Origin of the sequence: Pseudomonas sp. ICBG1301 (assembly GCF_016918385.1) — a bacterium.
In the GTDB taxonomy this organism is placed as follows: domain Bacteria; phylum Pseudomonadota; class Gammaproteobacteria; order Pseudomonadales; family Pseudomonadaceae; genus Aquipseudomonas; species Aquipseudomonas palleroniana.
Map to the genome: position 1 here is coordinate 56,151 of NZ_JAEKGB010000016.1, position 42,898 is coordinate 99,048.

Genomic DNA, 42,898 nt, shown 5'->3' on the forward strand with positions numbered 1-42,898 from the left:
ATTAAATTGCGTGCAATTGAATTACCGGGATTGATGGCGCGTTATCAGCCTCGACTCAGGCCAAATGTGGGAGCGGGCTTGCTCGCGAAAGCGGTCTATCAGCTGACATATCTACTGACTGACACGCCGTATTCGCGAGCATGCCCGCACACAATTGAAGGTCGTTGCCGGTCTAACGCGGTACCAGGTCCAGGCACACCGAATTGATGCAGTAACGCAGGCCGGTCGGCGGTGGGCCGTCCGGGAACACATGGCCCAGATGGGCATCACACTTGGCACAGGTGACTTCGGTACGGATCATGCCGTGGCTGACATCGCGGATCTCGATCATCGCGCTGTCGGCAATCGGCGCGTAGAAACTCGGCCAGCCGCATCCCGAATCAAATTTCGTGGTGGAGTCGAACAGCGGCTCATTGCAGCAGACGCAGTGGTACACGCCGTCGGTCTTGGTGCCATTGTATTTGCCGCTGAAAGGTCGCTCGGTGCCCTTGAGACGGCACACGTTGTACTGCTCTGGATCGAGCATCGCCTTCCATTCATCAACGGTTTTCTGCAACTTTTCCATCGGTACACCTCGGCAACTGAAAAACCCTGATCTGTGTCTTTTCCATGGATCAGGCGGCACGTATGATTGCGCCTCTTCAAAACGCCAGTCTGGCACCCACGCTACCGGCATTCAAACGTATTTATCGGATTCACAGTACGGTAGTGTCCACACCGTCTGGATCGTTCATTTTCAGGATCACATCGCCATGCAGGTCAGCAAATCGAACAAGCTCGCCAACGTCTGCTACGACATTCGCGGCCCGGTGCTCAAGCACGCCAAGCGCCTGGAAGAGGAAGGCCATCGCATCCTCAAGCTGAACATCGGCAACCCGGCGCCCTTTGGTTTCGAAGCGCCGGACGAAATTCTCCAGGATGTGATCCGCAACCTGCCGACCGCCCAGGGCTACAGTGACTCCAAGGGCCTGTTCAGCGCACGTAAAGCCGTGATGCAGTACTACCAGCAGAAGCAGGTCGAAGGTGTCGGCATCGAAGACATCTACCTGGGCAATGGGGTGTCCGAGCTGATCGTGATGTCCATGCAGGCCCTGCTCAACAATGGCGACGAAGTCCTGGTGCCGGCTCCGGATTATCCGCTGTGGACAGCCGCCGTAACCCTCGCCGGCGGCCACCCGGTGCACTATCTGTGTGACGAAGGCGCCGACTGGTTCCCGGACTTGGCCGACATCAAGGCCAAGATCACCCCGAACACCAAGGCTCTGGTGATCATCAACCCGAACAACCCCACCGGTGCCGTGTACTCCAGGGAAGTGCTGCTGGGCATGCTTGAACTGGCGCGCCAACACAACCTGGTGGTGTTCTCCGACGAGATCTACGACAAGATCCTCTACGACGACGCCGTGCACGTGTGCACCGCCTCCCTGGCACCGGACCTGTTGTGCCTGACCTTCAACGGTTTGTCCAAGTCCTACCGCGTCGCCGGTTTCCGCTCCGGCTGGATCGCCATCTCGGGCCCCAAGCACAACGCCCAGAGCTACATCGAAGGCATCGACATGCTGGCCAACATGCGCCTGTGTGCCAACGTGCCGAGCCAGCACGCGATCCAGACCGCCCTTGGCGGGTATCAGAGCATCAATGACCTCGTGCTGCCCCAGGGCCGCCTGCTGGAGCAACGCAACCGTACCTGGGAGCTGCTCAACGCGATTCCTGGCGTCAGTTGCGTGAAACCCATGGGAGCGTTGTATGCCTTCCCGAGGATCGACCCGAAAGTGTGCCCGATCCTCAACGACGAGAAGTTCGTGCTCGACCTGTTGCTGTCGGAAAAGCTGCTGGTGGTCCAGGGCACCGCGTTCAACTGGCCATGGCCGGATCACTTCCGGGTAGTGACCCTGCCGCGCGTGGATGACCTGGACATGGCCATTGGTCGCATCGGCAACTTCCTCAAGTCCTATCGCCAGTAATGGATCTATCGCTGTACGGCCCTCATTCGGTCGTACAGCGAGCATCTGGCAACACTTCTCTGCCCTGCTTCTCCGTCCTCCCTGTGGTTGCCCCCACTAATCGGCAAGCCCCCTATAATTACGGGACGGCAGGGTAAAAGTGGGGTGATGGAGGCAAGTTTGGTGGGTCAGAAAATCCTTTCAAGGCTCTACGTTCAGGCTGTAGGACACAGTTTGAAATAGTCGCTCGGTTGAATCACCCCATCCCGCACCTTATATACCCCGCAGTACGCGACATATTAAGCCTGAGGAGAACTCTACAACCATGATGCGCATCCTGCTGTTTTTGGCCACTAACCTGGCGGTCGTGCTGATTGCCAGCATCACCCTGAGCCTGTTCGGCTTCAACGGGTTCATGGCGGCCAACGGGGTTGACCTGAACCTCAATCAGCTGCTGGTTTTCTGTGCGGTCTTTGGTTTCGCCGGCTCGCTGTTCTCGCTGTTCATCTCCAAGTGGATGGCGAAGATGAGCACCAGCACCCAGGTCATCACCCAGCCACGCACCCGACATGAGCAATGGTTGTTGCAGACCGTTGAGCAACTGTCCCGTGACGCCGGCATCAAGATGCCCGAGGTAGGCATTTTCCCGGCTTATGAGGCCAACGCATTCGCCACCGGCTGGAACAAGAACGACGCGCTCGTCGCGGTGAGCCAGGGCATGCTGGAACGCTTCTCGTACGACGAAGTGAAAGCGGTGCTGGCCCACGAGATCGGCCATGTGGCCAACGGTGACATGGTCACCCTGGCATTGGTACAAGGGGTGGTGAACACCTTCGTCATGTTCTTTGCGCGAATCATCGGCAACTTTGTCGACAAGGTGATCTTCAAGAACGAAGAAGGCCGCGGTATCGCCTATTACGTGGCGACCATCTTTGCCGAACTGGTACTGGGCTTCCTGGCCAGCGCAATCACCATGTGGTTCTCGCGCAAACGGGAATTCCGTGCAGACGAAGCCGGTGCCCGCCTGGCCGGCACCGGGGCAATGATCGCAGCGCTGCAACACCTGCGCTCCGAACAGGGCCTGCCGGTACACATGCCGGACAGCCTGACGGCATTCGGCATCAACGGCGGCATCAAACAGGGCATGGCTCGCCTGTTCATGAGCCACCCACCGTTGGAAGAGCGGATCGACGCATTGCGCCGTCGCGGCTGATTCCCGGTAACGCAAAAGGGGCGATTATATCGCCCCTTTTTTTTGACCGTGGTTTATACCCTGGTTAACCGATAAGCGCGCTCTTCAAGGCGAGTGACGCCATCCTGCACAAACTTCCAGCTTTCACCCAGGATGTCCTGCTCCTGCAACACCTCCAGCGTCCACCGCTCACCCAATAGCTTGTGCACTTCCTCGTCAGTCACCGCAAACGGCGGTCCGGCTTTTTGTATCTGCTCGTAATCCAGAGTGATCAACAGCCCCTGGCAACCTGGCCGCAGCAGCGTGTTCAGATGCTCGGCGTACTGCACACGCATCAACGGCGGCAACGCGATCAAGGCGGCGCGGTCATAGAGCGCAGTGCAATCAGCCAACGGCTCAGCGCCCAAGGCAAAAAAATCACCACACCAGATTTCGATCAGACCCGCCTGATATACCTTGAACAGGCCCCGCTCGCTGATTCGCGGGGTCAGGTTCTGCTCGCTGAAAAACGCCTCGACCGCCTGCTCCGACAGCTCCACACCCAACACCTGCAACCCTTGGCTGGCCAGCCACATCAAGTCCAGGCTCTTGCCACACAGCGGCACCAGCACCTTGGAGCCTTCAGCGACGGACAATAGCGGCCAGTGTCGTTGCAGATAAGCGTTGACTTGCGGCAGGTGAAAGCCAATCTGATTGCGCGCCCAGCGTTCCCGCCAAAATTTGGGTTCCATGAATCACCCTGAAAATTCGATCAAAAGGGGTTAAAACTTATATTAGATTTAGATCAATGATCTGATTGAAGATGAGCCATGTTAACGCTCAGGACCCGACTTATGCTCCCTAGCCTGTTTATTTCTCATGGATCTCCCATGCTTGCCCTGCAACCCGGCGCCAGCGGCCCGGCACTCCAACGCCTTGCCGCCGAACTGCCACGGCCGAAGGCGATTGTAGTGGTGTCGGCGCATTGGGAAAGTGACCAGTTGCTGGTCAGCGGCAGCGCTGCCCCGCAAACCTGGCATGACTTCGGCGGTTTCCCACGTGAGCTGTTTGCCGTGCAGTATCCTGCGCCCGGCAACCCGCAATTGGCTAGCCGGATTGTCGAACTGCTGCATGCCGATGGTCTGGATGCGCGCATTGATGAACGCCGCCCCTTTGACCATGGGACATGGGTGCCTTTGTCGCTGATGTACCCGGCGGCGGATATCCCGGTGGTCCAGGTGTCCCTGCCCAGCCGCATGGGCCCTGCCCTGCAAACCCGGGTCGGACATGCCCTCGCCGAGCTACGTGAACAGGGCATCTTGCTGATCGGCTCCGGCAGCATCACCCATAACCTGGGTGAACTGGACTGGCATGCGGGGCCGCAGAGCATCGAACCCTGGGCTCGGGACTTCCGTGACTGGGTGGTGGACAAGCTTGCCGCCGACGATGAAGCGGCCCTGCACGATTACCGGCGCCAGGCACCGAATGCGGTACGCAGCCATCCCAGTGATGAACACCTGCTGCCGCTGTACTTTGCGCGCGGCGCCGGAGGGACATTCAGCGTGGCACACCAGGGCTTCACTATGGGAGCACTGGGCATGGACATCTATCGCTTCGGTTAACCGCCGGGCAAAAAAAATCCCCGAACCAGTCGGGGATTTTTTATGTGCGATCAATCAACCCAAGGGCGGATCAATCTTCGCGGTAACGACGCAGTTTGAGCTGCTTGCCGGCAACGCGTGTGTCTTTCAGCTTGGCCAGCAGTTTTTCCAGGCCGTCTTCCGGCAGCTCCACCAGGGAGAAGCTGTCACGCACCTGGATACGACCGATGGCTTCACGTGCCAGGCCACCCTCATTGAGGATAGCGCCCAGCAGGTTCTTGGCAGCGATACCATCACGCGCACCCAGCGCGGTACGGCAACGAGCACGGCCTTCAGCCAATGGCACCGGAGCACGACGCTCACGATCACCACGGTCTGGACGGTCACCGGAACGCTCTGGACGATCACCGCGTGGGGCGCTGTTCGGCACCAGTGGGCGTTCTTTCTCGATGGCCGCCAGGGTCAGGGCCTGACCGTTGGTGGCTTTACGCAGCAGGGCTGCAGCCAGGGCGCGCGGGGTGCAACCGATATCGGCGGTCAGGCGGTCCAGCAGGTCGCCATGGGTCGATTCAGCGTCAGCCACCAGCGGCGACAGGCTGTTGGTCAGCTTCTTGATGCGAGCATCCAGAACTGCCTGGGCATCCGGCAGGCGGACTTCGGCAACTTTCTGACCGGTTACGCGCTCGATGACTTGCAGCATGCGACGCTCACGTGGAGTCACCAGCAGCAGTGCACGGCCTTCGCGACCCGCACGGCCGGTACGGCCGATACGGTGAACGTAGGACTCCGGATCGTACGGCATGTCAACGTTGAACACGTGAGTGATGCGTGGAACGTCGAGACCACGAGCCGCCACGTCGGTTGCGACAACGATGTCCAGGCGACCATCCTTGAGGGAGTCGATGACGCGCTCACGTTGGTTCTGGGCGATGTCACCGTTCAGCGCAGCGGCCTTGTAGCCTTTGGCTTCCAGGGCACTGGCCAGGTCCAGGGTCGCTTGCTTGGTGCGCACGAACATGATCAGGGCATCGAAGTCTTCGACTTCCAGCAGGCTCAATACAGCCGAGGTCTTCTGGTCAGCGTGAACCAACAGGTGAGCCTGTTCGATCGCGGTAACGGTCTGAGTCTTGGTCTGGATCTTGACGTGCTCAGGATCGCGCAGGTGGCGTTCGGCAATGGCACGGATCGACTGTGGCAGGGTGGCCGAGAACAGCACGGTCTGACGAGTCGGTGGCAGAGCCTTGAAGATGACTTCCAGGTCATCCATGAAGCCCAGTTTCAGCATTTCGTCAGCTTCGTCGAGAACCAGGTGGTTCACGGTCGACAGGACTTTTTCGTCACGACGCAGGTGGTCGCACAGACGGCCCGGAGTGGCGACAACGATCTGTGCGCCATTACGGATTGCCTTGAGTTGTGGGCCCATGGGCGCGCCGCCGTAAACGGCCACAACGGTTACGCCCGGCATTTGCTTGGCGTAGGTTTCAAAGGCGGTTGCTACTTGCAGCGCCAACTCACGGGTTGGCGCCAGGATCAGGGCTTGCGGTTCGCGCTTGGCAGGATCGATGCATTGCAGGATAGGCAGGGCGAAGGCAGCGGTTTTACCGGTACCGGTTTGCGCCTGGCCAATCATGTCTTTGCCGGCCATGATGATCGGGATCGATTGCTGCTGAATCGCCGAAGGCTCTTCGTAGCCGGTCGCTGCGACGGCTGCAAGAATATTCGGGTTAAGATTAAAAGCGGCGAAGCCGCCGGTTTCCTGGGTCATGGGTCTGCCTCTAAGTGCATCCGCAAAGACCCATGCTCCAAAGCTGCGCATGCCGTGTTGAGACTCAAGAGTCGCCCTGGCTGCTTTGTCGGCGGGGATTTGCGAAAACGAATGAATGAAAAAGATTCGTCAAGGAAGAGTCCGCTGTGCGGACGTGCAGCCGAAGCTGACTTCGGGGAATTGCGCTACCTAAACGCGGCCCGGTTAAAGGCCGGCGCGCACTATACCGGAAATAGCTGAAAAAGGGAGCTTTTTTTATCGCAAAGCACTGATAAACCGCGCTGTATCACAGCCTTTGCAGAGAAGAGCGGCAAGGTCTATTTTTCAAAGGCCCGGCCCTGTTGGTCAAAACACTTAAACGGTTCACCTGCCGATTGAGACCCTTTGGTCTGAAACCCTTCCCTACGCCCGAGGGCACCCCGATGAATCAAGCCAGCAGCAGCCGCGTCAGCCGTGCACTCCAGGGCCATGTCCTGCTACTGGGCCTGGACCGGGTGGCCAAACGCAATGCCTTTGACCTCGATCTGCTCAATGCGCTGAGCCTGGCGTATGGCGAATTTGATCGAAATGATGACGCACGGGTGGCGGTGGTATTTGCCCATGGCGACCATTTCACCGCCGGGCTGGACCTGGCCAATGTCAGCGCCGTGATGGCCGGCGGTTGGCAGCCGCCGCTCGGGGGGTGCGATCCCTGGGGAGTGTTCGCCGGCCCCCGCGTGAACAAACCGGTGATCGTCGCGGCCCAGGGCTACTGCCTGACCCTCGGGATCGAATTGATGCTCGCGGCGGATATCAATCTGTGCGCGAGCAACACGCGTTTTGCGCAGATGGAGGTCCAACGCGGGATCTTTCCATTTGGCGGCGCGACACTACGCTTTCATCAAGTCGCCGGCTGGGGCAATGCGATGCGCTGGCTGCTCACCGGCGACGAGTTCGACGCCCATGAAGCCCTGCGCCTGGGGCTGGTGCAGGAGGTGATGGCCAGCGAAGACCTGCTACCGCGCGCCATCGAACTCGCCAACCGGATTGCGCGCCAGGCGCCGCTCGGCGTGCAGGCCACGTTGATGTCGGCACGCATGGCGCGCAATGAGGGCGAGACCGTCGCGGCCGCCGCGCTGCCACCCATGGTGGAGAGGTTGCTCAACAGTGAAGATGCCAAGGAAGGAGTCCGGGCGATGATCGAGAAGCGTCCGGGGGTGTTCAAGGGTATTTGAATTGGCTGGGCCCGCCATCGGAACAAGCCCCCCCATTTGCAATGAGTTCCAAGTGTGGGAGGGGGCTTGCCCCCGACGGCGCCGGCACAGCCAACTAAGTCGCCGGCCGAATTACCTTGATCAGCGACTGCAACGAATAACCCAGGCGCGGCGCCAATGCTTCGGCACGGGCCGAGAGTGCATCCAGGTCCAGTTCCTGATCCAGCTCGGAAGGCACCAGCAAAATCACATTGCCCTCCTTTACCGGCAGCTCCCAGTAATGCCGGTGGTACAACCCACGCAGCAACGCCGCGCCCAGTGGCTTGCCATCGTCCGTGGCCCATTGGTTGATCACCAGCCAACCGCCAGGGTTGAGTTTCTTCTGGCAGTCTTCCAGGAACGTCCAGGCCAGGTGCCCGACACCCGGGCCGACATCGGTGTACAGGTCGACGAAAATCAGGTCGGCCGACTCGGCACTGCCAAGCAATTGCAGGGCGTCGCCAACGCGGATGTACAACCGCGGGTCATCGTCCAACCCCAGATATTCAATCGCCAGGCGCGGCACATCCGGGCGCAGCTCAATGGCTTCGACGTCTTCCAGCGGCAGGAACTTGAGGCACGCCTGGGTCAGCGTACCGGCGCCCAGGCCGAGAAACAGCGCACTCTCCGGCTGTTCATGGCACAACGCACCAATGAGCATGGCACGGGTATAGTCGTACTCCAGCCAGCTCGGGTCGGCGGTGAATACGCAGCTTTGCTCGATGGCATCACCAAATTCGAGAAACCGGTAATCGGCCACTTCGAGCACGCGGATCATGCCGAAATCATCATGGACTTCGGCCAACAGGTGCTCGACACGCTCCTCGCTCATCACGACTCCTAATGGGTTTGCCGCTCGGCAAAGGCGCGATTGTCGGCCAAGCGGCAGCAGCAGGTCACGCACTAATTGCTGATAACATCCGCTCTACCGACAACCCAACCAACGAGTTCATGATGAGCCAACCCTGGAGTCCCGACAGCTGGCGCACAATGCCGATCCAGCAACAACCCCAGTACCCGGATGCAGCCCACTTGCTGCAAGTGGAACAAAACCTGGCGAGCTACCCGCCGCTGGTATTTGCCGGGGAAGCCCGTGAACTGCGCCGTCAGTTCGCCGAAGTGACCCAGGGCCGCGCCTTCCTGTTGCAAGGCGGCGACTGCGCCGAGAGCTTTGCCGAGTTTTCCGCCGCCAAAATCCGCGACACCTTCAAGGTGCTGCTGCAGATGGCAATCGTGATGACCTTTGCCGCCGGCTGCCCGGTGGTGAAGGTCGGGCGCATGGCCGGCCAGTTCGCCAAGCCGCGTTCGGCCAACGATGAAACCATCGACGGCATCACCCTGCCCGCGTACCGCGGCGATATCGTCAACGGGATCGGCTTCGACGAAAAAAGCCGCATGCCGGACCCCGACCGTCTGTTGCAGTCCTATCACCAGTCCACGGCCACCTTGAACCTGCTGCGCGCCTTCGCCCAGGGCGGGTTCGCGGACCTGCACCAGGTACACAAGTGGAACCTGGACTTCATCGCCAACTCCGCCCTGGCCGAGAAATACAGCCAGTTGGCCGACCGCATCGATGAAACCCTGGCCTTCATGCGCGCCTGCGGCATGGACAGCTCGCCGCAATTGCGCGAAACCAGCTTCTTCACCGCCCACGAAGCCCTGCTGCTCAACTACGAACAAGCCTTCGTACGCCGCGACAGCCTGACCAACGACTATTACGATTGTTCGGCCCACATGCTGTGGATCGGCGACCGCACCCGTCAGTTGGACGGCGCCCATGTCGAATTCCTGCGCGGGGTGAACAACCCGATCGGGGTCAAGGTCGGCCCGAGCATGAACCCGGACGACCTGATTCGCTTGATCGATATCCTCAACCCGGACAACGACCCCGGCCGCCTCAACCTGATTGCCCGCATGGGCGCCAACAAGGTCGGTGATCATCTGCCCGACCTGATTCGCGCCGTGCAGCGCGAAGGCAAGCAGGTGCTGTGGAGCTCCGACCCGATGCACGGCAACACCATCAAGGCCAGCAGCGGCTACAAGACCCGCGACTTTGCGCAGATCCTCAGTGAAGTGAAGGAGTTTTTCCAGGTTCACCAGGCCGAAGGCAGTTATGCCGGAGGGATTCATATCGAAATGACCGGGCAGAACGTCACCGAATGCATCGGCGGCGCACGACCGATCACCGAAGATGGTTTGTCGGATCGTTATCACACCCACTGCGACCCGCGGATGAACGCCGATCAGTCGCTGGAGCTGGCGTTTTTGATTGCTGAAACATTGAAGCAGGTCAAGCGCTGAGGTTTGAGCCGCCTGCACTGACGCCATCGCGAGCAAGCCCGCTCCCACATTTGCCCACGTACATCCTTTGGAACGCGGTCGAATGTGGGAGCGGGCTTGCTCGCGAAGAGGCCCTAAAGACCACCCTCCCCATAAAGCATCGCTCGCCGCAACCGGTCGGCACTCGGTCTCTGGCAATTGAGCTGCACCTGCTCCAGCCCGAGCCAGTCGGCCATCTGGCGCAAATTAAGCGCCAGCGCCAACATTCCCTGCTCATCCAAGCCCGGCTCTTCCTCGTGCACCGCATGCACAGCCAACTGACCGTTAGCGCGCTCGGCGCGCAGATCCACGCGCGCCGCTATCCGCTCGTGATGCAGAAACGGCAGCACGTAGTAGCCATATACGCGCTTGTCTTGCGGGGTGTAGATCTCCAGTCGATAACGGAAATCAAACAATCGCTCGGTACGGCTGCGCTCCCAGATCAGCGAATCGAAGGGCGACAGCAATGCACTGGCCGCCACCTTGCGCGGCACTTTCGGCTCGGGCAGGCAATACGCCGCAGCCTTCCAGCCTTGTATGCGGCAGTTCAGCAACTGCCCTTCTTCAACCAACTCCGCTAGGCGCTTGCGACTGTCGGCAGGGTCCAGGCGAAAGTAGTCGCGCAAGTCCTTTTCAGTGGCCACCCCCAACGCCGTCGCGCTGTGCAACAACAAGCTGCGCTGGGCTTGCGCCTCGTCCACCGAGGCGCGGAGCATTTCGCTGGGGATCACCCGCTCCGGCAAATCGTAGAGCCGCTCAAAACCACGCCGCCCCGCAACCGTGACCAGGCCTGCGGCGAACAGCCATTCCAGCGCGTGTTTTTCCTCACTCCAGTCCCACCAGGGCCCAGCGCGCTCCTCGCGGGTCGACAAACTGCCCGCCCCCAACGCGCCTCGTTGCTCGACGGTGCGCAGGACGCGCTGGATAGTGGCCTGCTGCTCGCGCCCGAAACGCGCCATCTGCGCATAGATACCCTGCCCCTGCCTGGCCCGCTCCATGCGCCAGCGCAGCAGCGGGTACAGCGCCATAGGCAGCAACGATGCTTCATGCCCCCAGTATTCGAATAGCGAACGATGGCGCCCCTGGCTCCAGGCGGCCTGCTCGAGGATCGATGGCGAGTAATTGCCCAGACGGGAAAACAGCGGCAGGTAATGGGAGCGCACCAGCGCGTTGACCGAATCGATCTGCAACACACCCAGACGTTCGATCAAGCGGTTGAGGTGTGTTGCCTTGATCAGGGCAGGCGCCTGGCGCCCGGAAAAACCCTGGGCGGCCAGCGCCATGCGTCGAGCTTGCTTGATTGAGAAAGACAGGTCGACGGGCATGGGAATCTCCAGGGGAACTCGCCCACCACCCTACTGCATCCTGGCTCACTTTCGCAGGGGGTCCTGCCAAAAGTGCAAGTGCCGCTCCTGCTCCACATCGGCACGATTGAGCCCGATGTCCTTGAGCGCGTCGTCACTCAGGCTCGCCAGCATCTGACGCTCTTGATACAGCGTCTGCCAGCGCGCCAGGGCATGCAACAGCCCGGAAAACGGACGCTTCGCCATCAACACAAAACCGGTTTGACCTTTCATCTTTTCGCCCTCCTGTGGGGATGACGAAAGTGTGTGCCAGGCACTATGATCAATCCAACGAATGTTTCTTATGCAATACATCTCGGAGATTGATCAATTGTCCAGTTTCCCAAGTATCGACACCGAGGTGCTGCGCACCTTCGTCGCCATCGCCGACCAAGGCGGTTTCACGCGGGCTGGAGAGCTGGTCAACCGAACGCAGTCGGCGGTGAGCATGCAGATGAAGCGCCTGGAGGACGACGTCCTACAGCGCAAGCTGTTCGAACGCGACGGTCGCCAGGTGCGGCTGACTCCCGAAGGCCAGGTGCTGCTGGGCTATGCCCGGCGCATCCTGAAATTGCACAGCGAAGTGTTCAACACCCTGCGTGAACCGCATATGGTGGGGCTGGTGCGCATCGGCACACCGGACGATTACGTGATGCGCTTCCTGCCGGGCATTCTCAAGCAGTTTTCCAAGGCGTATCCACTGATTCAAATCGAGATGCACTGCGAATCGTCAACGGTGCTGATGCAGCGACGTGACCTCGCGTTGACTGTGGTCAGCCGCGAACCTGGCAACGAAATCGGCGAGTTGTTGCGTACGGAGCGCATGGTATGGGCGGCATCACCCTGCTTCTGCGTAGACGAGCACGAAGCCCTGCCGCTGGCGATGTCTGGCGCGGATTGCCTCTACACGCAATGGGCGCGCTCCGCGCTGGATGCGGCCGGACGGGATTATCGCCTGGCCTACCACAGCTCCAACGTGGCGGCGATCCAGGCGGTGGTCAACGCTGGCCTCGCGGTCATGGTCAGCATGGAAAGCCTGGTGACCGACGACCTGCGCATACTGGGCAAGGACGAGGGTCTCCCGCCATTGCCCTCGATGAATCTGCACCTGCTGCGCAACCCGCAGATGACCTCGCCCATCACCGAATGCCTGGCAGCGTACATCCTCGAAGGCTTCAAACCTTAAAGGTCAGCATCACCGCGCACACCACGAGGAACGCGCAGAACAGGCCACGCAGCACACGTTCCGGCAGTGCATGGGCGACCTTCACGCCCCAACTGATACTGAGCAGGCCGCCGATTGCCAAGGGGATGCCGATCATCCAATCCACTTGGTGGTGCCAGGCATAGGTCACCAGGGTCACGCCGGTGCTGGGCAGCGCCAAGGCCAGCGACAAACCTTGTGCGACCACTTGAGTGGTACCGAACAGGCTGGTCAGCACCGGCGTGGCAACCACCGCGCCACCGACCCCAAACAACCCGCCCATGGAGCCTGAGACTGCACCGAGCACCCCCAGCCATGGCCAGGAATAACGCATCTGTGCAGTCGGCGGCGCATTGCGGGTGAACATGCGCACCAGGTTGTACGCCGAGAGCGTCAGCAAGAACGCGATAAACCCCACGCGCATGGCGCCGGCATCCAGGCCCACCGCCCAGATCGAACCGAGCCAGGCGAAGCTGAAGCCCATGACGCCCAAGGGCAATGCATGGCGTAATTCGATGCGATTGCGCTGGTGGTAGCGCCACAGAGCCAGCATCACATTGGGCACTACCATCACCAACGCCGTACCTTGGGCGATCTGCTGATCCAGGCCGAACAACACGCCCAGCACCGGAATCGCAATCAGCCCGCCACCAATGCCGAACAGGCCGCCCAACGTGCCGAGGGCCGCACCCAGTAGCCCATACATCACAAAATCCAACACCGCCATCACTCCACACTTCCGGTCTGTGCATGCTACGCAGTCGGCCCTGGCGCGGAAACGCACAGCAACGCACAATGGCTTTGCCAATTTCGCATAAGCGCTCAGTGATGAATCCCAATACCCTCACCGACCAACTGAGCCTGTTTCTGGATGTATTGGAGACGGGCAGTTTTTCCGCCGCAGCACGCCGCCATCCCCTGACGCCCTCGGCGGTCGCCCGACGTATCGACAGCCTGGAAAGCTCTGTGGGCAGCCGCCTGTTCCTGCGCAGCACCCACGCGGTGGTGCCCACGCCGGCAGGCTTGGCCTTTGCCGAACGGGCGCGCCGGATCGTCGGTGAGTTGCAATTGGCCCGGGCTGAAGCGGTGTCCTTGAGCCATGCGCCGGAAGGCCTGATTCGTGTGGATGCGCCGGCGGCCTTCGGGCGGCGGCACCTGGCCCCGGTGATTGCGGATTTTTTGAATGTATATCCCGGGCTGGATGTGCACCTGCACCTGATCGACAGTTTTGTCGATATGCAGGGTGCACACTTGGGCAAGGTCGATCTGGTGCTGCGCGCCGGGCATATCGTCGACACCCGCCTGATCGCCACCCCTCTGGCCAGCATCGTACGTATCGCCTGTGCCAGTCCGGCCTATCTGAAAGCGCGGGGTACGCCCACCCACCCCCGAGAGCTGAGCGAGCACGACGGCCTCGACTGGGACGGCCTGGCGCCGATGTTCGCCTGGCGCTTCGAGCTGGACGGGCGCCGCGCCACCTATCGCCCGCAGCGCATCCGCATGAGTGCCAATAATGCCGAAGCCCTGCTGTCCGGCGCGTTGGCCGGGCTGGGGATTGCCCACCTGCCCACCTGGCTGGCCAGTGAATACCTGGTCCGTGGCGAGCTGCTGCCCCTGTTCTGCGAAAATGGCCTGCCCAGCCCGGAAACCGCCGGGATCTATGCACTGCGCCTGGAGCAACAGGCCAATGCGCGCAGCCGGTTGTTGCTCGAGTACCTCAAATCCCGCTTCAGCCCGGTGCCGCCTTGGGATCTGGCACTGCAAAGCGGTCTGGTTTGACCGCCGGGATAGAATTACCTGGCGCATTAAACATTTGCCCGCTAGATTCCAGGCAATACCCGCTTTCGAGACACCGCCATGAGCAAAAACCCTGACCCTTGCCAATCCCTGATGCTGGACAACCAGCTGTGCTTCGCCCTGCACTCCACCTCGTTGCTGATGACCAAGGTCTATAAGCCACTGCTGCAAGCCCTCGGCCTGACCTATCCGCAATACCTGGCCATGATGGTGCTGTGGGAAGAGGATGGTTTGACCGTCGGCGAAATCAGCAACCGCCTGCTGACCGATCCGGGCTCGCTCACCCCGCTGCTCAAGCGCCTGGAGGCCGAAGGCTTGCTCAGTCGCACCCGCAACCGCGAGGATGAGCGGGTGGTGGTCGTGGAATTGACGGACAGCGGCCGCGCCCTGCAGGATAAAGCCATGGGGATTCCCCAGTGCATCCTCGGCGCCAGTGGTTTGGAGCTGGAGCAGTTGCGCAAGCTGCAGGCTGACCTGGTTGCCTTGCGCAGCAACCTGCAAAGCTCAATCTAATCGCGGTGAAGCTCTAAAATGTGGGAGGGGGTTTGCTCCCGATTGCGGCGTGTCAGCTATTGATAAGCTGGCTGATCCACCGCAATCGGGAGCAAGCCCCCTCCCACACTGGTTGGTGGTAGGGCATAAAAATTTATAAATTTATCTTGCGCACTAAACATTAGCGCTATACATTCATCTCACCAACTATTTAGCGCGCAAACAGTTAGCGCTAACAACAAAGAGGAAACGCCATGCAAACGCTCTATACCGCAGTAGCCACCGCCACCGGCGGCCGTGATGGTCGTGCCGTCTCCAGCGACAACATCCTCGACGTCAAACTCTCCACTCCCAAGGAATTGGGCGGTGCTGGCGGCCAAGCCACCAACCCTGAGCAATTGTTCGCCGCCGGTTATTCGGCCTGCTTTATCGGCGCGCTGAAATTCGTCGCCAGCCAGACCAAGCGCAAGGTTCCGGATAACGCGTCGATCACCGCCCACGTCGGCATCGGTCAAATCCCCGGTGGTTTCGGCTTGGACATCGACCTGCACATCAGCCTGCCGGGCCTGGCCCAGGACGATGCGCAAAGCCTGGTCGACGCCGCGCACCAAGTGTGCCCGTACTCCAACGCCACTCGCGGCAACGTCGACGTACGCCTGCACGTAACCGTCTGATTTATAGACGCCCACAAAAAACCCGACTCAAAGTCGGGTTTTTTTCGTATCGAGGTAGCCAGAATTACTTCTTGGCGCGACCTTTGTACGAACCACCTTCACGGGTGTCGATTTCGATCATGTCGTCGATTTCGATGAAATCAGCTACTTGCAGTTCGGTGCCGTTAGCCAGCTTGGCAGGCTTCATTACCTTGCCCGAAGTGTCGCCGCGAGCGGAACCTTCGGTGTAGGCAACCTTACGCACGATAGTGGTCGGCAGCTCTACGGAAACCAGGCGCTCTTCGAAGAAGATCGCTTCGCAAACGTCGGTCATGCCTTCTTCGATGAACGGCAGAACGGCTTCGATATCTTCAGCGTTCAGCTCGTACATGGTGTAGTCGGTGGTGTCCATGAACGTGTAGGTGTCGCCGCTGATGAAGGACAGGGTCGCTTCTTTGCGGTCGAGGATCACGTCGTCCAGCTTGTCGTCGGCACTGTAGACAGTTTCAGTCTTGTAACCGGTCAGCAGGTTCTTCAGCTTGGTCTTCATGATCGCGCTGTTACGACCCGACTTGGTGAACTCAGCTTTCTGAACCAACCAAGGGTCGTTGTCGATACGGATCACGGTACCGGGTTTCAGTTCTTTACCAGTTTTCATTGCAGATATCCGAAATTTGGATGGGATTTACAAAATTCAAGGTGGCGTATCATATCCAACTTTCATAAAACTGTACCAGCGCCGTCGCAAGATCGGCCTGCAAGCCCTGTTCCAGACACCATGTTTGCGCGTGCTGGTTCACCTCCGGCCAGTGGTCCAGCAACATTTTCCACGACTGTGCCATATCGCCATCAGCGTTCCAGGCTTGCCAAAGTGTGACTACGGCAGCCCTGGCTGCTGGTGACAAGGCGGCGGTGTACAACTGCAGGAAGGCGTCGAGTTTATCCAGGTGGATGTCTTCATCCTGGCGATAGATGTGCCAAAGCATTGGCCGCCCCGCCCACTGCGCCCGCACGAACGAGTCTTCGCCGCGCACCGCGTTGAAGTCGCAGCACCACAGCAAGCGGTCATATTGTTCCTGGCGCACGAACGGCAACACCTGCACGGTCAGGGCCGCGCGCTGATGAATATCCCCTGCTGCCAGGCCCTCCCCCCCCAGCCAACGTTGCACATCGCCGAGAATGCGGCCCTCCGGCACCAATAGATGAGTGGCACGCCCGTCCGTCGCCAACACGTCCAGCCAACTGGCCAACCCAGCATTCTCATAGGCAAACAGCGAGATCAATCGCGCATCAGTTGCCGGAAACACTCCCAGGGTCTGCAGGAATTGTCGTTGCGCCGGCACATCTTGTTGAAAAGCCTGGCGCTGCTCCAGCAACCCTGCCTCGCGCAAAAGACCGCCTGTGCCCGGGCGAAAACCGGGGAAGAAGAAATACTTCTGCACGCCCTTGAACTTCACCGACGGCAGGCGATGGCAACCCACCACCCACTCTTCGGCACTGAGGTAATCCAGGTTCATCCACAGCGGAACGCGTTCGCGCTCGGCCATGGCTTCCATGTAGGCCGGCGGCAATTGGCAGGCAAAAGCGGCGATCACGACATCGGCAGATGGGGCGCCGGGCCAGTCGGCCGGCCAGTGGCGCACCTCGACGCCGTCCTGCCATTGCTGCGGCAACCGCACATCAATCTCAGGGCACATGCGCTCGAAGGCCCGTAGGTCATCAACCCACAAACACACTTCGCACCCATGCTCCACCACCAGTTGCCGGGCCAGGCGCCAGGTCACGCCGATGTCGCCGTAGTTGTCGACGACACTGCAAAAAATATCCCAGCGGGCTTTCATTCCGGGCTCCAACGATCAAAGGCTCGATTGTCCGCATAAATGCACCAATGCAGAAGACTTGATCACGATTATTCTGCACAGCGGCTGTGCGACAATCGTCGCCACGCCATCAATGCCCGCCAGGAGGCCATCATGTCTGATCGTTCGCTGCCACTGTTCAAGCTCAGTGTCGCCATCGCGTTTGGTGTATGGCTGGGGTTTGTCGCCATCGTGCTGACGAGCTGGCTGACATCGCGCTATCTGTTCCCGCAGAGCCTGGCGCCGGTCGCCCAGGCCGTTCAACAATTAGGCAAACCTGCCGTCGTCACACCCGAGCCGCCGAACCGTATGTTCGAGCAATACACCGACAACCTGCGCAAACAGGAACAGCAGCAATCCCTGGACCAGGCCCGCAACAATGTGCGCAACCTGAACAACCCCAAATGCCAGTTCTGGTTGCAGCAAGATCAGAACGCTCCCAATGAAAAGAGCCGGGCCAATGTCCTGCAATTTTGCGAATGACCCCACTGCCCATGAATAAACACGCCGTCCACTCGTTGATCCTGGAAAAACTCAGCGTCGACCTCGACATTGCCCAGCGCGCCGCGCAGACCGCCTACGAAACTGCGACCCACGAAGAAAACATCGCAGAAAACAAATACGACACCCTCGGGCTGGAGGCCTCCTACCTGGCAACCGGCCAGGCCAGGCGCGTCGAGGAAATCAAGCAAGCGCTGTCGCTGTGCCAGAACCTGCCACTGCGGGCCTATGACGATCAGCGTGGCATTGAAATCGGCGCCTTATTAGGCCTGGAAGACGAGAATGGCCGCCAGCAATGGCTGTTCCTGGCACCGGATGGGGCAGGCTTGAAAGTGGATGTGGTGGGACAGCCGGTGACCGTCATCACCCCGCGATCGCCCTTGGGCAAAAGCCTGCTGGGCAAGTTCGAAGGGGATGAGGTGGAGATTCTGGTGGCGGGCGCTCGGCAACATTTTACGGTTACCGAGGCCAAATGACGGTATCAGTGAACCGGTAATTCCACGCCCTCGAACAGCTCTTCCAGTTCCTGCTTGTTGTGGCACTGGATCGCCTTGGCCATGACCTCGCGAGTCAGGTGCGGCGCGAACTTCTCGATGAAATCGCACATGAAGCCACGCAGGAACGTGCCACGACGGAAGCCGATCTTGGTCACACTGGACTCGAACAACTCGCTGGCGTCGAGAACCACCAGGTCCTTGTCGAGGCTGGTATCGACCGCCATCTTGGCGACGATACCCACGCCCAGGCCCAGGCGTACATAGGTCTTGATCACGTCGGCGTCGGCCGCGGTGAACACCACTTTGGGCGTAAGGCCACGGTGGCTGAAGGCTTCGTCGAGCTTGGAGCGGCCGGTAAAACCAAACACGTAGGTGACGATCGGGTATTCGGCCAGGGCTTCCAGGGTCAGCTTCGGCAGCTTGGCCAGCGGGTGGCCCTGGGGCACGACCACGCAGCGGTTCCAGCGATAGCAAGGCATCATCACCAGGTCACCGAACAGCTCCAGGGCTTCGGTGGCGATAGCGAAATCAACGGTGCCATCAGCCGCCATTTCGGCGATCTGCATCGGCGACCCCTGATGCATGTGCAGGGCGACATCGGGGTATTGCTTGATGAAATCGCGGATCACCGGCGGCAGTGCGTACCGCGCCTGGGTGTGGGTAGTGGCGATCGACAGGGTGCCTTTCTTCTCGTTGGAGAATTCCTGGGCGATCTGCTTGATGCTTTCGACCTTGCGCAGGATCTCGCCGGCGGTGGTGATGATGCGTTCACCAGCCGGAGTCACGCGGGTCAGATGTTTGCCGCTGCGCGCGAACACTTCGACGCCCAGCTCGTCTTCGAGCAGGCGGATCTGCTTGCTGATACCGGGTTGCGAGGTGTAGAGGCTTTGAGCAGTAGCGGAAACGTTGAGGTCGTGGTGCGCCACTTCCCAGATGTAGCGCAGTTGTTGAAGCTTCATATGTATCCCTCAAAGCAGATAGACGCCACGGGTATCAGCGACGGTATATAACTATATTAAAGGACGGATCGATAAATCTAGAACTTTTTATCATTCTTTACCGATCAAATATCATCGTTGCGGCGACGCTGCAACGATGGCACCAGGTAAACCGGCACTGTCGACAACTGCAGCACCCTTGCGGCGGTTCGCCCAAGGGGTGTGGCCGCTGCGGTTGCATCGCTGTGACTCCCTACGATCAACAGATCAACGGAAAGTTTACGCAACTGGTCGAGAATCACTTCGCAAGGATCCCCCTGAATCACTCGAACCGATTGAATCAATTTCAGGTCTTGCTCCCCTTCCCCCAACTCCTCACGAAAACTGTCCAGCACCCGTTGCTCGATCGTCGCCATGACCGTGTTCACTCCCTGACGCTGCCACTCATTCAACGCCCGCTCATCAAGGTAGCTCTGCAACACCGATTCGGCGAACAGCCCCATGGGTTCGACCACGTGAACCACATGCAGATCGGCATTGAACGTTCGGGCCAGTGCCAGCGCATGTTGCATCACATAAGGCGCATAGAGACCGAGGTCCGTGGCGTACAGCATCGAACGAATCATAGAACCTCCTGGGCAGCCAGGATGGCGGAGATTGAATGAGCTTAGCAGCGCCCGGGGCAGTTCGGCTCAGCTCTCGGTCTGGATTTTCAACTCATTGCTGATGCCATGGGGCACGTGCCCGGTGGCGACGACCTCCCTGGCCCTTTCGCAGTGACCGGCCTGGTCATCGAAAAACACATCGGCGGCGAAAGCCTCCAGAAATGCGGACTTATCCAGGCCGCCAAGGAACAATGACTCGTCGAGGCGGATATCCCACTCGCGCAACGTGCGGATCACCCGCTCATGGGAAGGCGCCGAGCGCGCCGTGACCAGCGCGGTGCGGATCGGGCACGCCTCGTCGACAAACTCGCGCTGCAACAAGTTGAGAGCCGCCAGGAAACCTTTGAACGGACCTCCGTGCAAAGGCTGGCGCGCCGACTCCCGCTCGTTGGCCTGAAACGCTGCCAAGCCGCCAGCCTGGTACACACGCTCGGACTCGTCGGAGAACAGCACGGCATCACCGTCGAATGCGATGCGCAATTCCTCGCTCGACGCTCGACGCGCGCCGCCCGAAAGAATGGTCGCCGCCGCAAACCCAGCGTCGAGGGCACTGCGCACATCGTCGGCATGGGTGGAAAGAAACAGATGGCAACCAAAGGCAGCCAAGTAGGGATATGGACTACGTCCACCTACGAAAGCGGCGCGGGAAATATCCAAGCCGTAATGCTGGATAGAGTTGAATACGCGCAGGCCGGTGTCAGCACTGTTGCGAGACACCAACACCACCTCGACCCGCGCACGGCCCAGGCTGGCGTTGAGGCTCAGCAGCTTTTTGACCAGCGGGAAGGCATCGCCGGGCTCAAGGGTTTCTTCCTCGTGCTCGATTTGATACTTGCGGTAAGCCTCCACGCCTTCGGCGAGGTAGACCTTGTGGCTGTCACTCAGGTCGAACAGCGCCCGTGAAGAAATCGCCAGCACCAGTTTGTCGCCCAAACCTTTTGCCATGGTGTTTCCCCCCGAATCAGCGATTGTGCCGATCTATAAAACTCAAGGCTTGATACAACGCCTGGATTCGTGGCAACTCGCAACCCGCGGCCTTTGCCGCCGCCAGCGGCCGGGCATAGATCGCCGCCAGTTCCAGCGGGCGCTTGTGCACATGGTCGTGGTACATGCTGGGCAGATAGTCATCCATGGTTTCGGTCATCGCAAACATCTGGTCGGCGTAACTCGCCGCAATGTCATGCCCGCAAGCACGGGCACCCTGCACCACTTCGGCCATCAACGCCTGGATCAATTCGCGGCTGGATTGATCCGCCATCAACGCCGTGGTGCCGGTGCCCAACAACACGGAAAGGCCGTTATAGGGAACGTTCCATACCAGCTTATGCCAACGCGCCTGGTGCACGTCGGCCATGGCCTGGGACTCGATGCCGGCCTGATGAAACAGCGCGGCGCCCTCTTCGACGATGGCCTTCCGGCCGGCTTCATCGTCGGCGGCACCGCCACTGTGATAACCCAGGTTGACCCGGCCCAATGCCTGATGCTCGACGACACCAGGGCCGGAGCGATGTACGCCGATGTAGCACAGGCCGCCAAGCAGGTGCAGCGACGGCGGCAGGTGCTCGCGTAAGCTGTCTTCGACATCCAGACCATTTTGCAGCAGCACAATCCTGGCATCCGGCGCCGCAACCTGGGCGAGCGTGGGGGCCAAGTCCACATTGCCGGTGGACTTGGTCCCCACCAGCAACCAATCGCACGCAGGCATATCGGCAGCGCGGGCGTAGGCCTGGACCGCAGACAGATGCAATTTGCCATGCACCTTGCTGTTGAGGTGCAAGCCATGCTCGCTGACGGCCGCGTATTCGCTGCGCAACAAGAAGTGCACATCGAAGCCGGCGCGGGCCAGCATCAGGCCGTAGTAGCCACCGATGGCGCCGGTACCAATGATGCCAATGCGTGGGGAAGGCTGTGCAACTGCGGTCATGGCAAATCCTCTGGAGTACGGGTAAGGGCTTGTTTTACTGCATCGCAAACGGCATCACGCGTAAGACGCGTCTGTATCTGCCCCAGGAACTGACCCTCGCACACCACGAATAACGCGGGCAAATGAAAGATCTGGTAGCGCTCGACGGCGCCGCCGTTGTGCCCGGCATCCACCCAGCACACGCGCTCCACCGGCAGGTGCCATCCGGGCAACTGCTGACGTGCGAAGCGGCAGCTGGAACAACCGACGCTGGTGAACACCACCAATGAAATACCTGGCAACCCCAGCAATTGCTGGTCAATATCCAGGTCGGTCAATTCCAGTTCCTTCACTATACTGCTGCCACTGCCGTCAACGGGACGGCGCTCGGAGTCCGTGTACATGGGTCGTTTTTTACCTCACCCTGATGATGTCGCTGTCGAGTTGATCCAACGTCCCTCTCCCACCATGCCCCGCCAACGCCTGCACACTATCGGCCTGGGCGGTGTCGCGTGCAATTATCCGCGTGCCTGGCGCCAGGGCACGGCGGTGGATCTGTGGATCCCGTCGCTGGGCGCGAGTGCCCGCTATCCGGGCTACGTGGCGTGGTGCCGCAAAGTCGAAAAGGGTTACCGTATCGGTATCTCGTTTACTGATGAGCACGCCTTGTTCGGTGCGCGGATGGGCGAACAAGTGTGCCAGATCGAGCGCTACTGCCGCTTGCACGAAGACGCCGAGCCGACACCTGCGCAGCACGAAGCCATGGCCCACGAGTGGGTTGCGCGCCATGCCGTCGAATTCTCCCATGAGGCTTTTGTGCAGCCTGTGCTGGATTAAAGCGGAGTTTGCCCATTGTCGCGGGCCGGTGATACGCGCTAAGGTTCCTTCCCCCTGCATTCAAATCATGCTGTGCTCCGCCGCACGGGGATGGCTGGCGGCCGGCACCGTGACCCTGACGAGTAACACGATGGCTGATTTACCGATCAACGACCTTAACGTCGAATCCAACGAGACCCTGATCACGCCCGATCAGCTCAAACGCGAAATCCCCCTGAGCGACGCTGCCTTGCAGACCGTCACCAAGGGCCGCGAAGTCATCCGTGACATTCTCGACGGTACCGACCACCGCCTGTTCGTGGTGATCGGCCCTTGCTCGATCCACGACCTCAAGGCTGCCCATGAGTACGCCGAGCGCCTCAAGGTGCTGGCGGCCGAAGTGTCCGATACCCTGTATCTGGTGATGCGGGTCTATTTCGAGAAGCCGCGCACTACAGTCGGCTGGAAAGGCTTGATCAACGATCCTTACCTGGATGACTCGTTCAAGATCCAGGACGGCTTGCACATCGGTCGCCAGTTGCTGCTGGACCTGGCTGAGATGGGCCTGCCCACCGCCACCGAAGCCCTCGACCCGATCTCGCCGCAATACCTGCAGGACCTGATCAGTTGGTCGGCCATCGGCGCACGTACCACCGAGTCCCAGACCCACCGCGAAATGGCGTCCGGCCTGTCCTCGGCCGTGGGCTTCAAGAACGGCACCGATGGCGGCTTGACGGTCGCGATCAACGCGCTGCAGTCGGTCTCCAGCCCCCACCGTTTCCTGGGCATCAACCAGGAAGGCGGCGTGTCCATCGTGACCACCAAGGGCAACGCCTACGGTCACGTGGTATTGCGCGGCGGCAACGGCAAGCCCAACTATGATTCGGTCAGCGTCGCGCTGTGCGAACAGGCGCTGAACAAGGCCAAGATCAAGCCGAACATCATGGTCGACTGCAGCCACGCCAACTCCAACAAGGACCCGGCGCTGCAACCGCTGGTGATGGAAAACGTCGCCAACCAGATCCTTGAAGGCAATCAGTCGATCATCGGCCTGATGGTCGAAAGTCACCTGAACTGGGGTTGCCAGGCGATTCCAAAAGACCTCGCCGACCTGCAGTACGGCGTGTCGATCACCGATGCCTGCATCGACTGGTCCGCTACCGAGACCACCTTGCGCAGCATGCACGCCAAGCTCAAGGACGTATTGCCCAAACGCAAACGCACCTGACACTGCATGACGCACACAAAAACGCCGGGCTGAGCCCGGCGTTTTTCATGGTGCGGTTTTAGGGTTCACAGCTTCGCGGCATGGCGCTGGTGGCGCTCCATGTAGCGCTCTACGTAAGAGCACGAAGGGATCACCGTGTAGCCGGCCTCTTCGGCGAACTTCAGCGCCTCTTCGGTCAACGCGGCAGCGATGCCACGGCCGCGCAATGCGTTGGGCACGAAGGTACGATAGATATCCAGGGTCTGCTTTCCGAGGTCCATGTAGGTCAGATAGGCACGATGACCGTCCACATTGGTCTCGAACTGATGACCAGCCTGGTCATGGTGGATGGACAACGCCTCGCTCATCACTACTCCTCGCGGGTCTGCAATTGCGACCCCTACCTTACCGATGTTTTTCCGGCGAAGGAACATCTACGCCACCCCGTGCCGGTTTCGACAACGAGAAACCCATAGCGCTCACAACCAGCACGTAGGGAGATAGTAGGCACCATTGCGGCAATTGCTCAAGCGCACACGTCATCCCTTGCTGCTGGTGGATATAGAAAGGGCCTCGATCAACCAATGATCGAAAGCCTGAACATTGCCGGCAGTTGAAGCTTGAGACGAACAGGCGCTCTTAAAGTCACCTCTACATGCGCAAAAGATGTGAGGCGGGTTAAAGGCAACCTGTACAAAAGTGTCACCCTGTATATATATATTCACACCTGTTCACTTGGCTTAACACATGCGGGCTGTAGCTTTCAGCCTGGATCCAATCTCCATCGCGATGGAGAGAATTGGATAGTTTTTATGCAGATGTCAAAAAGATTAGCCAAAATAGATGCAGCTCAAGATTTTTTTTTGCTTCTTGCGCTACGTCAGTTTACTTACTACAAGTAATGGGTAGTATGTACGCCGGCTATCAGCTCACTCTGAGAAAGTAGCCATTTAATAGAAAGTCCTTGAAGGGGAACACGATGAACAACGTTCTGAAATTCTCTGCTCTGGCTCTGGCCGCAGTTCTGGCTACCGGTTGCAGCAGCGTCTCCAAAGAAACCGAAGCTCGTCTGACTGCTACTGAAGACGCAGCAGCTCGCTCCCAGGCTCGTGCAGACGAAGCCTACCGTAAAGCTGATGAAGCTCTGGCTGCTGCTCAAAAAGCACAACAGACTGCTGACGAAGCTAACGAGCGCGCTCTGCGCATGCTTGAAAAAGCAAGCCGCAAGTAATAATCCTTCGGGGTTGTTATCAAGCCGATCCATTCTTGGGTCGGCTTTTTTATTGCCTGGGATTCAGCCCAAAACCTGCGGCAATAAAAAACCCGCCACGACCCAAGGCCATGGCGGGCTTGTCCAGAGGCTTACTGCTGCAAATCAACCGGCGCGCTGGAAGCGACCGGGGCGGCACCCGGTACGCCGATTTCAGTCGGCAGGCCATCTTCGGCGGCGACCACATCGCGCACCTGATCCCAGTTGACCCGCAGGTTGTTGGCCAAGTCTTCGCGCTTGAGCAAGGCATTGATGACCGCAGTATGCTTGTCGACCACTGATGGCGTGCCATCGTCGTTCAGCGGCGTGTGCGCTTCAAGGTAGACCTTGCCGCCGCTGCTGCCGAACTTGTAGGCATCGTTGATGATACGTACCGAGGTGCCCACCGGCACCATGCTGGCCATTTCCAACACGTTGTTGTTGAACATGCGGAAGCAACCGTGGCTTGTACGCGTGCCGATACCAAATTTCATGTTGGAGCCGTGGATCAGATAACCCGGCGTGCCCAGGGTGAACTTGAACGGCCCCAGCGGGTTGTCCGGACCGGCGGGCACCACATTGGGCAGCGGGTCACCATTGGCGGCGTGTTCGGCCTTGATCGAGGCAGGCGGTGTCCACGTCGGGTTCGGCGTCTTGGCGATGATGCTGGTATGGGCAATCGGCGAGCCCCAGCCTTCACGGCCAATCCCCAAGGGGAAGGTGTAGACCACGTTCTGCCCTTTGGGGAAGTAGTAGAGCCGGTATTCCGCCAGGTTGATCACGATGCCTTCGCGAGGGCCAGGCGGCAGGATGAACCGCGTCGGCAGCACAATCTCGGTGCCCGCGCCAGGCAACCAGGCATCCACGCCCGGGTTGGCCGCGACCATTTCCGAATAGCCCAGGTCGTAGGTAGTGCCAAGGTCAGCAAAGGTATCTTCGTATTTGGCCTTGATCACCTGGACCTGACCAACAATGTCCTCACCTGGTGGTGGCAAGGGCAACTGCAAGGCTGCCGACGGGCCGGCCGCACAGAGAGCAGCGAGAGACAGGCAGCAGGTGACGACGGAAAGGCGCGACAACATCCGGGAAATCCTTCGCAGAACGACGGGTAGGAAAAAACTGATTGTATACGTGAAGCGAGCGTCAAGCATCCATCGCCCCGCTACAGCTCGAAGCGCAGCTCCGGCCAGATCGGCGGCGTGCCGCGCTTTTGCGATTCGAGAATGGCGCGACACAAGGGGCAAAGCCGCTGATCCTGAAAAAGCGAGCGGTCCACCGATGACCAACGGGGTTGCGCGGGCAACAAAGTGCCGCACAGCGTACGGTCGATCGAGCCGCCCAACTCCAGCTGGCGCGCCACCAAATGCACCCTGACTTCCTGGCAGGCGAACAGATCCAGCTGCTCGTCCGGCTCGATCAGTTGGTAGTTAAACAGGGACCAGGCAGGACGCGACATCAAGGGCTCCAAATCAGGGGGGCGCCACATTAGCCGAAAGCCTGCCGCTAGAAAAGCGTCATAACAGCGGTTTTAGCGTCGGCCAGACATTTTCCAGCAATTTGCCCTGGGCACCGACTGCCGGGTGCAGTTGATCCGCCTGCATCAACTCCGGATGCCCGCCCACGCCGTCAAGAAAAAACGGCACCAACGGCACGTTTTTCTCTTTGGCCAATACGCCGTACACCTCAGCGAATGCAGTGGTGTAACGCGGGCCGTAATTGGGCGGTAGTTGCATCCCCAACAGCAGCACCTTGGCACCACCGGCTTTGGATTGGTCGATCATCGATGCAAGATTTTGTTTCAATTGCGCTGGAGGCTGGCCACGCAAGCCGTCATTGCCGCCCAGCTCGATAACCACGACATCCGGCTTATGCTCTGCAAGCGCCGCCGGCAGCCGCGCCAGGCCTCCGGCGCTGGTGTCGCCGCTGATGGATGCATTGACTACTTTATCGTCGAAACCTTCCTGCTTGAGCCGTTGCTCCAGCAGCGCGACCCACCCTTTGCGGGTATCCAGGCCGAAACCGGCACTGATACTATCGCCAACGATCAGGACTGTACCCGCCGCTGCGTTCTGGGCCATGCACATCAAGGCCAGGCCAGCACTCAAAAACCACATTCGCATCGGATTCTCCATGGGCGCAAGCATTCTCACCGCGCGAAACCTTAGCAAAGTGGTTCCCAGCGCGGAAGGTGAACTGACTATCCTGCACCAACTGAGCCTGGAACTGAACAAAGGCGATAGCCTGGCTATCGTCGGCAGTTCCGGCTCCGGCAAATCCACTCTCCTGGGGCTGCTGGCCGGCCTCGACCTGCCCAGCAGCGGCGAAGTCACGCTTGCCGGTCAAGCCCTGAGCACCCTGGATGAAGACCAGCGCGCACGCATCCGTGCCGAGCATGTGGGTTTTGTATTCCAGTCTTTCCAACTGCTCGACAGCCTCAATGCATTGGAAAACGTCATGCTGCCGCTGGAGCTGGACGGCCGCCAGGACGCCCGCGAGCGCGCCCGGCACCTGCTGGAGCGCGTTGGCCTGGGCCAGCGGCTGACCCACTCGCCGCGCCAGCTTTCCGGCGGCGAACAGCAACGGGTTGCGATCGCTCGCGCCTTTGCGGCAGAACCCGACGTGCTGTTTGCCGACGAGCCCACCGGCAACCTCGACAGTCACACCGGCGAGCGCATCAGTGATTTGCTGTTCGAACTCAACAAGGAGAGCGGCACGACCCTGGTGCTGGTCACCCACGATGAGCGCCTGGCTCATCGTTGCCGGCGTTTGATCCGCCTTGAAGCCGGCCTGATGGTCGCGCCCCTGGAGCCTTGATGGCACGTTTGCCGCTATTGCGTCTGTTCAGCCTTGCCATGCGTCAATTGCTGCGCGATGCCCGCGCCGGCGAATTGCGTGTGCTGTTCTTCGCCCTGCTGGTGGCTGTTGCTGCCAGCACTGCCATCGGCTACTTCGGCGCACGCCTCAACGGCGCCATGCTGTTGCGCGCCACTGAATTTCTCGGTGCCGACCTGGTGCTCGAAGGCAGTTCGCCGGCTCGCCCCGAGCAGATCCAAACCGGGACCGAACTGGGCCTGGATCACGCACGCATCGTAGAGTTCTCCAGTGTTATCGCCACGGATAACGGTATCCAACTCTCCAGCATCAAGGCGGTCAACGAGCAATACCCGCTGCGCGGCGAGCTTAAAAGTGCCGCGCAGCCGTTCGGGGTCGAAACAGCGGGAGGCGGCCCCAAGCCCGGAGAGGCCTGGGTAGAGGCACGGCTGCTGACAGCGCTGGACCTGAAGGTTGGCGACAGCATCGATGTCGGCATGAAGACCCTGCACCTGACACGCATACTGACCTATGAGCCCGACCGGGCCGGCAATTTCTACAGCCTCACGCCCCGGGTGATGATCAACCTGGCCGACCTGGAGGCGACCGGCGTGGTCCAGCCCGGCAGCCGCGTCAGCTACCGCGAACTGTGGCGGGCGCCCCAAGGCAGTACGGCGCTGCAAACCTATCGTGACCTGGTCAAACCCGGCCTCGCCGCCAACCAGCGTCTGCAGGACTCACGCGACGGCAATCAGCAAATCGGCGGTGCGCTGGGCAAGGCCGAGCGCTACCTGAACATGGCCAGCCTGGTGGCAGTGCTGCTGGCCGGGGTAGCAGTGGCGTTATCGGCCAATCGTTTTGCCAGCCGACGTTTCGATGCCAGCGCGCTGCTGCGTTGCCTGGGGTTGTCACGGCGCGAAGCGATGTTGCTGTTCAGCCTGCAACTGAGCGTATTGGGACTGCTGGCAAGCCTGACCGGCGCCCTGCTCGGCTGGCTGGCGCAGTTCGGGCTGTTCTATTTCCTGCACGACCTGCTGCCGGCGGACGTGCCACCCGGCGGGTTGTTACCTGCGGTCGCGGGGATTGGCACCGGGCTGGTTGCCCTTGCCGGCTTCGCCCTGCCGCCGCTGGCTGCCCTGGGCCGTGTTCCACCGCTGCGAGTATTGCGGCGTGACCTGTTGCCTATCCCCTCCAGCACCTGGATGGTCTACGGCGCCGCCTTGTTCGCCCTCGGGTTGATCATGTGGCGCCTGAGCCTCGACCTGGTACTGACTTTCGCGCTGCTGGGCGGTGGCGTGGTGGCGGCGCTGATCCTCGGCGGCCTGCTTCTATTGCTGCTGCAAAGCCTGCGGCGATTGTTGGCCCGTGCATCCCTGCCCTGGCGCCTGGGCCTGGGACAATTGCTGCGTCATCCGCTGGCGGCGGCAGGCCAGTCCCTGGCCTTTGGCTTGATCCTGTTATCCATGGGGTTGATCGCCCTGTTGCGCGGCGAATTGCTCGATACCTGGCAGAACCAGTTGCCCAAGGATGCCCCCAACTATTTCGCACTGAACATCCTGCCGGCCGACAAAGACGCTTTTGGCGCGCGCCTGCTGCAGGTGCAAGCCCAATCCGCACCGCTGTATCCGGTCGTGCCGGGCCGGTTGATCAGCATCAATGGCGTTGCGGTGCAGGAAGTGGTCAGCAAGGACTCCAGCGGCGACCGTGCCGTGCAGCGCGACCTGAGCCTGACCTGGGCCGCCGATTTGCCACCGGGCAATGTCCTGAGCGCCGGCTCCTGGTGGTCGCCGCAACCGAGCGATAGCATTCCCGGGGTGTCGGTAGAAGCCAAGGTTGCCGAAAGCCTGAAGCTCAAGCTCGACGATCACCTGGTGTTCACAGTCGGTGGCGAGAATCGCGAAGCCCGCGTGACCAGCCTGCGTACGATCAATTGGGATAATTTCCAACCCAACTTCTTCATGATCTTCCAGCCGGGCACATTGAAGGATCTGCCCGCCACCTACCTGACCAGCTTCTATCTCGCGCCGGGCCACGACCAACAGATCGTCGATCTGTCCAGGGCCTTCCCGGCCGTTACCATCCTGCAGGTCGAGGCACTCCTGGAACAGTTGCGCAGCATCCTCGCCCAAGTCACCCTGGCGGTGGAGTATGTGCTGCTGTTTGTGTTGGCGGCAGGAATGGCCGTGCTGTTCTCCGGTTTGCAGGCCACCCTGGATGAGCGAATTCGCCAAGGCGCGCTGTTGCGTGCCTTGGGCGCCGAACGCAAGTTGCTGGTCAAAGCGCGACGCATTGAGTTCGGCTTGCTGGGTGCAGTCAGCGGTCTGCTGGCCGCACTCGGCACAGAGCTGGTGACCTGGGTGCTGTATCGCTACGCGTTTGACCTGGCCTGGCACCCTCACCCGTGGCTGCTGCTGTTGCCGGTGATAGGTGCCCTACTCATTGGTGGCGCCGGGGTCTTCGGCACGCGCCGTGCGTTGAATGCCAGCCCGCTAACAGTACTGCGCGAAGGCTGAAACGCCGACGGCCTGCACCCTGCCCCGGGCGCAGGCCGTCATTGCCTACTTCTCATATTCGATGTGCGTGATCCACCAGCACACTTCCCCGTTTGGGGTCTGCACAATCGCTTCATCGTCCACTTCCTTGCGCAGCAGCGCACGCGCCATGGGCGAGTCAATCGAGATGTAATCCATGCGGTCGTAGATCTCGTCATAACCCACGATGCGAAAGCGCTTGGTGTCACCCTGTTCGTTTTCGATCTCCACCCAGGCACCGAAAAATACTTTCCCCTCTTGCTCGGGCCGGTACTCCACCACGCGCATGTCTTCCAGGCGTTTGCGCAGGTAACGCACCCGCCGGTCGATTTCACGCAGCAGCTTCTTGTTGTACTGGTAGTCCGCGTTTTCGCTGCGGTCTCCCAGGGAAGCGGCCCATGTCACTTTGCGCGTGGTATCCGGGCGCTTCTCACGCCACAGGTAATCCAGCTCTTTTTTCAGCGCATCATGACCTTCTTTGGTAATCAGCTTGGTACTCAAACCCTTGCATCCCCAGGTAATGTCCAATGGTGCCGATAGGCCACGGCCTCATGCCCTGGCGCCGGCGGGCTGGAGCTGATGATAAATGAACCCTGCAAAGTAGCCAGACCGGCAGGCAGATCAATTCATCTCAGGCGCCTCCAGGACCCGGTCCAGCTCAAGCAGCGTGCTGTGCAGGTGCTGCCGCATGGCTGACAGCTGCGACATCACCAGCGTCAATTTTTCGGTTTTTTGGCCGGCCCCGAGCAGCTCGTCCTGCAGTTGCCTGTGACGCTGCTCGACCTCGCGGCTTTTCTCATCCAGCTGGCTTTGCTGCTGGTGCAGGCGAACTTGCCACTGTTCAAGCATCTCTTCTCGCTCGATGGCCGCATGCTTTTTTTGCGCCAGCTCCTGGGCGACCCGGGCAAGATTAGCCAGTGTGCTGTCCACCTCAAGCAAGGTGGCGTGCTCCTGGTGAGCCGGCAGTTTCGCGGACGCAACTTCGCTCGATTCAAGCTCAACCGGCAGTGTACTCAGCCCCGCGGGTACGGATGCGTCGGGTAACGCGCTCACCGAATGTGAAGGTTCCTCGACAGTGTATTGATCCGCCGACTGAGTAGCGGCCTTCGGATGGCTCACGTCCTTCGGCGGTGCCACCATTTGGGACGAAAAGCGAATGCTCGGCACGATGACCGTCGTGCTTTCGATCGCGGGCAATGTGGGCGCTGACATGCCCAAGGTGATCACCTTCATCACCAGCGCCTTCTTGATAATCACCGAGTGATGATCTTCGGGCCTGGCAGGCGGCAACCTGCAACCTTTCAAATCCACAAAATGAAAAGGCGTCTGGGGCTCGCCAGGGCCACTTGTCTTTGCGCCAGAGGCGCTCATGAGGATCTGCTTGAAGACCTGCATCGCCACTTGCAGGTCTTCCTTGGAGTCCACGCCCCCGAGGAAATAGCGCTCGAGTTTTTTACGCAATGCCGCGATATAAACCCGCGAGTGACCGGGTTCAGCCTCTTCATCCAGGCTATATACAAGAAAGTTCGAGTCGATCTGCGCGACAGCAAACCCACAGAGCAGTGCACCGTTGACGGGCGCCTCTTCACCACTGCGTTCAAGAACAAGGGTACGTAGAAGCATCATGACAGTCAGACCTCATCACAAAAAAGAAAACTTTATATAAACATCAGATAAACATCCGACCATTAACAAGCCCTCAAAACAAAACAATTGTTTCAGTGAGTTATCAAACCGAGCGTAGGACTTGTCTTATTAATCAGATCACGCGTTCCCAAGCGCAACTATTGAACGTACCCTTTTTAATGACCTCAACGGCCATCCACCCCTGCCAAACTTATTCGGTAAACCCATGATCGAGATAAGCAACCTGACGAAACAACTTGGCAGAAAAAACATCATTACCGACTTTTCATTCTGCACCCAGCGGCGAGAATGCATAGGTCTGTTTGGCGAGCGGGGTTCCGGCAAGACAACGTTATTGAACTTGATCTCGGGTGCGATCAAGCCAACTTCCGGAAAAATCAATATTCAGGGTGTGAGTACCCAGCCCGATCCCATTCAAACAAGGAACGCAGTGGGCTATCAACTTCATGACGGCCTCAGTCACGATGTGATGTCCGTCAAAAGCCTGCTGAACTTTGTTGCCGCCGTCAGGGGATTGCGTGGTGCCGAAAAACGCAAAAGAGTTGATCAAGTCGTTATGCGCCTGGAACTGTCATCCGTATTCAACTGCCCGATGGATACGCTCTCCCTTGGCATACAGCGCAAAGTTGCAATTGCCCAAGCCATCGTGCATTCACCCGAGTTGCTTTTACTGGACGAGCCCTTGGAAGGACTTGACCCTGATCAGTGGCTCAAGCTCAGGACACTTATCCAATCCCTGAGCGAAGAAATGACCCTCATCATCGCCTCCCGTCATTGCGACGCGCTGTCTGATCTTTGCACCCGGGCGCTGGTTATCGCGGGGGGGCGCCTGAAGGCCGATACCTCTCTGGTGGACCTGCAACGCAGCTCCAGACATTACCAAGCTGTAACCCTGGCCGCCAATACACCACTGGATTTACTGGCGCTCGCCGTCTTACCCGGCGTCGCAGGCATTGAAGAAGACCGGCATACACCGGGCACGGTGACGGTTCTGGCCATGCCTGGCCACGCCATTTTCCCTTCCATCAACGCGCTCATCACCCACCGCGGCTGGAACATCACGTCCATGCACCTGGAGCCAGGACGCTTGAACGACGTTGTTCACCATCTCAGCCAAGAGGTATCCCCTTGAAACTGCTAACCGTCATTTTCAAACGCCAGCTCGCCAGTTATGCCTCTTCACCCAGTACTTATCTGAGCGTAGCGGTGTTCCTGGCGCTCTGTGCCACGCTGGGGTTGCACACCCAGCAGTGGCTGGAGCGAAACAGCGGCGACTTGCAAGCCTTCTTCGAGTTTCACCCCTGGCTCTATCTTCTGCTGATTCCCACTTTATCGACGCAGTTATGGTCAGATGAACATAACGCGAGCTTTTCGAACATGATGAAAACCTTGCCTGTCACCTCGACGGAACGCGTTATCGGAAAGTTCATGGCGGCTTGGGTCGTGTGCAGCATTGCCCTGCTTTTAAACTTTCCAATAGTGATCGCCACTCACTATCTTGGCACCGCCGACAACGGCGTTATCGCCTCACAATTCATCGCCAGCTGGTTACTGGCGGGCAGTTACCTGGCGGTCGGTTGCTTTGTCTGTGTACTGACTCACCAACGCATTGTGATTTTCCTGTTGACGCTGGGTCTGCTACTAACCATCAGCGGCCTGTCTTCCATACTCGATGCGCTGGAACATCAGGCCCCGATATGGGTGGTCGATAGCTTGATATCGCTCAATCCTATTTTACGTTTCAACACGATGGACAGCGGAAAACTGACCCTTCACGACGTGTTTTACTTCATCAGTATCATCCTTGTTTTTCTTTCAGCGACGACTGTCACACTCAACTATAAAAACCGCTGAGAAGGAAAGCCCCTGATGCGATCCGCTTTTCGTACAGGCATGACGCTCATCGTCATGTCGCTACTTTTTCTCGCATTCAATCTGGTCTGGATAAAAAAACTACCTGACATTCGCTGGGATTTTTCACAAGAGAAAAACCATACTTTATCGCCGGCCGCGAGAAACTTTCTTACAACTCTCGAAGGCCCGCTGGATTTGTATTACTTCAACTCAGTCAATGATCCCAAGAAACCCCACGCATTAAAACGCTACGGTCAACGAGTGGAAGATTTACTCAGGGAGTTTGAAAAAGCAGCCAGGGGCCTGATCAACCTGCATGTTATCGACCCGGCCCCATTTTCCGAGGAAGCCTACAAGGCCAGTTTATTCGGACTGGATAATACGCAAGGTTTCATGGGCCTCATCGGCACACGCACCGGCCAAAGTGCACAGCGCATCGAAGCTTTCAGCCCAGACCAGGCGCCCTTGCTTGAGTATGAAATCAGCCAACTGATCCATGCCTTGATGCAGCCTGAACGTCCGACTGTCGGCGTGCTGTCGGGGCTCGCGTCCAATGCTGCTGCGGGAGAACTGTTGGCGCAGATGCGCGGGCATTTCAACCTGGTGGAACTGAGCGCCAACATCGCCCAGGTACCGGCATCGATCGGAACGTTGATGGTCATCCACCCGCGCACCCTGCCCGAGCAAGCCTTGTATGCGATTGAACAGCACGTATTAAAGGGCGCCAGGCTTATGATCTTCATCGACCCGGTGAGCGAGATGGCCACGGGCTCCGTCTCGACAGACTCCAAGCTGGAGGAACTGCTTGCGGCCTGGAGTGTGCAGATGCCGACGGACAAGCTGTTGGTCGATAGCCTCTACGCCTCATCGGCCACCCAGGGCCCAGGAAAGCCGATGGTATTGCACCCGGCCAGGCTGAACCTGCCACGACAGGCCATGACCGCCAACGATATAAGCAGTTGGAAACTGAGCTCAATGATCGTGTCGAGCAGCGGCGCACTTTCCCGCACGCGGAAAAGCCGTATGACCTTCACGCCCCTGCTGCAAAGCTCCCGGCAATCGGTACTGCTCGACGCAAGGCAATTTGCTTTCGCGACGACGTTCGATTCACTTGCCGATAACGCCGCTGCGCCCAGGCAGGCCCACGTTATTGCGGCTCGCCTTGAGGGCCCCGCCTACTCGGTGTTTCCCGAGGGACTGAATGGAAAGCCACCCGGAGTGCAGAAAGCCTCACAGATCCAGGTCGTGGTGGTCGCCGACACGGATATGCTCGCAGACGCGGTCATCCGCTCGGCCCCCAACAGCAACGTGCAATTTGTCTTGAACACCTTGGATAACCTGGCGGCATCACCGGCGCTTGCGGCCATTCGACCACGCGCCACGCACAGCCGGCCCCTGCATACGCTCGAACACATGCGTGAGACCGCGGCGCAGGCTTATCGGGAAAGCGCGGGAGAGCTGGAACGACGACTTGAGCACACGGAACAAGAGTGGCAACGCTTGAACCCACAGGCTGCGAGTGTGGGTACCCAGGCAGTGGCAGCCAATACCCAGTTGCAAGCGCTCAACAAGGAGCGCCTGCGACTGCCCATGGAACTCAACGCGCTGAGGGTCAAGGCTTACGCGCCCGTGCATCGCTTCGAAGACAGCCTGAAGCTGCTGCTGATCGCGACGGTGCCGCTGCTGTTATGCCTGATCGCCTGGATGCTGGCTTTTTGGTTGCGTCGGCGTCGGGCGCGCTCTTCAGCGGCCGGTCACTGAGCTCTCAGCGGCGGGTGATCAGGCCCTGTCGGGCAATACGCGTGAGGTGGCGGATCACGTCATCGGCATTGCCGGCACTGGGCGCCTGTATCACCGCGAGGTCGAAACTGTTGCTGGCAAAACGCGCCAGGGAATCACCGTCTTCAACGAACTGGATCAGAAACGCCGAAGGCCGCCCAGTACGACGAGGCCAGCCATCCAGATAACGCAGCAGCGTCGGCTGGTGCTTGCCGCCAAGCAGGATCTTTGGATTGCGTTGAGTCAGGCCCGCAGTGATCGGGGCGAGTCGAATAAGGGGGCGTAGTGCATTCATCGTGTCGTGTCTCTGCCTCAAAAGTCTGCGGGCAGGTGAGAGGCAACACCGAACCAGCGCTTTAGCGGTATTTCGAAGTGTGCTCTGCAGGGCAGAACCGTCTCCTGTCGGGCTGCATCGAGTCCCGGTGGCGCCCCGCAATTAGCTGTTTAAATCGGCGCATGAGCAGCATCCTAGAGAAGCCGATAGGCCAGTGTCAAGAATCCCGGACAACGAAAAAGCCCGCACGTGGCGGGCTTTTGGGGGACGTTAACCGAGGGTCAGCGGCTGATGGCGCCATCGGCCGACAGTTTGCCGGCGCCTTCCAGCAGCACGGCCAGCGTACCGCCCAGCAAGGCCAATGCGAACTCATAACCGTTGTTGGCCATGAACAGACCGTTGTGGATATGCACCGAGAAAATCGCCACCAGTGTAAGAATGGTCAAACCCAATGCCGCAGGGCGTGCCAACAAGCCGATGATCAGCGCCAGGCCGGCAAAGAACTCGGTACCGCCCGACAACACGGCCATCAGGGTGCCGGGTGCCAGGCCGATGCTTTCCATCCACTGTGCAGTGCCGGCCAGGCCATAACCGCCAAACCAGCCGAAGAGTTTCTGTGAGCCGTGGGCGGCGAAGATAATGCCGACAAAGATACGCAGGATGGTCAGGCCATAACCGGCGCGGGTGGACAGAATGCTTTTGATCAGTGGGCTCATCGGGGTAATCCTTTTCTAAGTAGGGGGTGGTTGGCCGCTATATTAATCAAATTAAGCAATGTTAAAAGCCGAAAAAATGCCTAATAGACATCGAATAAATCGATTATTTACGTGAGGCGATCTTTGGCCCTGCCGGCTCCAGGGACTCCCGCTCCCGATTGAACGCCAGGTAATACTTGTTCACGCTATTAACATAGCTGACGCCACCCATCCCCACCTGCTCCATGGCAATGCGTTCAACCTGGAAGAACCACTGGTTCGGATTCAGCCCACGCCGTCGCGCCTCCGCCCGCATGCCCTGTACGCGCTCCGGGCCCATGTTGTAAGCCGCCAATACAAAGGCCATGCGCTCTCTTTCGTTGAGCTTGGGGCTGGCGAAGAACTTCCGACGGATCATCGACAAGTAGCGCGCGCCCGCCTGCACATTGCTATCAAGGCTCTCGATACTATTCACCCCGACCCGCTGGGCCGCTGAAGGGGTGATCTGCATCAAGCCCGTAGGCCCACCGCTGTTGCGCGCACCAGGGTCCAGTGCGGACTCCTTGAACGCCAGCGCGGCCAGGTTCAACCAGTCAATGCCCTGCTCCCGGGCATGTTTTTGCAGGACCGGGCGCAGCTTCTCCAGGCGCTGGCGGTCGGCGCGAGCCAGTGGGTTGCGCACCTGATAGAGGCGTCGGTAGATCCGTTGAAAGGCCACATCCTGATCGGACGGGGTGCGATAAACCTTGAGGAACCGATCGATGCTGGCCCGCAGCATCGAAGCATCCTGGCGCACGAACCAATATTCGTCACCCGGCTCGCTGATCACGACCTGCTTGTCAAAACGAAGCTTGGGCAGGATTTTCGACCAGCGTTCGGCGATGGGTTTCTCAACGATGGTCAAGTGGAAGATCCCGGCCTGGACCATCTCCAGCACATCTTCCACCGCCAATGTCGGATCGACCCACTCCACCTTTATCGGTGGTTGCTTGTGCAGCGCAAGCTTCTGATTGACCTGGCTGATGGCATCCGCCGCGGCACTGCCGGTGGTCAGCGACAATGTTCGCCCCGATAATTGCTCAAGCCTGGTAAACCGGCGCTCACCTTTCACTCTCACCAGCCATAACGGCACATTGCTGACGATCGGATCGCTGGTGCTGAGCTTGTGCGCAGCCTTTACATCCAACAGCTCGCCGGGGGCGACCAGGTCACCTTCGCCACGGGCCAACGCGCCGAGCAACTGGTCCTTGGCCTTGGGAATGATCTTGAGGCTGATTTCTTCACCGTCACGGGCATGGCCGTTCAAGTACTGCTCAAAGGCGCGCAGGCGGTGGTACTCGACACCGATCGCCTGGCCCTGAATTTCGCCCGAGCTGTTGCGGCTCTGATTGACCAGCACGCGCAGGGTGCGGCTGGAACGAATCTGCGCCAGGTCTCGCACCTTGCCGGGCTTGGTCACTTCCACCGGGCCGTCCAGACGCGCTGCCGCCGTCATCGGCAGCAGCAACGTCAAGCACAACATGAGCAACGCCGAGGGTCGGATCATCCGCTCTCCGGAAAGAATACTGGCCAGCGCCCTCGTGAAAGACGAGGCACTGGAGGTCAGAAACAGAGCGCTTAAAGCGCTGGCAAGGCGCGCAACGGTGGCAGGGAGGCAGGCATTCGGCCCACCACAATGTCACTTGCGACGTTCAAAGACAGCTTTAACTCGTTGTAGTTCTTCGTTTTCTTATAAATCTACAGCTCTGATATGCTTTCCGGCCGCAGGCGGAGATAGCACCATGCAACTCATTGATATCGGCGTCAACCTGACCAACCCCAGTTTCGACGAGAGGCATCAAGCCGTTCTCGATCGCGCCTATGCCGCCGGCGTACAACAATTGGTGCTGACCGGTACTAGTGTCGACGGCAGCGAACAAGCCTTGGAACTGTGCGTAAAACTCGACGACAGCGGCCAGCATCTGTTCAGCACGGCGGGCATCCATCCGCACTCCGCCAGCGACTGGAACGGCGACAGCGCCCAGCGTTTACGCGGCTTGCTCAGCGAAGGCCGGGTACGTGCCGTGGGCGAATGCGGGCTGGATTTCAACCGGGACTTTTCCCCGCGCCCTCAGCAGGAAAAAGTCCTCGAAGAGCACCTGGCCCTGGCGGTCGAGTTGAAACTGCCGGTGTTTCTCCACGAACGCGATGCCAACCAGCGCCTGCTGGAGATCCTCAAGGATTACCGCGACCACCTGACCGCCGCCGTGGTGCATTGCTTCACCGGCGAGCAGCAGGCGCTCTTCAGCTACCTCGACCTTGACCTGCATATCGGCATCACCGGCTGGATCTGCGACGAACGCCGTGGGACACATCTGCATCCACTGGTCAGGGAAATCCCGCGCGGGCGCCTGATGCTGGAAAGTGACGCGCCCTACCTGCTGCCGCGCACCCTGCGACCAAAGCCGAAAAATGGTCGCAATGAACCGGCCTATTTGCCGCAGGTGCTGCATGAGGTTGCCCTGCACCGCAGCGAAACCCCGGAAGATCTGGCCGAACACAGCACAGCCTGTGCCCGTGCGTTTTTTGGGCTGCCCTGCCTGGGTTGAGACAACCGGGTCGATGCGGTGCATTGACCCATGTCAAAACCGGATTTCTGAATAGCGGCACAATAATGGCACCTTGCCAATGCTGTTTCCGCTATCAGAGAAAACCTTCCATGGGTGCCTGGCTTAGCAATATCTCGCTGAAATACAAATTCTGGGCCGTCAACGCGGTGGCCTTCATCACCACCCTGTTGCTGGTGTTGTACGCCGTGCAGCTCGAACAACAGGCACGCAACGATGCGGCCCGAACCTCGGCGCAAGCGCAAGCACGATTGCTCGCGGCCTGGCCTGCCGACAAGGCGCTGCCCACGGACGAGCATTGGTTGACGTTTGCCCGGGGCCAAGTCCCACAATTGGCAGACCAGGATCTGTCAGCCCTCAGCAGCGCCAGCGGCTGGGTCGAGCTGAATCACAGGGCCTTGTTCGGTGAAAACCCGCTGATCGGTGCTGAAGTCATTACACGTGCCGGCGGGCCACAGATCGCCGTGTTGGCCTATGGACGCAGCCTGAGCCAGGTCTTCGCCGAACGCTTCGCCAACTACGCGGTGGCGGTGCTGATCCTGATGCTGGCGATGCTCGGTGCCTCGCAACTGCTGATCCGTTTCCTGCTCAGTCAACTCAATACCCTCAAGGACGTGATGCTGCACGTTGAGAAAACCGGCGATCTGTCGGCCCGCGTGCCCCTGGCCTGCAAAGACGAAGTCGGCCAGATGGCCAGCGCGTTCAACGCCATGCAGGCCGGCTACCAGCGCGTGGTCAACACGGTGGCAAGCACCGCTCGGCAACTGGACGAGGGCGCCGCACGCCTGGCCAGCAGCATGAACGAAGTGCAACACGGCATGCTCGGCCAGCAGAGCGAAACCGACCAGGCCGCCACGGCGATTAATGAGATGACCGCCACCGTCCACCACATCGCCCAACACGCCAGCGCCACCCGCGATCTATCCCAGACCGCCGACACCCTTGCCGGCAGCGGCCAGGAGGTGGTCATCCGCGTGCAACACTCCATTGCCGGGCTGTCCACCGGCGTGCAACAAACGGCGGAAATGATCCAGAAACTGGCCGAGGACAGCCAGAAAATCAACGGCGTGGTCAGCGTGATCCACAGCATCGCCGAACAGACCAACCTGCTCGCCCTTAACGCCGCCATCGAAGCCGCTCGCGCCGGAGAAATGGGCCGGGGCTTCGCCGTCGTCGCCGACGAAGTGCGCAACCTCGCCAAACGCGTGCAAAGCTCCACCGATGAAATCACCCGCATGGTCTCGGCGCTGCAAGCCGGTACTCGCGATGCGGTGGATTTCATGCAAGAAAGCTCATTCAAGGCCGACGACTGCGTGCAGCAGGCCCAGGAAGCCGGCGCCGCACTGGCCGAAATCACGGGGGCCGTGGCACAGATGCGCGAGAGCAACACTCAGATCGCCGTGGCCGCCGAGCAGCAAAGCCATGTCGCCGAAGAAATGAACCGGGCGGTGGTGAGTATTCGCGATGTGACGGAAAACACCGTGCAACAGACCGTGGGCTCGGCCAGCACCAGCAATGAACTGGCGACGCTGGCTGGAGCGCTAAGCAAAGCGATCGGGCAGCTGAAGCTGTAGGGCTGTTCAACCTCTAATCCTGTGCCTACAACAGAAGCTCGATTTACTCGAACTTTTGGCGAAACGCCCTACTTCTGTTGACGAATAGGTCCGGCTTCTTTTCCTTACAAACCTCTCCAAAGTCCTTCGCCTGATCATTCAGTGCGAGGGACCGCCGATGTACTTCTCCGTAACTACCTTGCCCGATAGGGCTGCCTTTTGATCCCGGTGATTGCCAGGTTTGTCCTGGCCCCCATGGACGCCAAAACGCCGGACGTTGAACATGTCTTGCGTGATTTCAGAACCTGCCTGAATACCTTCGACGACTGGGCTGAAAGTTTTTGGAGCGGTTCGGCACTGGATCTTGAGCAGGTGTTCAAGGTCGGCGACAACGTCGCACTGACCGCGCCGAGTTCGTCTACAGCGCCCAGCGCCACCGTTGCCCTGTGCAAAGCCCAGGGTTCACTGACCCTGGTGCATATGTTCGAAAGCACGCAGTTCGTGCCCATCGGCAATACACCCGTGGCGCTGCAAGCCATTGCAGCAGATGGCAGCCCGGTGGGGCCACCCATCCAGGACACCATCGGCCCCAGCGGCATCCTTGAAGTCCAGGGCTGCACGCGTGATCAGCGTTATCAAGTCACCTTCTATCCCAACGTGTCCAAGGACCACGTCAAGGCGCTGTATGCGTCTTATCAATCGGTGATCGCGGGGCTGGAAGCCCGACTGCGCATTGAATGGACGCAGACCTTCAGCGCCCAGTGGAGCGACTTTTCAAAGGCCACGTCTTTGGAACGCAGTGTGATGCAAAGTGTGGCGCTCTCAAGCGGAATCGCCCAAGCCCTCTACAACCTTTGGGACAACATCACACAACTCTGTGACCTGCTGGCGGACATCAAGCCCAACAGCCAGAAGCTGCTGCAATACCTCTCCCAAACTGAACTTGATCAACTGCTGAAACTGAGCAGCGAGGCCGTTGCACAGGGCTTGCTCGTGCTCAGCGACGAGCCACTGCTGTTCATTTACCTATCAGCCATGGTCGCCTGGATACGCATGCTGCCGCCGCCAGACATGTATGAGCTGCTGGGTGAAATCACTGGCGAAGTACTGATCAACCTGTTTCTGATCTGGGCCACCCGGGGCATGGGCGTGCAACTTCGGCTGGGAGCCCAGGTATTGGGGCCTATCAAATCCGGGCGGGTGCGCGGCTGGCTGGAAACGCTGGCGAATCAGCTGGTGGGGCCACCTCTGGAGCCCCATGCAGAAGCGCTGAAACCGCTGTTGCTGAACAGTGCGCCGATACCGATCAAGACGGTGCCGGTTGGGCCGTTGAAAGCTGGCGATCAGTTGGTTTCCAACCCCGTACCGGCGGTTCGGGACAAGGCGACACAACGTACCGTGCTGGTCAGGCAGGAGCCTGTCAACGATGTGCCGGCCTCGGGGAAAAACCTCAACGGGGAGGCTTCGGCATCGGCGGACAAGACCGCCTCCCATGGCTGCCCGGTGTCGATGGTCACTGGCGAGGAGTTGCTGACCCTCACCGATGGAACGCTGGATGGCGTGTTGCCGTTTGAGTGGACGCGGCTGTATCGCACCAGTGCCGTGGAGGTGGATTGTGGGTTGGGGTTTGGCTGGAGCCATGCGCTGGCGCACAGGCTTGTCGTTGATGGCGACTCGGTGGTGTGGACGGATCATGAGAATCGCTGCACTGAGTTTCCTTTGCCCACCGCGTCGCGGCCCGCGATCACCAATAGCCTGGCTGAAGCGGCGATCTATCTGGGCGCTCTGCCCGATGAATTAGTGCTGGCCCAGGCGTCGCGCTTCTACCACTTTTGCGACGGTGTGCTGACCGCCATCAGCGATGCGTACGACAACCGGCTGCGTATTCTGCGGGATCGCTCGGGGCGTATTGAACGGCTGGATAACGGCGTCGGCCGCTCGCTGTTCTTGCGCTATGAGCTTGGGCGCATTGTGGCGGTGGACTATCAGGTTC

Annotated in this window: 45 protein-coding genes; 22 read left to right on the forward strand and 23 right to left on the reverse strand. The window is 59.7% G+C overall.

Annotated features, from left to right (window positions below; genetic code table 11):
- Nucleotides 1–172 precede the first annotated feature (172 nt).
- Nucleotides 173–565 carry a peptide-methionine (R)-S-oxide reductase MsrB gene (gene msrB, locus JBE38_RS26475; RefSeq protein WP_060753272.1) on the reverse strand — a complete coding sequence of 131 codons (393 nt, stop codon included), beginning with the start codon at nt 563–565 and terminating at the stop codon, nt 173–175.
- Between the two features lie 187 nt (nt 566–752).
- Here msrB and JBE38_RS26480 point away from each other — a divergent pair, with 187 nt between their 5' ends.
- Entirely contained in the window at nt 753–1,964 is a 1,212-nt protein-coding gene (locus tag JBE38_RS26480) for a pyridoxal phosphate-dependent aminotransferase (protein ID WP_025857865.1), read from the forward strand.
- Nucleotides 1,965–2,268: 304 nt separating this feature from the next.
- Nucleotides 2,269–3,156, forward strand: coding sequence for a protease HtpX (gene htpX, locus JBE38_RS26485; protein ID WP_060753271.1), 888 nt, complete (start codon nt 2,269–2,271; stop codon nt 3,154–3,156).
- A 53-nt stretch (nt 3,157–3,209) separates the two neighbouring features.
- On the opposite strand, the gene JBE38_RS26490 is transcribed toward htpX, so the two are convergent.
- Nucleotides 3,210–3,866, reverse strand: coding sequence for a thiopurine S-methyltransferase (locus JBE38_RS26490; protein ID WP_205345489.1), 657 nt, complete (start codon nt 3,864–3,866; stop codon nt 3,210–3,212).
- Between the two features lie 102 nt (nt 3,867–3,968).
- Between JBE38_RS26490 and JBE38_RS26495 the strand changes: the two genes are divergently transcribed.
- Nucleotides 3,969–4,736, forward strand: coding sequence for a DODA-type extradiol aromatic ring-opening family dioxygenase (locus tag JBE38_RS26495; protein WP_205345490.1), 768 nt, complete (start codon nt 3,969–3,971; stop codon nt 4,734–4,736).
- A gap of 70 nt (nt 4,737–4,806) precedes the next feature.
- Here the strand turns inward: JBE38_RS26495 and JBE38_RS26500 are convergent, their stop codons facing one another.
- Entirely contained in the window at nt 4,807–6,480 is a 1,674-nt protein-coding gene (locus tag JBE38_RS26500) for a DEAD/DEAH box helicase (RefSeq protein ID WP_016972326.1), read from the reverse strand.
- Nucleotides 6,481–6,902: 422 nt separating this feature from the next.
- On the opposite strand from JBE38_RS26500, the gene JBE38_RS26505 reads away from it, so the two are divergent.
- Nucleotides 6,903–7,694 carry a crotonase/enoyl-CoA hydratase family protein gene (locus JBE38_RS26505; RefSeq protein WP_205345491.1) on the forward strand — a complete coding sequence of 264 codons (792 nt, stop codon included), beginning with the start codon at nt 6,903–6,905 and terminating at the stop codon, nt 7,692–7,694.
- A gap of 94 nt (nt 7,695–7,788) precedes the next feature.
- On the opposite strand, the gene JBE38_RS26510 is transcribed toward JBE38_RS26505, so the two are convergent.
- Nucleotides 7,789–8,544 carry a spermidine synthase gene (locus JBE38_RS26510; protein WP_205345492.1) on the reverse strand — a complete coding sequence of 252 codons (756 nt, stop codon included), beginning with the start codon at nt 8,542–8,544 and terminating at the stop codon, nt 7,789–7,791.
- Nucleotides 8,545–8,666: 122 nt separating this feature from the next.
- Between JBE38_RS26510 and JBE38_RS26515 the strand changes: the two genes are divergently transcribed.
- Complete coding sequence (locus JBE38_RS26515; RefSeq protein ID WP_090372218.1) at nt 8,667–10,013, forward strand: class II 3-deoxy-7-phosphoheptulonate synthase; 1,347 nt, start codon at nt 8,667–8,669, stop codon at nt 10,011–10,013.
- Nucleotides 10,014–10,126: 113 nt separating this feature from the next.
- On the opposite strand, the gene JBE38_RS26520 is transcribed toward JBE38_RS26515, so the two are convergent.
- Complete coding sequence (locus tag JBE38_RS26520) at nt 10,127–11,356, reverse strand: winged helix-turn-helix domain-containing protein (RefSeq protein ID WP_205345493.1); 1,230 nt, start codon at nt 11,354–11,356, stop codon at nt 10,127–10,129.
- A gap of 45 nt (nt 11,357–11,401) precedes the next feature.
- Nucleotides 11,402–11,608 carry a DUF1127 domain-containing protein gene (locus JBE38_RS26525; protein ID WP_240202612.1) on the reverse strand — a complete coding sequence of 69 codons (207 nt, stop codon included), beginning with the start codon at nt 11,606–11,608 and terminating at the stop codon, nt 11,402–11,404.
- Nucleotides 11,609–11,678: 70 nt separating this feature from the next.
- Here JBE38_RS26525 and JBE38_RS26530 point away from each other — a divergent pair, with 70 nt between their 5' ends.
- Nucleotides 11,679–12,560 carry a LysR family transcriptional regulator gene (locus JBE38_RS26530; protein ID WP_104995897.1) on the forward strand — a complete coding sequence of 294 codons (882 nt, stop codon included), beginning with the start codon at nt 11,679–11,681 and terminating at the stop codon, nt 12,558–12,560.
- Here JBE38_RS26530 and JBE38_RS26535 read toward each other — a convergent pair.
- On the reverse strand, nt 12,550–13,299 hold the full coding sequence (locus JBE38_RS26535; RefSeq protein ID WP_090372221.1) for a sulfite exporter TauE/SafE family protein: 750 nt from the start codon (nt 13,297–13,299) through the stop codon (nt 12,550–12,552). The genes JBE38_RS26530 and JBE38_RS26535 overlap by 11 nt on opposite strands.
- 107 nt (nt 13,300–13,406) lie before the next feature.
- Between JBE38_RS26535 and JBE38_RS26540 the strand changes: the two genes are divergently transcribed.
- The 3 genes from JBE38_RS26540 (at nt 13,407) to JBE38_RS26550 (ending at nt 15,541) form a co-directional block, all read left to right on the forward strand.
- Nucleotides 13,407–14,357 (forward strand): LysR family transcriptional regulator, encoded by a 951-nt coding sequence (locus tag JBE38_RS26540; RefSeq protein WP_060753263.1) that lies wholly within the window; start codon nt 13,407–13,409, stop codon nt 14,355–14,357.
- A 78-nt stretch (nt 14,358–14,435) separates the two neighbouring features.
- Complete coding sequence (locus JBE38_RS26545; protein ID WP_060753262.1) at nt 14,436–14,888, forward strand: MarR family winged helix-turn-helix transcriptional regulator; 453 nt, start codon at nt 14,436–14,438, stop codon at nt 14,886–14,888.
- Between the two features lie 233 nt (nt 14,889–15,121).
- Nucleotides 15,122–15,541 (forward strand): organic hydroperoxide resistance protein, encoded by a 420-nt coding sequence (locus JBE38_RS26550; RefSeq protein ID WP_060753261.1) that lies wholly within the window; start codon nt 15,122–15,124, stop codon nt 15,539–15,541.
- 64 nt (nt 15,542–15,605) lie between these two features.
- On the opposite strand, the gene JBE38_RS26555 is transcribed toward JBE38_RS26550, so the two are convergent.
- Together JBE38_RS26555 and earP are read right to left on the reverse strand one after the other, a co-directional pair.
- Complete coding sequence (locus JBE38_RS26555) at nt 15,606–16,178, reverse strand: elongation factor P (protein WP_016975379.1); 573 nt, start codon at nt 16,176–16,178, stop codon at nt 15,606–15,608.
- Between the two features lie 49 nt (nt 16,179–16,227).
- Complete coding sequence (earP, locus tag JBE38_RS26560; RefSeq protein ID WP_205345495.1) at nt 16,228–17,361, reverse strand: elongation factor P maturation arginine rhamnosyltransferase EarP; 1,134 nt, start codon at nt 17,359–17,361, stop codon at nt 16,228–16,230.
- 132 nt (nt 17,362–17,493) lie between these two features.
- Here earP and JBE38_RS26565 point away from each other — a divergent pair, with 132 nt between their 5' ends.
- Both JBE38_RS26565 and JBE38_RS26570 read left to right on the forward strand, forming a co-directional pair.
- Nucleotides 17,494–17,862, forward strand: a complete 369-nt coding sequence (locus tag JBE38_RS26565; protein ID WP_090366026.1) for a hypothetical protein — start codon at nt 17,494–17,496, stop codon at nt 17,860–17,862.
- An 11-nt stretch (nt 17,863–17,873) separates the two neighbouring features.
- Entirely contained in the window at nt 17,874–18,356 is a 483-nt protein-coding gene (locus tag JBE38_RS26570) for a GreA/GreB family elongation factor (RefSeq protein WP_090372223.1), read from the forward strand.
- 5 nt (nt 18,357–18,361) lie between these two features.
- On the opposite strand, the gene cysB is transcribed toward JBE38_RS26570, so the two are convergent.
- From cysB to JBE38_RS26595, 5 genes are all read right to left on the reverse strand, one after another.
- Complete coding sequence (cysB, locus tag JBE38_RS26575) at nt 18,362–19,336, reverse strand: HTH-type transcriptional regulator CysB (RefSeq protein ID WP_060753258.1); 975 nt, start codon at nt 19,334–19,336, stop codon at nt 18,362–18,364.
- Between the two features lie 104 nt (nt 19,337–19,440).
- Nucleotides 19,441–19,941, reverse strand: coding sequence for a universal stress protein (locus tag JBE38_RS26580; RefSeq protein WP_205345496.1), 501 nt, complete (start codon nt 19,939–19,941; stop codon nt 19,441–19,443).
- Nucleotides 19,942–20,007: 66 nt separating this feature from the next.
- Nucleotides 20,008–20,925: a 5'-nucleotidase gene (locus tag JBE38_RS26585; RefSeq protein ID WP_060753256.1), complete on the reverse strand. Its 918-nt coding sequence runs from the start codon at nt 20,923–20,925 to the stop codon at nt 20,008–20,010.
- A gap of 16 nt (nt 20,926–20,941) precedes the next feature.
- A complete protein-coding gene (locus JBE38_RS26590; RefSeq protein ID WP_205345497.1) occupies nt 20,942–21,904 on the reverse strand; it encodes a putative 2-dehydropantoate 2-reductase in 963 nt (320 codons plus the stop codon).
- Nucleotides 21,901–22,287: a hypothetical protein gene (locus JBE38_RS26595; protein WP_060753254.1), complete on the reverse strand. Its 387-nt coding sequence runs from the start codon at nt 22,285–22,287 to the stop codon at nt 21,901–21,903. Before JBE38_RS26595 ends, JBE38_RS26590 begins: the two co-directional genes overlap by 4 nt.
- On the opposite strand from JBE38_RS26595, the gene JBE38_RS26600 reads away from it, so the two are divergent.
- Both JBE38_RS26600 and JBE38_RS26605 read left to right on the forward strand, forming a co-directional pair.
- Nucleotides 22,286–22,720 (forward strand): PilZ domain-containing protein, encoded by a 435-nt coding sequence (locus JBE38_RS26600; RefSeq protein ID WP_060753253.1) that lies wholly within the window; start codon nt 22,286–22,288, stop codon nt 22,718–22,720. The two genes, JBE38_RS26595 and JBE38_RS26600, sit on opposite strands and share 2 nt — an antisense overlap.
- Nucleotides 22,721–22,850: 130 nt before the next feature.
- Nucleotides 22,851–23,927 (forward strand): 3-deoxy-7-phosphoheptulonate synthase, encoded by a 1,077-nt coding sequence (locus JBE38_RS26605; protein WP_060753323.1) that lies wholly within the window; start codon nt 22,851–22,853, stop codon nt 23,925–23,927.
- Between the two features lie 65 nt (nt 23,928–23,992).
- Here JBE38_RS26605 and JBE38_RS26610 read toward each other — a convergent pair whose 3' ends face one another.
- Nucleotides 23,993–24,274 (reverse strand): GNAT family N-acetyltransferase, encoded by a 282-nt coding sequence (locus tag JBE38_RS26610; protein ID WP_003189869.1) that lies wholly within the window; start codon nt 24,272–24,274, stop codon nt 23,993–23,995.
- Between the two features lie 611 nt (nt 24,275–24,885).
- Between JBE38_RS26610 and oprI the strand changes: the two genes are divergently transcribed.
- Complete coding sequence (gene oprI, locus JBE38_RS26615; RefSeq protein WP_003172710.1) at nt 24,886–25,137, forward strand: outer membrane lipoprotei OprI; 252 nt, start codon at nt 24,886–24,888, stop codon at nt 25,135–25,137.
- Between the two features lie 131 nt (nt 25,138–25,268).
- Here the strand turns inward: oprI and JBE38_RS26620 are convergent, their stop codons facing one another.
- The 3 genes from JBE38_RS26620 to JBE38_RS26630 all read right to left on the reverse strand — a co-directional run bounded on the left by JBE38_RS26620 (nt 25,269) and on the right by JBE38_RS26630 (nt 27,275).
- Nucleotides 25,269–26,237: a L,D-transpeptidase family protein gene (locus JBE38_RS26620; RefSeq protein WP_060753252.1), complete on the reverse strand. Its 969-nt coding sequence runs from the start codon at nt 26,235–26,237 to the stop codon at nt 25,269–25,271.
- Between the two features lie 80 nt (nt 26,238–26,317).
- The gene (locus JBE38_RS26625; RefSeq protein ID WP_060753251.1) at nt 26,318–26,611 is read right to left on the reverse strand and encodes a hypothetical protein; all 294 of its coding nucleotides are present in this window, start codon (nt 26,609–26,611) and stop codon (nt 26,318–26,320) included.
- 58 nt (nt 26,612–26,669) lie between these two features.
- The gene (locus tag JBE38_RS26630; RefSeq protein WP_012722978.1) at nt 26,670–27,275 is read right to left on the reverse strand and encodes an arylesterase; all 606 of its coding nucleotides are present in this window, start codon (nt 27,273–27,275) and stop codon (nt 26,670–26,672) included.
- A gap of 10 nt (nt 27,276–27,285) precedes the next feature.
- On the opposite strand from JBE38_RS26630, the gene JBE38_RS26635 reads away from it, so the two are divergent.
- Together JBE38_RS26635 and JBE38_RS26640 are read left to right on the forward strand one after the other, a co-directional pair.
- Entirely contained in the window at nt 27,286–27,969 is a 684-nt protein-coding gene (locus JBE38_RS26635; protein ID WP_060753249.1) for an ABC transporter ATP-binding protein, read from the forward strand.
- Nucleotides 27,969–30,479 (forward strand): ABC transporter permease, encoded by a 2,511-nt coding sequence (locus tag JBE38_RS26640; RefSeq protein WP_205345498.1) that lies wholly within the window; start codon nt 27,969–27,971, stop codon nt 30,477–30,479. The genes JBE38_RS26635 and JBE38_RS26640 overlap by 1 nt, the downstream gene beginning before the upstream one ends.
- 45 nt (nt 30,480–30,524) lie before the next feature.
- Here JBE38_RS26640 and greB read toward each other — a convergent pair whose 3' ends face one another.
- Nucleotides 30,525–30,998: a transcription elongation factor GreB gene (gene greB, locus JBE38_RS26645; protein WP_060753247.1), complete on the reverse strand. Its 474-nt coding sequence runs from the start codon at nt 30,996–30,998 to the stop codon at nt 30,525–30,527.
- A 120-nt stretch (nt 30,999–31,118) separates the two neighbouring features.
- Nucleotides 31,119–32,123 carry a hypothetical protein gene (locus tag JBE38_RS26650; protein ID WP_205345499.1) on the reverse strand — a complete coding sequence of 335 codons (1,005 nt, stop codon included), beginning with the start codon at nt 32,121–32,123 and terminating at the stop codon, nt 31,119–31,121.
- Between the two features lie 226 nt (nt 32,124–32,349).
- On the opposite strand from JBE38_RS26650, the gene JBE38_RS26655 reads away from it, so the two are divergent.
- Genes JBE38_RS26655 through JBE38_RS26665 form a run of 3 tightly spaced genes read left to right on the forward strand, consistent with a single transcriptional unit; the run spans nt 32,350 to nt 35,759 of the window.
- Nucleotides 32,350–33,276, forward strand: a complete 927-nt coding sequence (locus JBE38_RS26655; protein WP_205345500.1) for an ATP-binding cassette domain-containing protein — start codon at nt 32,350–32,352, stop codon at nt 33,274–33,276.
- A complete protein-coding gene (locus JBE38_RS26660) occupies nt 33,273–33,998 on the forward strand; it encodes an ABC transporter permease (protein WP_205345501.1) in 726 nt (241 codons plus the stop codon). The genes JBE38_RS26655 and JBE38_RS26660 overlap by 4 nt, the downstream gene beginning before the upstream one ends.
- Nucleotides 33,999–34,013: 15 nt before the next feature.
- A complete protein-coding gene (locus JBE38_RS26665) occupies nt 34,014–35,759 on the forward strand; it encodes a GldG family protein (protein ID WP_205345502.1) in 1,746 nt (581 codons plus the stop codon).
- Between the two features lie 4 nt (nt 35,760–35,763).
- Here JBE38_RS26665 and JBE38_RS26670 read toward each other — a convergent pair whose 3' ends face one another.
- From JBE38_RS26670 to JBE38_RS26680, 3 genes are all read right to left on the reverse strand, one after another.
- Entirely contained in the window at nt 35,764–36,072 is a 309-nt protein-coding gene (locus JBE38_RS26670; protein WP_060753242.1) for a hypothetical protein, read from the reverse strand.
- Nucleotides 36,073–36,332: 260 nt separating this feature from the next.
- On the reverse strand, nt 36,333–36,767 hold the full coding sequence (locus JBE38_RS26675; RefSeq protein ID WP_060753241.1) for a DoxX family protein: 435 nt from the start codon (nt 36,765–36,767) through the stop codon (nt 36,333–36,335).
- A 103-nt stretch (nt 36,768–36,870) separates the two neighbouring features.
- Nucleotides 36,871–38,292 carry a transglycosylase SLT domain-containing protein gene (locus JBE38_RS26680; RefSeq protein WP_205345503.1) on the reverse strand — a complete coding sequence of 474 codons (1,422 nt, stop codon included), beginning with the start codon at nt 38,290–38,292 and terminating at the stop codon, nt 36,871–36,873.
- A gap of 235 nt (nt 38,293–38,527) precedes the next feature.
- Here JBE38_RS26680 and JBE38_RS26685 point away from each other — a divergent pair, with 235 nt between their 5' ends.
- From JBE38_RS26685 to JBE38_RS26695, 3 genes are all read left to right on the forward strand, one after another.
- Nucleotides 38,528–39,334, forward strand: a complete 807-nt coding sequence (locus JBE38_RS26685; protein ID WP_060753239.1) for a TatD family hydrolase — start codon at nt 38,528–38,530, stop codon at nt 39,332–39,334.
- Nucleotides 39,335–39,444: 110 nt separating this feature from the next.
- A complete protein-coding gene (locus JBE38_RS26690; RefSeq protein WP_205345504.1) occupies nt 39,445–40,926 on the forward strand; it encodes a methyl-accepting chemotaxis protein in 1,482 nt (493 codons plus the stop codon).
- A 198-nt stretch (nt 40,927–41,124) separates the two neighbouring features.
- Nucleotides 41,125–42,898: DUF6531 domain-containing protein (locus JBE38_RS26695; RefSeq protein WP_240202613.1), on the forward strand; the 1,774-nt coding region annotated here is incomplete at its 3' end.

Coding starts and splice junctions, on each gene's coding strand:
- msrB (WP_060753272.1), bottom strand. CDS start 565: ATGGAAAAGTTGCAGAAAACCGTTGATGAATGGAAGGCGATGCTCGAT.
- JBE38_RS26480 (WP_025857865.1), top strand. CDS start 753: ATGCAGGTCAGCAAATCGAACAAGCTCGCCAACGTCTGCTACGACATT.
- htpX (WP_060753271.1), top strand. CDS start 2,269: ATGATGCGCATCCTGCTGTTTTTGGCCACTAACCTGGCGGTCGTGCTG.
- JBE38_RS26490 (WP_205345489.1), bottom strand. CDS start 3,866: ATGGAACCCAAATTTTGGCGGGAACGCTGGGCGCGCAATCAGATTGGC.
- JBE38_RS26495 (WP_205345490.1), top strand. CDS start 3,969: ATGCTCCCTAGCCTGTTTATTTCTCATGGATCTCCCATGCTTGCCCTG.
- JBE38_RS26500 (WP_016972326.1), bottom strand. CDS start 6,480: ATGACCCAGGAAACCGGCGGCTTCGCCGCTTTTAATCTTAACCCGAAT.
- JBE38_RS26505 (WP_205345491.1), top strand. CDS start 6,903: ATGAATCAAGCCAGCAGCAGCCGCGTCAGCCGTGCACTCCAGGGCCAT.
- JBE38_RS26510 (WP_205345492.1), bottom strand. CDS start 8,544: ATGAGCGAGGAGCGTGTCGAGCACCTGTTGGCCGAAGTCCATGATGAT.
- JBE38_RS26515 (WP_090372218.1), top strand. CDS start 8,667: ATGAGCCAACCCTGGAGTCCCGACAGCTGGCGCACAATGCCGATCCAG.
- JBE38_RS26520 (WP_205345493.1), bottom strand. CDS start 11,356: ATGCCCGTCGACCTGTCTTTCTCAATCAAGCAAGCTCGACGCATGGCG.
- JBE38_RS26525 (WP_240202612.1), bottom strand. CDS start 11,608: ATGAAAGGTCAAACCGGTTTTGTGTTGATGGCGAAGCGTCCGTTTTCC.
- JBE38_RS26530 (WP_104995897.1), top strand. CDS start 11,679: ATGCAATACATCTCGGAGATTGATCAATTGTCCAGTTTCCCAAGTATC.
- JBE38_RS26540 (WP_060753263.1), top strand. CDS start 13,407: ATGAATCCCAATACCCTCACCGACCAACTGAGCCTGTTTCTGGATGTA.
- JBE38_RS26545 (WP_060753262.1), top strand. CDS start 14,436: ATGAGCAAAAACCCTGACCCTTGCCAATCCCTGATGCTGGACAACCAG.
- JBE38_RS26550 (WP_060753261.1), top strand. CDS start 15,122: ATGCAAACGCTCTATACCGCAGTAGCCACCGCCACCGGCGGCCGTGAT.
- JBE38_RS26555 (WP_016975379.1), bottom strand. CDS start 16,178: ATGAAAACTGGTAAAGAACTGAAACCCGGTACCGTGATCCGTATCGAC.
- earP (WP_205345495.1), bottom strand. CDS start 17,361: ATGAAAGCCCGCTGGGATATTTTTTGCAGTGTCGTCGACAACTACGGC.
- JBE38_RS26565 (WP_090366026.1), top strand. CDS start 17,494: ATGTCTGATCGTTCGCTGCCACTGTTCAAGCTCAGTGTCGCCATCGCG.
- JBE38_RS26570 (WP_090372223.1), top strand. CDS start 17,874: ATGAATAAACACGCCGTCCACTCGTTGATCCTGGAAAAACTCAGCGTC.
- cysB (WP_060753258.1), bottom strand. CDS start 19,336: ATGAAGCTTCAACAACTGCGCTACATCTGGGAAGTGGCGCACCACGAC.
- JBE38_RS26580 (WP_205345496.1), bottom strand. CDS start 19,941: ATGATTCGTTCGATGCTGTACGCCACGGACCTCGGTCTCTATGCGCCT.
- JBE38_RS26585 (WP_060753256.1), bottom strand. CDS start 20,925: ATGGCAAAAGGTTTGGGCGACAAACTGGTGCTGGCGATTTCTTCACGG.
- JBE38_RS26590 (WP_205345497.1), bottom strand. CDS start 21,904: ATGACCGCAGTTGCACAGCCTTCCCCACGCATTGGCATCATTGGTACC.
- JBE38_RS26600 (WP_060753253.1), top strand. CDS start 22,286: ATGGGTCGTTTTTTACCTCACCCTGATGATGTCGCTGTCGAGTTGATC.
- JBE38_RS26595 (WP_060753254.1), bottom strand. CDS start 22,287: ATGTACACGGACTCCGAGCGCCGTCCCGTTGACGGCAGTGGCAGCAGT.
- JBE38_RS26605 (WP_060753323.1), top strand. CDS start 22,851: ATGGCTGATTTACCGATCAACGACCTTAACGTCGAATCCAACGAGACC.
- JBE38_RS26610 (WP_003189869.1), bottom strand. CDS start 24,274: ATGAGCGAGGCGTTGTCCATCCACCATGACCAGGCTGGTCATCAGTTC.
- oprI (WP_003172710.1), top strand. CDS start 24,886: ATGAACAACGTTCTGAAATTCTCTGCTCTGGCTCTGGCCGCAGTTCTG.
- JBE38_RS26620 (WP_060753252.1), bottom strand. CDS start 26,237: ATGTTGTCGCGCCTTTCCGTCGTCACCTGCTGCCTGTCTCTCGCTGCT.
- JBE38_RS26625 (WP_060753251.1), bottom strand. CDS start 26,611: ATGTCGCGTCCTGCCTGGTCCCTGTTTAACTACCAACTGATCGAGCCG.
- JBE38_RS26630 (WP_012722978.1), bottom strand. CDS start 27,275: ATGCGAATGTGGTTTTTGAGTGCTGGCCTGGCCTTGATGTGCATGGCC.
- JBE38_RS26635 (WP_060753249.1), top strand. CDS start 27,286: ATGGGCGCAAGCATTCTCACCGCGCGAAACCTTAGCAAAGTGGTTCCC.
- JBE38_RS26640 (WP_205345498.1), top strand. CDS start 27,969: ATGGCACGTTTGCCGCTATTGCGTCTGTTCAGCCTTGCCATGCGTCAA.
- JBE38_RS26650 (WP_205345499.1), bottom strand. CDS start 32,123: ATGATGCTTCTACGTACCCTTGTTCTTGAACGCAGTGGTGAAGAGGCG.
- JBE38_RS26655 (WP_205345500.1), top strand. CDS start 32,350: ATGATCGAGATAAGCAACCTGACGAAACAACTTGGCAGAAAAAACATC.
- JBE38_RS26665 (WP_205345502.1), top strand. CDS start 34,014: ATGCGATCCGCTTTTCGTACAGGCATGACGCTCATCGTCATGTCGCTA.
- JBE38_RS26670 (WP_060753242.1), bottom strand. CDS start 36,072: ATGAATGCACTACGCCCCCTTATTCGACTCGCCCCGATCACTGCGGGC.
- JBE38_RS26675 (WP_060753241.1), bottom strand. CDS start 36,767: ATGAGCCCACTGATCAAAAGCATTCTGTCCACCCGCGCCGGTTATGGC.
- JBE38_RS26680 (WP_205345503.1), bottom strand. CDS start 38,292: ATGATCCGACCCTCGGCGTTGCTCATGTTGTGCTTGACGTTGCTGCTG.
- JBE38_RS26685 (WP_060753239.1), top strand. CDS start 38,528: ATGCAACTCATTGATATCGGCGTCAACCTGACCAACCCCAGTTTCGAC.
- JBE38_RS26690 (WP_205345504.1), top strand. CDS start 39,445: ATGGGTGCCTGGCTTAGCAATATCTCGCTGAAATACAAATTCTGGGCC.